General features: G+C 56.0%; 52 protein-coding genes (1 of these 52 only partly in view). 24 read left to right on the forward strand and 28 right to left on the reverse strand.

Going from position 1 to position 56,637, the window contains the following annotated elements; all coding sequences use genetic code 11:
- The first annotated feature begins 57 nt into the window (after window positions 1-57).
- Window positions 58-1,503: a phytoene desaturase family protein gene (locus tag ACFE7X_RS08335; RefSeq protein WP_375435306.1), complete on the forward strand. Its 1,446-nt coding sequence runs from the start codon at window positions 58-60 to the stop codon at window positions 1,501-1,503.
- Window positions 1,504-1,859: 356 nt separating this feature from the next.
- A complete protein-coding gene (locus ACFE7X_RS08340) occupies window positions 1,860-3,239 on the forward strand; it encodes a lysophospholipid acyltransferase family protein (protein ID WP_375435214.1) in 1,380 nt (459 codons plus the stop codon).
- A gap of 64 nt (window positions 3,240-3,303) precedes the next feature.
- Here the strand turns inward: ACFE7X_RS08340 and ACFE7X_RS08345 are convergent, their stop codons facing one another.
- From ACFE7X_RS08345 to ACFE7X_RS08365, 5 genes are all read right to left on the reverse strand, one after another.
- Window positions 3,304-3,924, reverse strand: a complete 621-nt coding sequence (locus ACFE7X_RS08345; RefSeq protein ID WP_375435215.1) for a hypothetical protein — start codon at window positions 3,922-3,924, stop codon at window positions 3,304-3,306.
- A gap of 33 nt (window positions 3,925-3,957) precedes the next feature.
- Window positions 3,958-4,590, reverse strand: a complete 633-nt coding sequence (locus ACFE7X_RS08350) for a hypothetical protein (RefSeq protein ID WP_375435216.1) — start codon at window positions 4,588-4,590, stop codon at window positions 3,958-3,960.
- A complete protein-coding gene (locus tag ACFE7X_RS08355) occupies window positions 4,590-5,429 on the reverse strand; it encodes a metallophosphoesterase family protein (protein ID WP_375435217.1) in 840 nt (279 codons plus the stop codon). The genes ACFE7X_RS08350 and ACFE7X_RS08355 overlap by 1 nt, the downstream gene beginning before the upstream one ends.
- 429 nt (window positions 5,430-5,858) lie before the next feature.
- A complete protein-coding gene (locus ACFE7X_RS08360; protein WP_375435218.1) occupies window positions 5,859-7,514 on the reverse strand; it encodes an FAD-dependent oxidoreductase in 1,656 nt (551 codons plus the stop codon).
- Between the two features lie 242 nt (window positions 7,515-7,756).
- A complete protein-coding gene (locus ACFE7X_RS08365) occupies window positions 7,757-9,154 on the reverse strand; it encodes a sensor histidine kinase (RefSeq protein ID WP_375435219.1) in 1,398 nt (465 codons plus the stop codon).
- Window positions 9,155-9,621: 467 nt separating this feature from the next.
- On the opposite strand from ACFE7X_RS08365, the gene radA reads away from it, so the two are divergent.
- Window positions 9,622-11,007 (forward strand): DNA repair protein RadA, encoded by a 1,386-nt coding sequence (gene radA, locus ACFE7X_RS08370; RefSeq protein WP_375435220.1) that lies wholly within the window; start codon window positions 9,622-9,624, stop codon window positions 11,005-11,007.
- 192 nt (window positions 11,008-11,199) lie between these two features.
- The gene (locus ACFE7X_RS08375) at window positions 11,200-12,672 is read left to right on the forward strand and encodes a TlpA family protein disulfide reductase (RefSeq protein ID WP_375435221.1); all 1,473 of its coding nucleotides are present in this window, start codon (window positions 11,200-11,202) and stop codon (window positions 12,670-12,672) included.
- Window positions 12,673-12,763: 91 nt separating this feature from the next.
- Here the strand turns inward: ACFE7X_RS08375 and ACFE7X_RS08380 are convergent, their stop codons facing one another.
- On the reverse strand, window positions 12,764-13,126 hold the full coding sequence (locus ACFE7X_RS08380; RefSeq protein WP_375435222.1) for a hypothetical protein: 363 nt from the start codon (window positions 13,124-13,126) through the stop codon (window positions 12,764-12,766).
- A gap of 183 nt (window positions 13,127-13,309) precedes the next feature.
- Here ACFE7X_RS08380 and ACFE7X_RS08385 point away from each other — a divergent pair, with 183 nt between their 5' ends.
- Window positions 13,310-14,332, forward strand: coding sequence for an SPASM domain-containing protein (locus ACFE7X_RS08385; protein WP_375435223.1), 1,023 nt, complete (start codon window positions 13,310-13,312; stop codon window positions 14,330-14,332).
- A 216-nt stretch (window positions 14,333-14,548) separates the two neighbouring features.
- Here the strand turns inward: ACFE7X_RS08385 and ACFE7X_RS08390 are convergent, their stop codons facing one another.
- From ACFE7X_RS08390 to ACFE7X_RS08425, 8 genes are all read right to left on the reverse strand, one after another.
- Entirely contained in the window at window positions 14,549-15,844 is a 1,296-nt protein-coding gene (locus ACFE7X_RS08390) for an erythromycin esterase family protein (protein ID WP_375435224.1), read from the reverse strand.
- A gap of 96 nt (window positions 15,845-15,940) precedes the next feature.
- Complete coding sequence (locus ACFE7X_RS08395; protein WP_245120223.1) at window positions 15,941-16,282, reverse strand: hypothetical protein; 342 nt, start codon at window positions 16,280-16,282, stop codon at window positions 15,941-15,943.
- A 435-nt stretch (window positions 16,283-16,717) separates the two neighbouring features.
- The gene (locus tag ACFE7X_RS08400; protein WP_375435225.1) at window positions 16,718-17,521 is read right to left on the reverse strand and encodes an inositol monophosphatase family protein; all 804 of its coding nucleotides are present in this window, start codon (window positions 17,519-17,521) and stop codon (window positions 16,718-16,720) included.
- A gap of 444 nt (window positions 17,522-17,965) precedes the next feature.
- Window positions 17,966-19,663 carry an apolipoprotein N-acyltransferase gene (gene lnt / locus ACFE7X_RS08405; protein WP_375435226.1) on the reverse strand — a complete coding sequence of 566 codons (1,698 nt, stop codon included), beginning with the start codon at window positions 19,661-19,663 and terminating at the stop codon, window positions 17,966-17,968.
- A 28-nt stretch (window positions 19,664-19,691) separates the two neighbouring features.
- The gene (gene rsmI, locus ACFE7X_RS08410) at window positions 19,692-20,408 is read right to left on the reverse strand and encodes a 16S rRNA (cytidine(1402)-2'-O)-methyltransferase (RefSeq protein ID WP_375435227.1); all 717 of its coding nucleotides are present in this window, start codon (window positions 20,406-20,408) and stop codon (window positions 19,692-19,694) included.
- A gap of 129 nt (window positions 20,409-20,537) precedes the next feature.
- Entirely contained in the window at window positions 20,538-20,789 is a 252-nt protein-coding gene (locus ACFE7X_RS08415) for a 4a-hydroxytetrahydrobiopterin dehydratase (protein WP_375435228.1), read from the reverse strand.
- A gap of 121 nt (window positions 20,790-20,910) precedes the next feature.
- Complete coding sequence (locus ACFE7X_RS08420) at window positions 20,911-21,270, reverse strand: DUF4870 domain-containing protein (protein WP_375435229.1); 360 nt, start codon at window positions 21,268-21,270, stop codon at window positions 20,911-20,913.
- A gap of 121 nt (window positions 21,271-21,391) precedes the next feature.
- A complete protein-coding gene (locus ACFE7X_RS08425) occupies window positions 21,392-21,955 on the reverse strand; it encodes an NADAR family protein (RefSeq protein ID WP_375435230.1) in 564 nt (187 codons plus the stop codon).
- 181 nt (window positions 21,956-22,136) lie between these two features.
- On the opposite strand from ACFE7X_RS08425, the gene ACFE7X_RS08430 reads away from it, so the two are divergent.
- The 3 genes from ACFE7X_RS08430 (at window position 22,137) to ACFE7X_RS08440 (ending at window position 23,774) form a co-directional block, all read left to right on the forward strand.
- Complete coding sequence (locus tag ACFE7X_RS08430; RefSeq protein ID WP_375435231.1) at window positions 22,137-22,649, forward strand: hypothetical protein; 513 nt, start codon at window positions 22,137-22,139, stop codon at window positions 22,647-22,649.
- A gap of 64 nt (window positions 22,650-22,713) precedes the next feature.
- On the forward strand, window positions 22,714-22,929 hold the full coding sequence (locus ACFE7X_RS08435; RefSeq protein WP_375435232.1) for a hypothetical protein: 216 nt from the start codon (window positions 22,714-22,716) through the stop codon (window positions 22,927-22,929).
- 146 nt (window positions 22,930-23,075) lie between these two features.
- Complete coding sequence (locus ACFE7X_RS08440; protein WP_375435233.1) at window positions 23,076-23,774, forward strand: metallophosphoesterase family protein; 699 nt, start codon at window positions 23,076-23,078, stop codon at window positions 23,772-23,774.
- 103 nt (window positions 23,775-23,877) lie between these two features.
- Here ACFE7X_RS08440 and ACFE7X_RS08445 read toward each other — a convergent pair whose 3' ends face one another.
- The 3 genes from ACFE7X_RS08445 to ACFE7X_RS08455 all read right to left on the reverse strand — a co-directional run bounded on the left by ACFE7X_RS08445 (window position 23,878) and on the right by ACFE7X_RS08455 (window position 26,114).
- Window positions 23,878-24,618 (reverse strand): TIGR04283 family arsenosugar biosynthesis glycosyltransferase, encoded by a 741-nt coding sequence (locus ACFE7X_RS08445; protein WP_375435234.1) that lies wholly within the window; start codon window positions 24,616-24,618, stop codon window positions 23,878-23,880.
- 70 nt (window positions 24,619-24,688) lie between these two features.
- A complete protein-coding gene (locus tag ACFE7X_RS08450; RefSeq protein ID WP_375435235.1) occupies window positions 24,689-25,474 on the reverse strand; it encodes a hypothetical protein in 786 nt (261 codons plus the stop codon).
- Between the two features lie 145 nt (window positions 25,475-25,619).
- Window positions 25,620-26,114 carry a hypothetical protein gene (locus ACFE7X_RS08455; RefSeq protein ID WP_375435236.1) on the reverse strand — a complete coding sequence of 165 codons (495 nt, stop codon included), beginning with the start codon at window positions 26,112-26,114 and terminating at the stop codon, window positions 25,620-25,622.
- Between the two features lie 391 nt (window positions 26,115-26,505).
- Here ACFE7X_RS08455 and ACFE7X_RS08460 point away from each other — a divergent pair, with 391 nt between their 5' ends.
- Both ACFE7X_RS08460 and ACFE7X_RS08465 read left to right on the forward strand, forming a co-directional pair.
- A complete protein-coding gene (locus ACFE7X_RS08460) occupies window positions 26,506-27,153 on the forward strand; it encodes an RNA polymerase sigma factor (RefSeq protein ID WP_375435237.1) in 648 nt (215 codons plus the stop codon).
- Entirely contained in the window at window positions 27,140-28,651 is a 1,512-nt protein-coding gene (locus ACFE7X_RS08465; protein ID WP_375435238.1) for a TonB family protein, read from the forward strand. Before ACFE7X_RS08460 ends, ACFE7X_RS08465 begins: the two co-directional genes overlap by 14 nt.
- 97 nt (window positions 28,652-28,748) lie before the next feature.
- Here ACFE7X_RS08465 and ACFE7X_RS08470 read toward each other — a convergent pair whose 3' ends face one another.
- Window positions 28,749-28,997: a hypothetical protein gene (locus tag ACFE7X_RS08470; protein WP_375435239.1), complete on the reverse strand. Its 249-nt coding sequence runs from the start codon at window positions 28,995-28,997 to the stop codon at window positions 28,749-28,751.
- A gap of 195 nt (window positions 28,998-29,192) precedes the next feature.
- Between ACFE7X_RS08470 and fumC the strand changes: the two genes are divergently transcribed.
- The 7 genes from fumC (at window position 29,193) to ACFE7X_RS08505 (ending at window position 34,927) form a co-directional block, all read left to right on the forward strand.
- A complete protein-coding gene (gene fumC, locus ACFE7X_RS08475; RefSeq protein ID WP_375435240.1) occupies window positions 29,193-30,596 on the forward strand; it encodes a class II fumarate hydratase in 1,404 nt (467 codons plus the stop codon).
- A gap of 104 nt (window positions 30,597-30,700) precedes the next feature.
- Window positions 30,701-31,762: a DHH family phosphoesterase gene (locus tag ACFE7X_RS08480; RefSeq protein WP_375435241.1), complete on the forward strand. Its 1,062-nt coding sequence runs from the start codon at window positions 30,701-30,703 to the stop codon at window positions 31,760-31,762.
- A 77-nt stretch (window positions 31,763-31,839) separates the two neighbouring features.
- Window positions 31,840-32,439 carry a GNAT family N-acetyltransferase gene (locus ACFE7X_RS08485; protein ID WP_375435242.1) on the forward strand — a complete coding sequence of 200 codons (600 nt, stop codon included), beginning with the start codon at window positions 31,840-31,842 and terminating at the stop codon, window positions 32,437-32,439.
- A gap of 28 nt (window positions 32,440-32,467) precedes the next feature.
- Complete coding sequence (locus ACFE7X_RS08490; RefSeq protein WP_375435243.1) at window positions 32,468-32,830, forward strand: diacylglycerol kinase family protein; 363 nt, start codon at window positions 32,468-32,470, stop codon at window positions 32,828-32,830.
- 243 nt (window positions 32,831-33,073) lie between these two features.
- Window positions 33,074-33,547, forward strand: a complete 474-nt coding sequence (locus ACFE7X_RS08495; RefSeq protein WP_375435244.1) for a DUF6970 domain-containing protein — start codon at window positions 33,074-33,076, stop codon at window positions 33,545-33,547.
- Between the two features lie 147 nt (window positions 33,548-33,694).
- A complete protein-coding gene (locus ACFE7X_RS08500) occupies window positions 33,695-34,198 on the forward strand; it encodes a DinB family protein (RefSeq protein WP_375435245.1) in 504 nt (167 codons plus the stop codon).
- A gap of 108 nt (window positions 34,199-34,306) precedes the next feature.
- Window positions 34,307-34,927, forward strand: coding sequence for a thioredoxin family protein (locus ACFE7X_RS08505; protein ID WP_375435246.1), 621 nt, complete (start codon window positions 34,307-34,309; stop codon window positions 34,925-34,927).
- A 224-nt stretch (window positions 34,928-35,151) separates the two neighbouring features.
- On the opposite strand, the gene ACFE7X_RS08510 is transcribed toward ACFE7X_RS08505, so the two are convergent.
- On the reverse strand, window positions 35,152-35,994 hold the full coding sequence (locus ACFE7X_RS08510; RefSeq protein ID WP_375435247.1) for a DUF4382 domain-containing protein: 843 nt from the start codon (window positions 35,992-35,994) through the stop codon (window positions 35,152-35,154).
- Window positions 35,995-36,105: 111 nt separating this feature from the next.
- Window positions 36,106-39,180 carry an AsmA-like C-terminal region-containing protein gene (locus ACFE7X_RS08515; RefSeq protein WP_375435248.1) on the reverse strand — a complete coding sequence of 1,025 codons (3,075 nt, stop codon included), beginning with the start codon at window positions 39,178-39,180 and terminating at the stop codon, window positions 36,106-36,108.
- Window positions 39,181-39,458: 278 nt separating this feature from the next.
- On the opposite strand from ACFE7X_RS08515, the gene ACFE7X_RS08520 reads away from it, so the two are divergent.
- Window positions 39,459-40,589, forward strand: a complete 1,131-nt coding sequence (locus ACFE7X_RS08520) for a PorP/SprF family type IX secretion system membrane protein (RefSeq protein WP_375435249.1) — start codon at window positions 39,459-39,461, stop codon at window positions 40,587-40,589.
- Between the two features lie 68 nt (window positions 40,590-40,657).
- Complete coding sequence (gldJ, locus tag ACFE7X_RS08525) at window positions 40,658-41,902, forward strand: gliding motility lipoprotein GldJ (protein WP_375435250.1); 1,245 nt, start codon at window positions 40,658-40,660, stop codon at window positions 41,900-41,902.
- Window positions 41,903-42,034: 132 nt separating this feature from the next.
- On the opposite strand, the gene ACFE7X_RS08530 is transcribed toward gldJ, so the two are convergent.
- Window positions 42,035-42,730 carry a ComF family protein gene (locus ACFE7X_RS08530; RefSeq protein ID WP_375435251.1) on the reverse strand — a complete coding sequence of 232 codons (696 nt, stop codon included), beginning with the start codon at window positions 42,728-42,730 and terminating at the stop codon, window positions 42,035-42,037.
- 236 nt (window positions 42,731-42,966) lie between these two features.
- Here ACFE7X_RS08530 and ACFE7X_RS08535 point away from each other — a divergent pair, with 236 nt between their 5' ends.
- The 3 genes from ACFE7X_RS08535 (at window position 42,967) to ACFE7X_RS08545 (ending at window position 44,551) form a co-directional block, all read left to right on the forward strand.
- The gene (locus ACFE7X_RS08535) at window positions 42,967-43,344 is read left to right on the forward strand and encodes a carboxymuconolactone decarboxylase family protein (RefSeq protein WP_375435252.1); all 378 of its coding nucleotides are present in this window, start codon (window positions 42,967-42,969) and stop codon (window positions 43,342-43,344) included.
- Window positions 43,341-43,700 carry a hypothetical protein gene (locus tag ACFE7X_RS08540; RefSeq protein WP_375435253.1) on the forward strand — a complete coding sequence of 120 codons (360 nt, stop codon included), beginning with the start codon at window positions 43,341-43,343 and terminating at the stop codon, window positions 43,698-43,700. The genes ACFE7X_RS08535 and ACFE7X_RS08540 overlap by 4 nt, the downstream gene beginning before the upstream one ends.
- Window positions 43,701-43,789: 89 nt before the next feature.
- A complete protein-coding gene (locus ACFE7X_RS08545; protein WP_375435254.1) occupies window positions 43,790-44,551 on the forward strand; it encodes an exodeoxyribonuclease III in 762 nt (253 codons plus the stop codon).
- Between the two features lie 61 nt (window positions 44,552-44,612).
- Here ACFE7X_RS08545 and ACFE7X_RS08550 read toward each other — a convergent pair whose 3' ends face one another.
- From ACFE7X_RS08550 to thrA, 7 genes are all read right to left on the reverse strand, one after another.
- Window positions 44,613-45,881 (reverse strand): protoporphyrinogen/coproporphyrinogen oxidase, encoded by a 1,269-nt coding sequence (locus ACFE7X_RS08550; protein ID WP_375435255.1) that lies wholly within the window; start codon window positions 45,879-45,881, stop codon window positions 44,613-44,615.
- Window positions 45,882-45,937: 56 nt separating this feature from the next.
- Complete coding sequence (locus tag ACFE7X_RS08555; RefSeq protein ID WP_375435256.1) at window positions 45,938-46,546, reverse strand: toxin-antitoxin system YwqK family antitoxin; 609 nt, start codon at window positions 46,544-46,546, stop codon at window positions 45,938-45,940.
- A 301-nt stretch (window positions 46,547-46,847) separates the two neighbouring features.
- Window positions 46,848-48,002 (reverse strand): toxin-antitoxin system YwqK family antitoxin, encoded by a 1,155-nt coding sequence (locus ACFE7X_RS08560; protein ID WP_375435257.1) that lies wholly within the window; start codon window positions 48,000-48,002, stop codon window positions 46,848-46,850.
- A gap of 143 nt (window positions 48,003-48,145) precedes the next feature.
- Complete coding sequence (locus ACFE7X_RS08565; RefSeq protein ID WP_375435258.1) at window positions 48,146-48,832, reverse strand: DUF3365 domain-containing protein; 687 nt, start codon at window positions 48,830-48,832, stop codon at window positions 48,146-48,148.
- Window positions 48,833-48,977: 145 nt separating this feature from the next.
- Complete coding sequence (gene thrC / locus ACFE7X_RS08570) at window positions 48,978-50,270, reverse strand: threonine synthase (protein ID WP_375435259.1); 1,293 nt, start codon at window positions 50,268-50,270, stop codon at window positions 48,978-48,980.
- 140 nt (window positions 50,271-50,410) lie between these two features.
- Entirely contained in the window at window positions 50,411-51,346 is a 936-nt protein-coding gene (locus tag ACFE7X_RS08575) for a homoserine kinase (protein ID WP_375435260.1), read from the reverse strand.
- Window positions 51,347-51,706: 360 nt separating this feature from the next.
- Window positions 51,707-54,151 (reverse strand): bifunctional aspartate kinase/homoserine dehydrogenase I, encoded by a 2,445-nt coding sequence (gene thrA / locus ACFE7X_RS08580; protein ID WP_375435261.1) that lies wholly within the window; start codon window positions 54,149-54,151, stop codon window positions 51,707-51,709.
- A gap of 412 nt (window positions 54,152-54,563) precedes the next feature.
- Between thrA and prfA the strand changes: the two genes are divergently transcribed.
- Window positions 54,564-55,634, forward strand: coding sequence for a peptide chain release factor 1 (gene prfA, locus ACFE7X_RS08585; protein WP_375435262.1), 1,071 nt, complete (start codon window positions 54,564-54,566; stop codon window positions 55,632-55,634).
- Between the two features lie 168 nt (window positions 55,635-55,802).
- Window positions 55,803-56,637, forward strand: the 5' portion of a protein-coding gene (locus tag ACFE7X_RS08590) for a hypothetical protein (protein WP_375435263.1). It continues 704 nt past the right edge of the window; the window shows 835 of its 1,539 coding nt (coding positions 1-835); it begins with the start codon at window positions 55,803-55,805; the stop codon falls past the right edge of the window.

A 56,637-nucleotide genomic window follows, 5' to 3' on the forward strand; every position in this document is an offset into this window, starting at 1 on the left:
GTTCTATACCTTCGAATAAACTTCTATTCGGGTACGGGTTCTTTTACCAACGAGCTATTGGACAAGCGAGATTTTGATGCGGTAGTGGTGGGTTCCGGGCCAAACGGGTTGGCGGCGGCTATTACCATGCAGCAAGCCGGACTGTCGGTGCTGCTCTTAGAAGGCAAGGACACCATTGGGGGTGGCATGCGCACAGCGGAGCTTACGCTGCCAGGTTTCAAACATGATATTTGCTCGGCTATTCATCCGTTGGCGGCCGAGTCGCCCTTCTTCAAAACTTTGCCGCTGGCTGACTACGGCTTGAAGTTAATCGACCCACCCGTGGCCGCAGCTCACCCGTTTGATACCGGGCGGGCGGCCAAGTTGGTTACCTCCCTCTCTGAAACGGCTCAGCAACTAGGCATCGACGAATCTACTTACCGGAACCTGCTTGAACCTTTGGTGCGCGACTGGCCGAAGCTGGCTCCTGCTATTCTAGGACCGCTCCGGATACCGCGGCATCCACTAGTTATGGCCCGGTTTGGTCTCGATGCCGTGCAGTCGGCGGCTATGCTGGTGCGGCGTTTCCGGACGCCGGAGGCTCGGGGTTTGTGGGCCGGTATGGCGGCGCATGCCATTCAGCCGCTGAGCAACATCACTACGGCGGCGTTCGGGCTGGTGCTGCTGGCGGTAGGCCACTTGCGCGGGTGGCCGCTGCCACAAGGAGGTTCGCAGGCCATTGCCGATGCCATGACTGCGTATTTCAAGTCGTTAGGCGGTACAATTGAAACCGGCTTCTACGTGAAGTCGCTCGAGCAATTGCCTTCTGCCCGCGCCGTGCTGCTCGATGTGACGCCCCGGCAACTACTTCAGATTGCGGGACACAAGTTTTCGTCGTTGTACCGCTGGCAGCTAGAGCGGTACCGCTACGGCATGGGCGTCTTCAAAATCGACTGGGCGCTCGATGGGCCGATACCCTTTACGGCGCCGGAATGCCGGCAGGCGGGTACGGTGCATTTGGGTGGTACGTATGAAGAAATTGCCGCATCAGAGCAGCAAACCAGCGACGGTCGACATCCCGAGCGTCCCTTTGTGCTGCTGGCGCAGCAAAGCCTGTTCGACCCAACCCGGGCCCCGGCTGGCAAACATACCGCCTGGGCTTACTGTCACGTGCCCAACGGCTCCTGGGTGGACCGGACCGAGGTTATCGAAAAGCAAGTGGAGCGGTTTGCCCCTGGTTTTCGGGAGCAGATACTGGCCCGGCATACCTTCGATACCGTCCAAATGGAGGACTACAACAGCAACTACATCGGCGGCGACATCAACGGCGGCATCCTTGATGTAACCCAGTTGTTTACCCGTCCCGCGCTGCGCGCATCTCCCTACCGGACTTCGGCCAAAGGCATCTACTTATGCTCGTCGTCTACGCCGCCCGGCGGCGGCGTGCACGGTATGTGTGGCTACCACGCCGCCCGGCAAGCCTTGCAGGATGTGTTCAAAAAAAACCTGCCGCCCTTGAAGTAGCACCCCAAATTCAGTTAACTGAATAGGCGACCAATGTAGAGACGCAACACTTCGCGTCTCCGCGTTGCTGAGGTTGTTTAGTTAGAGCGAGGTGTCAACTGTTCGACGCCGAGACGCCAAGCATGGCGTCTCTACAGCGTTCAAGGGGTGTGCAGAGGTAGTAGCGCAAAGCGCTGCTTCGCGTATCGTAGCCCGATGCTCGTTGCGACGTAAATAAATCCTACAACGATACGCGAGGCAGCGCTTCGCGCTACAGCTTATGGCGCTGCATTAGCTGAGCAGCTTAGCTTGTTGTACCCGAAGCTCAACCTCGCGTCAACTTGGCCGTTTGCTAGGTTCCGCCGTACTTGCTGCCTATGCTCTTCTATACTGTTATGAAGCCCCTGGTGCAGGTGGCCTTGCGCGTGTTTTTTCGTCGGCTCGAGATTAGGCACCGGGACCGGCTACAGACGCCGGGGCCGCTGCTCATGGTCAGCAACCACCCCAACACGCTCATGGACCCGCTGGTGGTAGCAGCCAACCGGCGCGAGTCTATTGCGTTTCTAGCCAAGAGCACTTTCTTCAAGAACCCCATTTCGCGGGCCATCCTTACGTCCGGCAATTCGATTCCGATCTACCGCCGCCAGGATGTGGAGACCGATGGCGCCCCGGTCACGAACGAGCAGATGGCGGCTCAGAACGAGGCCACCTTCGGTAAGTGCTACGATTACCTGGGCAAGGGCGGCACCATCATGATTTTTCCTGAAGGCACCAGCATCAGTGAGCGGCGCCTGCGGCCCCTCAAAACCGGAGCCGCCCGCATTGCGCTCGGCGCGGAGGCGCGGCACGATTTTAAGCTGGGTTTGCGGCTGTTGCCGGTGGGTATCAATTACTTCGATCCGCAGCACTTCCGCTCCGATGTGTTCATCAACGTGGCCCCGCCCATCCGAGTGGCCGACTACGCCGAAGCGTACCGCCAAGACCCGCTAGCCGCCGCCGACCAGCTCACCGAAGACTTCCGCCGCCACTTAGAACAGCGCCTCGTCATCACGCGCGACGCGGCCGAGGACGAACTGGTGCAGCAGCTAGAGCGCACCTTCACGGGCCACCTCATCGAAGACGACCCCCGCACGCTCTACGACAACTTCCAGCTTAGTCGCACGCTGCTCCAAGCCGTAACCTACTTCGACCAGCACGACCCCGGCCGCCTTACCGAAGCCCGTGCCCACCTGAGTGCCTACTTAAGCGAGCTAAAGCGCCTCGGCCTCACCGACGACGCACTGGAGTCGGAGCGGAAGGGAAGGACGCGGGGGGAGCGGGCGTTGCGGGCGGTGCTGAAGCTAGGGCTGGGGTTGCCGGTGTATCTGTACGGCGCCGTGAACAACTACCTACCGTATAAGCTGCCGTCGGTGGTGGCCAAGCGTGCCACCAAGGAAGTGGAATTTGTGGCGCCCATTATGATGGTAGTGGGCATGCTTACATTCAGCATCGGCTACATCATCCAGATTGCCTTGGTCCACCACTTCACGCAGGATTGGCGCTGGACCACACTCTACGGCCTGAGCTTGCCTCTAACGGGCTTCTATGCCCTCTCATATTGGAACCAACTGGCTAGCCGGGTGCGTCGAATACGGGCGTTGCGCCTCTTTCGTCAGCAGCGCCCCCTCATGGAAAACTTGCTTCGGCAGCGTGCTACCATTTTGCGTTTGCTATCCGAGGCCAGAGAGAAGTATCTGGCCAGAACTGCCCAGGAATAAAGCAGTGGGCCGGGCCTTACAGAGTTGAAGGTTGTGGCAATTCACCACGCCGTCCGTCGGCCACTTACCAACTGGCTTTCGAGCCGAAGCCTAGCGTAAGCAGTTCGGTGAACGATGGAGCGCCTTTGTTGGGCAGGCGGCTCAGCAAGTACAAGTCGTTGGTGCCGAATTCGGCGTAGCCTGATACCCGCGGCGGGCTCGGGTGGACAAGGGTCGGGCTGCCGGCGTAGGTGAGGCGCGGGGCCACGAAAATGCCGGTGCGGACCTTAGTAGAAAACCAGTAGTAGCCTCGCTGATAGACTTTTGTGTCGCGACTGTCGCGCATGGTGGCGCCGGCCGTATAATTGACGTAGCCGCCCACCCCGGCACTGGCGCGCCAATGCTGGCCGAAGGTTGGCCGGACCGGGAGGTAGGTGGTTTTGAACGTGAAAATGGTGAGTGGCTGCCCGCTAAGCCGGCCCGGTACCCGGCCCAGCAGCAACTCCGGCTCCAGCTTCTGGTGCATCAGCTGCACGCCGCCCCCAATAACCACCAAGCCAGCCCCGCCGCCCATTTGCAGCGTCAGAAAGAAGGGCGCCTTGCCTGCTGGCGGCACATCCCGCTGGGCGTGCGCGGCATGTGCTACAACTAAGCCAGCCGATAAGGCCAAGTAGCTGCAAAGTGGTTTCCGAATGGGAAAAAGCATACACTCCAGTAACTGAGGACAGAGAAACAAAGGCTAGAAATCCATCTTCAGGCCTAGCCCGAGCGTGAGAACATCCGCTGGACTCAACGATTTTCGGTTGGCGTTGCTGAACATGCTAACCAAATACAAGTCGTTGGAGCCTAGTTCGTAGTAAGCGGAAATACGGCGTTGGCGGTCGGAGGGGATTGCCGTGGGGCGCAGATACGAAAGGCGGCCGCCGAGCAAGGGTCCTATGCGTGTGTCCGTCGAAAACCAGTAGTAGCCTTTGGTGTATTGCCCCCGTACTTCGTCGTTGATGGTGTTATGGGTATAACTTCCGTAAATCCCGATGGTGAGAGGCTGGAGCTCAAACTTGTCGCTCAGCGGCACTGTGTAGGGCGTGTACAGCAGCTTAACAGTGGCAATGGAAAGGGTAGAGCCTGCGTGTTTTTCGGGCACGTACCCCACCAGAACATCCGCCTCCAGCCGGTCGCGCAGCGTGGTGTAGCCCACGCCCGCCGCTATCAACCCCATGCCGCCGGCTGTTTGCACCTGCACATGACTGGGGTGATACCAAGGTCGCGCCTCGAAAGCTGGAGCCAACGACGCGGCGGGCGCAGTAGTTGAAACTTGGCAAAACGCCGGCGTTGCTGCACTCAGCAGCAGCAGAGTAAAGAACTGGCGCATCAGAAGCGGACGGTTTTCAGGCGGTACTGCGGCTGGTCGTTGGCATCGTTCCAAACCGTCAGAATAATGTATTGGTCTCGCTCGAAGGAAGCGGAGTTGATGTAAGTCACGCCGTCATTGAACGTTTGACCAATCCGAAACGAGTGCCGGTGGCCATTCAACTCAAACAACAGCTTGGGCGCCGTAGCCAACGTGTTGGTATAAGCCGGTGTTAGTCGCGAATCGAAGTCGCCATCATCTGGCGGCACGTGCGACATCACCACTTGCCGTTTGGCGCCTTGCAGGTTATTTACTTGCTGCTGCAGCCACGGCACATCGGGAATCTTGCCATTGAAGTTGTATTCGCGGCTGTTGGTGTCGATAAAGGTGAACTTGGTGTCGCCGTATACAAACGAGTAGTTCAGGGGGCCAAAAATGTGCTGGTAAGCCTCCCGGCCGTTGCCCACTTGGTCGTGGTTGCCGATGACCGTTAGGTACGGGATGTTGAGCTTGCTCAGCCGCTCGTCTATCCAGCGCATTTCCCGCGCCAGCCCGAAATCCGATATGTCGCCCGCAATTACCATCAACGACAGTCCCTGCTGCTGATTCACGCTCTTGACCAGGTTTTCGGCGTGGTCGTAGAAGCGCTGCGAGTCGCCCGAAAACACAAAGCGCAGCGTGTCGCCGGGTGGCAGCGGGTTGGCCGCGAGGCGCGCCAAGTGCTTGGCCGTTAGATTGGTTTGGTCTTTCGACCCGTTGTACGCGTTGGGACTGAATTCTAAAATCTCGCAGCCACCAAGCAGTGTCAACGCCGCCGCGCAACTTGAAGCGCGCAGCCGGAACGAAGTAGAAAGAGACATAATAATGGAGGCACTAGATCAGCTAATAGCGCCCTACAACTTATAGGGCACCGCTTACATACCTACTGAGGTGCTTTAGTGTTTTCGGTACTCAACTGTTTCCATCTGCTTACGAAGAGGTTTCTACGGGCAAGTTTCCACCGAAAACGCGGTAGCACGTCACCAGGAAGCCTAAAATCAGAGCATTACCAAGCCACTATTTTCTTCGCGTTTCCAAGTAAATTAAATCAAGGAATAATTCACGTTGCGTCGTTTCCCAGCGGCCGTGGCTTCGTCCACGCTGCCATTGATGCTCGCCGTGGCTTATGCTATAGCCTCTGCTTTTTGAAATAATGAGAGTGTTGGAGCGTCCTGTCCACTCTCGTTCACGCGCCACCAAGCTAGAGGCAACAGTTAACAGCACGACTTGCTATGAACTGTGGCTTCTGTTTACTCATCCAGATACTGGTGCACAAACTTGATGGCCATGGAGCCTTCGCCCACGGCGGATGCCACGCGGGCCATGGCACCGGCTCGGCTGTCGCCGGCCGAGAACACGCCGGGGACGCAGGTTTCGAGCAGGTAAGGTTCCCGGTTGTGCTTCCAGGATGCGGCGTAGCGCGGGTCCGTTACTAGGTCGCGGCCGGTGAGCACGAAGCCCTTGTTGTCGCAGATAATGGTGCTGCGGACCCACTCAGTGCTGGGTTTCGCCCCGATAAAGACAAACAAAGCACGCGCCGGCCGCTTCTCGAATTCTCCGTTGATTTTCAGGACCACGTCTTCGAGATGGTCTTTGCCGCACACTTCCACTACTTCGGTGAAGGGCAGAATTTCGATGTTGGGCGTGTTGCCAATCTGCTCGATCAGGTAAGCCGACATAGAAGCCGCCAACGACACCCCCCGAATGACGATGAACACGCGGCGAGCATAGGTTGCCAAGTACATGGCGGCCTGCCCCGCCGAGTTGCCACCCCCCACAATGTAAACGTCCTGCTGGTCGCAGGAGCGGGCCTCGGTGCGAGCGGCGCCGTAGTACACGCCCGCACCACTGAGGCGGTCCATGCCCGGCACGTCGAGGGTGCGGTAGCTGACGCCGGTAGTGAGCACCACGGCGCGGGTGCGCACCTTGCTGCCATCGGTGAGGGTCAGGACTTTATAGCCATCTTGGACGCAAAGGTCAACCACTTCTTGGGGCGCCAGAATTTCGGCGCCGAGGCGCACCGCCTGGGCCCAGGCGCGGTGGGCCAGTTCGGCGCCGCTCAGGCCCGTTGGGAAACCAAGGTAATTTTCGATGCGCGAGCTAGTACCGGCCTGTCCTCCAAAGGTTTGCCGCTCGACTATCAGTGTTCTAAGGCCTTCCGAAGCACCATAAACGGCTGCCGCCAAGCCCGACGGACCGGCTCCAATCACCACCACATCGTACAGCTCCTGCTTGGCCGTGACCGTAAGGCCCATGCGCTGCGCCAGGTCGGTTTTGGATGGGTGAGGAATAACGGTTCCATCTTCGAAAATGACCAAGGGCAGGTCGGCGGCAGTGAGGCCTTTGGCCGTCAGCAGTTCTTGCGCTTCGGGATTGTTTTCGAAATCCAGCCACTGAAAGCCGACCATGTAACCGCTCAGAAAATCCTTGATTTCGTGTGACAGCGGCGACCACTGAAAGCCAATGAGCCGCAATCCGCTGTACTTAGGTGAGTATTCGCGCTGCCAAGCAGCCAGCAAATCGTGCAGAGTGGGATACAAGAGCTGCTGGGGCGGGTCCCAGGGCTTCATCAGGTAGTGGTCGAGGCGGGCATTGTTGATGGCCCGGATAGCCGCTTCGGTGTCGGCGTAAGCGGTAAGCAACACCCGCTTAGCATCAGGGAAAATAGTGCGCGCCTCCGATAGCAACTCCACACCTTCCATGCCGGGCATGCGCTGGTCGGCCAAGATCAGGGCAAGCGGCTCTTCCCGAGCCCGCAGCTCCCGCATCGTTTCCAAGGCTTCCTGACCCGACCCAGCCCGCAGCACACGGTAGTCACGCCGAAATTCGCTGCGCAAATCTCGGTCAACCGCATTCAGCACCTGCGCATCATCATCGACGGCCAGAATAATAGGTTTCTTATTCATGTGAAAGAGTAACAGCGATGAGTAACTGAGTAAGGAGTGAAACCCTTACCGGGTTGCTTGAATACCAATTTGATTGCTTAGATAGCTCAAGAAGGTGTATAAGTCCAGACGCGTGAAAGCACCGGAAACGACTGGCAAAGTAGCTGTCTGTTGGCGAGTAACTCTATAAAGTCAAGAAATATCTGCTTATAAGATAAACGGTTGCGCATCGCAAGTCAACTTCCGCGCGTAGCTGCAACCTGTTACTCTAGTAGTCCTACCGGCAGCCAAACACAAAACTCGGTGTGGTTGGGCTCGGAGCGGACCTCCAACTTGCCCCTGTGGTTTTCCACGATGCGCAAGGCAATATCGAGGCCGAGGCCGGTGCCTTCGCCGGCGGGTTTGGTGGTGAAGAACGGGTCCAGAATGCGCGGCAGAATATCAGGGGGAATACCGGGGCCATTGTCGATGACGAACACCCGGATATTTTCGCCTTCGAAGCGCGTGCGCAACGTAATTTCGCCACCGGGGGGCAAGGCGTCAATGGCGTTGTCGAGCAGGTTGGTCCAGACTTGGTTGAGGCTGCTCACCTGCCCGCTGATAGAAGGTAAACTCGGGGCGTAGTCGCGCACGAGACTGATGTTTTTCTCGCGCAGCTGGTAGCTAAGCATGTTGATCGTGCTTTCCAGACTTGCATGCACATCGAGCGGGGCAAAGCCACCGGCGCGGTCCATGTGGGAGTAGGTTTTCACGTTGCCAACCAGCGTACTGATGCGCCCGCCCGATTCTTGCACATCCTGAATAAGCCGCAGCATAGTGAGCTGGGTCGAGAGCCAGGTAAGGGCGGCCGGGCGCGCGGGCGCGGGCAGGGCCGCGGTGGCGGCTTCGAGCTGCGCCGGCACCAAGCCTGCATCTAGCAGACCCGCCGCCAGCGAATAGGAGTCAACTACCTCTTGCGTGTCCAACCAGTCAATCAATTCGTCTTCGCGGTCGGCCCGGGCCAGCCCCGAGAGTGGTGGCCCAACGGGTGGCGAGGTGGCAGCCAGCGTAGTAAGGGTGGCCAGGGCCGCTGGCTCAGGGCAGTGGCACAGTAAGTCGCCGAACTGCGTAGGAGCCTCGTGCAATCGACTGGCCAACGCCTCCGCCGCCCGCACAATTGCGGCCGCCGGATTGTTGAGTTCGTGCGCCAAGCCGGCTGACAGCTTGCCCAGAGCCCGAAGCTTTTCGTCGCGCTCCTGGCCCCGCGCTTCGTTGCGGGCCCGGTCGCTCATCAGGCCTACCAGCCGCTGCACCAGTTCCGGACTCACCCGCTCTAGCTCCGGGAATAAGTTGCGGTGCAGGGCATACACAGTGGTTGGCCCCATTGCTACGCTCAACCCCTTGATAGTCTGGAGCCGCGAGTAAGGCAGCACCCCACTGATTTGGCCCGCCTCCACCCGGAAAATTGGCTCTCGGTTGCCGTTGCGCAGCGCGTAGAACTGGACGCCACCCGCCAGTAGCGCTACCATGTATTCAGCCGGGTCGCCGGGCTGCTGAATGCTCTGGCCCGCCGCATAGTCCCGCCGTTCCCCGTGTGCAATCAGCCATTCCAGCGTTTCGGACGGTAAATCGGCCAGCAGCGGTATTACGGAAAAGTCGGCGACAGTAAGTGTAGAGGACATGATAGGGAGGTAGTTGATGGAAGAAACCATCAGGCCAGGCGACGCTGAAGCATCTTTGGTAAGATGGTAGTAATCTGTCCTGCTGAAGGTACCAAAGTATCTCTGCTGTCAAAGGAACTCTTGCGCTGGTCAGAACAGTGAGCGGGAGCCTCCTACTGCTTTCGTCTTAAGCCGTTGGGTTAAGTTACACGTTCTGGTGCTCACCTGTATAGCCACCTTTCTGCAAGTGAAGGCACTCTGCTGATAAGAGACGCACGAAGCCAGGAATTACTTTACCTCCCACCTCTGCGCGCTGTCAGCAAGTAAGAGTCGGCGTTACCCGTGCCCGCTAGCAATTAAACAGCCACTCTAACAGGCAGCTTGGACAACGGTTCGGAAAAGCTTGGCGCCGCTTTATCTAAAACCTGTTTCCAACCAAACTTTTCTGCCTACCTCGGCATTATAGCTATTCCTCCCAACCCCCACGAATGGCCAAGCTTAAGACCCTATACTTCTGCCAAAACTGCGGTGCGCAATCAGCTAAATGGATTGGCCGCTGCCCTAGTTGTGGCGAATGGAACACCTACGTCGAAGAAGTTATTCAGAAAGAAGAACCCACGGCCGCCAACGCCTGGAAAGCTAGTACCAGTGTGGGCGGCACCAGCAAAGCCGCCAAGCCCCGCGTCATCTCCGACATTCTGTTCGAGGAAGAACCCCGCATGCTCACCCAAGACGGTGAGCTGGACCGGGTACTCGGCGGCGGACTGGTACCGGGCTCTTTGGTGCTGATTGGCGGCGAGCCAGGCATCGGCAAAAGCACGCTCATGTTGCAGATTGCCATGACCTTGCGCCAGCTCAAAGTGCTTTATGTATCGGGCGAGGAGAGCGAGCAGCAAATCAAAATGCGGGCCGAGCGGCTCGGTGAACAACATCCTGGCTGCTACATCCTCACCGAAACCAACACCCAGAACATCTTCAAGCAAATCGACCAGCTCCAGCCCAACGTGGTTATCGTCGATTCTATTCAGACGCTGCACTCGGGGCTAGTGGAAAGTGGCGCGGGTTCGGTAAGCCAGGTGCGCGAATGCACCCAGGAGTTGCTGAAGTATGCCAAAGAAACCGGCGTGCCCGTGCTGCTTATCGGTCACATCACCAAAGACGGCTCCATTGCGGGCCCCAAAATCCTGGAGCACATGGTAGACACCGTGTTGCAGTTCGAAGGCGACCGGCACCTGAGCTACCGCATCCTGCGTACCATCAAAAACCGCTTCGGCTCCACCTCCGAACTTGGCATTTACGAGATGCAAGGTACTGGCTTGCGGCAGGTTAGCAACCCGAGTGAAATCCTGCTTAGCCAGCGCACTGAAAGCCTAAGTGGTATGGCCATCGGGGCTACGCTCGAAGGCAACCGGCCACTGCTAGTAGAGGTGCAAGCCCTCGTGACGCCCGCCACCTACGGTACACCCCAGCGTAGCTCCACGGGCTTCGATGCCAAGCGCCTGAACATGCTGCTGGCCGTACTCGAAAAACGTAGCGGTTTGCGCCTCGGTCAGCACGATGTATTTCTGAACATTGCCGGCGGCTTGCGGCTTGACGACCCGGCTCTCGATTTAGCAGTTTGCGCCGCTGTTGTGAGCAGCTTAAATGACCTGCCAATTCGGGGCGAAGTATGCTTGGCCGCCGAGGTAGGACTAAGTGGCGAAATCCGGGCAGTGAGCAGATTAGATCAGCGGTTGAGTGAAGCAGAGAAGCTTGGATTCGCTGAAATGTACATTTCTCAATTTAACGCCCGAGGCCTTGATCTATCCCGCTATGGGATCCGAGTGCAACCTGCAAGCCGGCTTGATGCAGTATTGGAGGGTTTGTTTGGATAATAATGCAAAAACAAGCTCTTACGCTCGCTTAACGAAAAAAAGGCGCGAAATGGATTGGACTTTCACAATCTAAATGCCTTATCTTCGATTCGCCAATTGACTTATACCGCGAAGACAGAACAAACGCGAGTTTTGTTCTAGCCTACGTTCGTGATATTATTACCATGTTAAGAGCTTGAAACTCCTGCTTCCATGTCACATGCTATTCGCTTTTTAAAGGGGAGCCTCCTAGCTGCCGGCTTGATAGCCTTATCTTTTGGGACTCAGGCGCAAGGTACTGTTACGCTTACGGGCAAAGTGACAGGCCGCACCTCGGACACCGTAGCTGTGTCCGTACGTGAAAATCCCTTAGATCCGAAAGAGCAAATCACCTACGCTCGTATCAACGATAAGGGCGAGTTTCAGATGGCGCTCAAGCTTGATGGCCCGGCCCGCGCCGACCTCGTGCACGGTGACGACGTAACCGACCTTTTCTTGGAACCCGGTGACGCCATGGACATCCGCTTTAAAGGCAGCGACATGGCAAGCACCGTCCGCTATAAAGGCCGCGGCTCGGAAGCCAACACCTACCTCACCGAAATCGACGAGCAATTCGTGGAAAACGAGGGGTTTCAGGTCCTTCCCGAAAACATCATGCTTTATGAGGCAGGTTTTCTTTCGTTTCTCGATTATCGCCGCAAACAGGAAAAGAAATTTCTAGCTCATGCCACCGAGGACAACCATTTTAGTGAGGCTTTCAAAAAGTACGCTCAAGCTGAAATAGATTACAGCTACGCCAACGACCGGCTCACCTTTCAGGATTTGCGGGAGCAGATTGTAGCCACCGAAGGCCGCTTAAAGATGACGCCTACGTACTACGACTTCCTGAACGATAAGACCCTCATCAACAGCGAGGCGGCTATGCGAAGTGAGACGTATCAGGAATTCTTGCTGAACTATGTACACCATGCGGCCACGGCAAGCGGTAAGCAGCGCACGTTTCCCGATTTTTATCAAGTCTGCTACGATGTGGCTAAAACCCAACTCAGCGGTATTGTGCGGCCCATCATCATGGGGCGCATATTACAGGAGTCGTTCCGGTTTGGGCACGTAAAGCAGTCGGCCGCCATGCTGGCCGACTTCAAGACGATAGACACCAACAACCGCTACTTCCCGGTGCTTCAGCACGATTTCGAAACCCATAAGGCGTTTGCTATTGGCTCCCCAGCTCCCAATTTCAAGCTGGTAGCTGCGAACGGCGACACCGTGCGGCTTCAGGATTTTAGAGGCAAGTTGGTGTATCTGAACTTCTGGCGCACGACCAGCGGCCTCTGTTTGCGCGACTTGCCGTACGCCGCCGAACTCGCTCGCAAGTTTGAAGGCAAGAATATTGTGTTCATCAACATTGCGCTTGATGACAACGAGGGCGCCTGGAAGCAACTGGTAGTAGGCAAGAAGCTGGCTGGAATCCAGGTACACCAAAACGGTGGTCTTCGGTCGCAAATAGCCCGTGCGTATGCGTTGGAAGATGTGCCAGCTTACTTTTTGCTAGCCGAAGATGGTAGTTTCCTCAACACCAAACCCAAGCGTTTGAGCAGCCACGCCGCCATCGACGAAATCAAGGAATCATTCGGTAAAGCCAGCACCTATACTAGCCTGATGCCTTCCGAAGCCACAGCGAAATAGTGGGAGTTGATTTCAACAAGCTTAACACAAAAAGCGCCTCTCGAAGCAACGAGAGGCGCTTTTGCGCAGTAGCTAGTAAGGCAGCAGTGGATTAGGCCGTCCGGAAACCAGTAGCCTGCTTGATTCTGCGTTCATTACCGGAGGCGGGGTCGGCATAGTTATGCTCACCTACTTCTATCGATACCTTTTTGCCTAGCAGTTGCTTGGTATCAAGGTCTTTGCCGGCTTCAGGATGAATGCCAACAGCGGCATAGAGTGAAAGTAGAATAGGCATAGCGGTGGGAGAAGTGTAGAACCGCTGCGTAACAAAGCCGTCCTCGTTCTCCATGCGGGCCGCAAAGAACGGCACGTTCTGGTGCTCACTGGTCCCTTCTTGAATGTCAGTTATTTCGACCGTATGGCGGCCGTCGGGTAGAAAACCTTTATCCTGGCCTTCTTCAACTTGAATTTTCATGGCTCGTCAACTATAGATGTAGATCCTTATACGGCCGCCAAGTTGTTTAGGTTTTTGCTAACAAAATTAGTTGCAAGATGTGCGCTATAGCTACGAGTCAAGTTGCCATAATGAGGCTTGGCGGCTTCTTACAGCTTGGCTTGTAAGTAGTGTTAGGCGTCTACGGTCTACCTTTACGGAGCTATGGCTTCTCTGCTCACTGATTCGCTGAATTTCTTATCGAAAGCTACTCCGCGCCGGGTGTGGAATACGGCCCAGGTACTAGGTGGATATGCGCTAAGCAAACTAACGGGCAAAGCCCAGCATTGGGGGCTGCCAGTGGCGTTGTCCTTCGAGCCGACTACTAGCTGCAACCTGCGCTGCCCGGAGTGCCCAAGTGGTTTGCGTTCCTTCACGCGCCCGACTGGGATGTTGCCAGATGAGCTGTTCCGGAAGACCATAGATGAAGTAGCCGCCCGGCTGTGGTACTTGATTTTCTATTTCCAAGGCGAACCGTATCTGCACCCCAACTTTCTGGAGTTAGTGAACTATGCCTCTCGCAAAGGCATCTATACCGCCACGAGCACCAACGCCCACTACCTCAACGATTCTAATGCCCGCCGCACTGTGGAAAGCGGGCTCGACCGGCTGATTATTTCCTTGGATGGCACCACGCAGGAGGTGTACGAACAATACCGCGTGGGCGGCAAGATTAATAAGGTATTGGAAGGCACCCGCAACCTGATCCGGTGGCGCAAGGAACTGAAGTCGAGTACGCCGCGGGTGGTGTTTCAGTTTCTGGTGGTGCGCCCCAACGAGCATCAGATGGAAGACGCCCGGCAGCTGGCCCGTGAAATGGGCGTGGATGATGTGTGGTTTAAAACCGCACAGATCTACGATTATCAAAACGGCTCCCCGCTTATTCCTACCATCGATTACTACTCGCGCTACGAAAATACGGGCAACGGCACCTGGCAAATCAAGAACCGGCTGCGCAACCATTGCTGGAAAATGTGGCACAGCTGCGTCGTCACTTGGGACGGATTGGTGGTGCCTTGCTGCTTCGATAAAGATGCGGAGTATCGCCTCGGCGACTTACAAGCGCAAACTTTCCGCCAACTCTGGCACGGCACCCAGTACCGCGACTTCCGGGCCTCCTTGCTCAAAGGCCGCGACCAAATCGAAATGTGCCGCAATTGCACCCAAGGCACCAAAGTGTGGGGCTGAGTGAATGGGTTGGTTGAACGGGCGGACTAACTGAGCAGGAATTGTGATTCTGTACCCTATCCGAACGCTCGATATACCGGCGCGTACGCTTGAGCAGCTAGCAGCGCAATCAGTAAGCTCCAGCGAGCAGAAATAAAACAGAAAAGACCCGTTTTACCCTGTTTGCATACCGCCTACCCTCTAGTTATCGGGCGCGTAGCATAAAGCCAAGACCTCTTATACACCTGACGGATACAAATCCGGGGGAGTGTTTTCGTCGGCGTGCGTGGGGAGCGGGTGGAGCGCCTGCGTCTGGTCAATGAACAGGAAAGCGTCGTAACGGTCGGGGATGATGGAGGGCACGTAGTTGCCGAATCGCTCGAACTCCGGCCGGTACACTACGCCAATGGCCCGGTGCCCGATGGGTTGCTGAAGGGCTTTTTGGTCATGCAGCTCCGAGGAAAGCAACAGGGCATTGTCGCCGGCTAGCTGCTGATGAAGTTGGTGCTCCCATGAGTCGCGCGGGGCGGCGGGCACGGTCATTTTTTCGGGAGTGGCGCCCCATTTTCTGCCGGCAATAACGGAACCCTCGTACGAGCCGAAACCCGCAATAAACACGTTTTCGCGGCCGTATACCTCCCGGGTTAGCTGCCCAACGTTCACCATGTCTTCGCGGCGCATATCGGTGTAGCGGGCATCGCCGACGTGGGTGTTGTGTTCCCAAATAATGGCTTTGCTGTCGGGGCCGTGCAGGTCGAGCAGTCGGGTGAGAGTTTCCATCATGTGGGTGTCGCGCACGTTCCAAGAGGCGGAGCCGCCGCGCAGCATGGCCCGGTAGTAGCGCTCGGCATTTACGGCCACCAGCGCGTTTTGGTCGGCTCCAAACTTCGCTTCCCGGTCGGCTAGCCCATCGGGGTGCTGGGTAGCCGTTTGCTTGCGCAGAGCGCGCAACATATCAGTTACTTCGTCTTGGCAATCGTCGGAAACGAAGGCAATAGCCTGGGCATATTCCTGCGGGTCGTTGCCGTAGGGCTCGAAGCACTGGAAAGCTCTTTGCGCCGCCTGTACGGCCCCGTCGCCTTGCTTCTCCACGTAGTGCAGTATCTCCTGCAACGATTCCCACAAGCTGTACACATCCAACCCGTAGAAACCCACTCGCTGCTCAACTGGCTGTTGGCGGTTGTGCGCGTGCAGCCATTCTACGAGGCCCGCAATTTCCCAATTGCCCCACATCCAAGTAGGCCAGCGGTTGAAAGTGCGCAGCAATTGGGGTACCGAGCCATACGTCACCTCGTCCTTTTTAATGGCGGCATTCACCTCGAAACAATCCGGCCAATCACCTTCCACCGCTATAAACTGAAAGCCTTTCTCTTGGATTAGTCGCTTGGAGATGGTCGAGCGCCAGGAGTAGTATTCGGCCGTGCCGTGCGAGGCCTCGCCAAGCAATACAATACGCGCATTGCCAATGGCTTGCATGAGTGGGTCGAGGTCGGAAGCGGTGCGGAGTGGGTGGGTGGGAAGAGCAGTCTTCATTGTTGTAGTCGAGATTGGGAAGAGCAGAAACAGCAGAGTGCGCCCCGAAGCAGTTCGGGGCGCACTCTAGGGGCAATGATGACAGGCAGAAGAAGCTTATTTGTGCTCTTTCTTTAAATTCTTGCCTAAGTCTTCGACTTGCTTGAGGAAATCGTCGGTATCGGTGTCGGCGTACACGCCGTAAGCCGAGGAAATGGTACCCCGAACGCCATCGGCAGTTTCAAGGGCATACAGAATAGACATGTCATCCGGGTCACTCTCGCCCTCAAAGCGGTAGAAGTCTACAATAACTACCTCGTTGGGGGCATAGCTCTTGCTCCGCTCTTCGCTGAGGGTGTGCAGGCGACCTTCAGACACACGAAAATCAGCAGTGAAACCATCCTTACTGAGCTTCTCTTCCACTTTCATGAGTGAGCGTTCTTCTTCTTTGTCTTGCATGATGGTAGAGTTCGGTTGGAAAGCTGAAGCATTAAGAGGGCGTTAAAACAAATCCCCGTACCGGCTATACGGAGCCAGTACGGGGGCAGGTTGCCAAAAATATAGAAAGTGAAATACCTAGCTACTTTGTAGTGCGACTAGCTGCCGCCTCAATCGTGCGTTGCAACCGGTCAACGTCGATAGTACCGCAAGCGCCACCACAGCCCTTGGCGCAGCCCGTCGAGGATCTATCAAAAAAGGCCCGCCAGAAAATGCGCCCTACGTAAAAGGAGGCCCCGGCAAAAAGCAGAACAATGATGACTGTCTGAATCCACATGATGCCAGCAAAACTACAACATGGCAGGAAAAGTTTACCTCACTGCTTCGCTCCTTTTCAAAAGCGAGGCAAGCTAGCTTGAGTTTCAGCACGAGCTTTGGAGGGGGCGTTAGTCCAAGCTACGCCTTCACCTGCCAGAACTCTCGAACAGTGTCTTGCACTTCCTGGTGAATGTGGCCGTTGCTGGCTACTAGCTCCCGACCAAAAACAGGGTCGCCGTCCTCCAGAAACTGCGTGACGCGGCCCCCGGCTTCGCGCACGAGCAGGATACCAGCGGCTACGTCGTAGGAGTTCAGGTTGAACTCGAAGAAGCTCTCGAAGCGCCCGGCTGCTACATAGGCCAGATCGACGGCGGCGGACCCCAGGCGACGAACCCCGTGCGAGCGTTGCATGAAGGCACCTAATAACTGCAAGTAGCTGGGCAACTGTCCGAATTGGTAGTAGGGAAAGCCGGTGGCAACCAAGGAGCCACCAAGATCAGGAATGTCGCTGACGTGAATCGGAATTTCGTTGCAGAAGGCCCCGGAGCCGAGGGCGGCCCGGAAGCATTCGTCGCGGTTCACTTCGTACACTACCCCGGCTACCAGCTCTTGGTGGTGCATCAGGGCCACGCTCACGGAGTAGCAAGGCAGGCCGTGCACAAAATTGGTGGTGCCGTCGAGCGGGTCGATAATCCAGTTGTATTCGTCGGCTTGCTCAGCGCCCTCGGTGCCTTCCTCGGTGATAAAGCCGGCCTCGGGCAGCAACTCGCGCAGCCCAGCTACGAGCAGCTTCTCCGTTTCCTTGTCAACATAGGACACTAAGTCGTGCAGGCCTTTGGTTTCGACGCGGCCCCGGTCGAAGGTGGCGGCTTCTTGGCGAATAAACTGACCCGCATGGCGAGTAACGGCGGCTAGCTGAAAGCTGAGTTGATTGAAATCCATAAGGCGAAATAAGGCAGAAGCATACACTTGTGCCGTGGTGATATCAGATAAATAGTCGAATCAGTGCTGCGAATTAAAGGGAATCCACTGACCATCCACTAGCTTTTCATAGCTCCCCCATTGCGGGCTACCTTCAGCGCGACCTTCTATACGTACGGGCGCAATCCAGTCTTGCTGACAATGTTCTAACGGGTTCGAAATAACCACCCAGTCAGTAGCAGCAACATCGTACTCTGCTAAAGTCGTGGCTTCAGCGTCAGCAACAGTTTCGTACCACAAGTCCCACAAACATTCTGTGTCGTCTAGCCTGTCATAGCCAAACAAGTATACGCCATTCTCGGTGGCGTGAAGCATCAGCCTGACTACTTCTGTCTTGGGGCTTCTGAGCTGAGCCGTTTTCCGCATTCTGATTGGTGGTCAGATGTTGTATGACACAAACCAAAGCTACGCTACGTTCTTACTGAACCGCCGCACCAGCACAAAGGCCAACAGCAACACCGCCAACACCTGCGTGGCTGGCCCGATTAGGTCGCCGTGCTGCACATAGAAAGTTAGTTCTTGGTTGAGGTGTACGGTGTGGCGGCTAACGGCTTGTACCCACCAGGCGGTGCGCGTCAGGACTTCGCCCTTCTGGTTGATAAAGCCCGAAATGCCGGTATTGGCGGAGCGGGCAATGTCGCGGCGGGTTTCGATGGCGCGGAGCGTGGCGTATTGGAAGTGCTGCCTGTGGCCGGGCGAGTCGCTCCACCAACCATCATTGGTGATGATGCCAATGAGCGTAGCTCCGTTCTTGACGTATTCGGCCATGAAGTCGCCATACACCGACTCGTAGCAAATAGAAGGAGCGAGGCGCAAGGCCGGGGTGGTGGTTTCGAACACAGTGCGCTCCGTTTGGCTGCCGTACGAACCCACCGTACCACCCAAGTCGATGTTGGCAATTAGCTTGGTAAGCGCCACGGGTACTTTCTCCACGCCCGGCACCAGGCGCGACTTGTGGTAGAACGTAACCGGCGCGGCCGCACTCGGGAAGTGAACCGCCGTGTTGAAGACGTCATAGTACCCAAGGTCGTCGCGAAAGCGGGCGGTAGGGGTAGCCGTTTCCTTGTTGCTGCCGTACATCTTGATGCTGGTGATGCCCGTAATCAGCTCGATGCCAGGGTGTTGCGCGAGCCAGCTGCGGAGGCGTACTACTTTGGGATTGGTTTCGAAGGTCTGCTCGAAATACGATTCTTCCAGCGCCGTTTCGGGCCAGAGTACTAGCCGGGTTTGGGGCGTCAGTTGCTGCTCGGTAAGGCTAATCAGGCGGTTGAGTTGCTGGTCGTAGGGAATAAAGTTGGGGTTGCTGCTGAATTTCTCTAGAAACGGGTCTACGTTGGGCTGCGCAACCACTACCTCGGCCGTTTCACCTTTCTCCTGATAGGTTGCCCCAATGAAATACGAGAGAAGAACAGGCAGGAGCACGGCCACTATCGGCGCCAACCAACGCGCCGCCAACGGCCGACTAAGCGGAGCTCCACTAGACTGATGGATACCAGAAGGCTGGCTGCCACGAGTAGAGGGCGTTGCACTTTGTAACCCGAACCAGGCGCGAAACACCAGAATGCTCACCACCCATATCCACAACGAGCCCCCCAGAAAGCCGGTATACTCGTACCATTGCACCCATTGATTGGCTTGCGCGAAGCCGTTGCCGAGCGTGAGCCAGGGCCAGGTCAGGTCCCAATGCAGATGTAGCTGCTCGAAGGCAATCCAGTAGATGGGCAGCGAGAGGTAGCCGAGCTTGGGGCCGGCCAGCCGCTTGGTGTGGTAGAAGGCCATGGTGGGAAGGCACATCAGCAGTGCATTTAGCACCACAGCGGCAATACCGCCGCCTAACGTGCTGAAGCTCACCCACCACGTAGTGAAGGCATTCCACAGCACCAGCAACAAATACGTGTAGCGAAACACTTTCCAGCCACTAGCGCCGCGCTGCGTGAGTAGCTGCTCCATGCGTAGATAGGGCACCCAGGCCACCAGCAACACCGCTGCCAGCATTGCAGGGTGCACCGGCCAGCCTAGCCACAATAGCCCGGCTCCTAACAAAGCCAACAAGCTCGGCTGCAAATACGCAAGACGCGCCGAGGCGCCAGTGACCGAGGCCACGGGTATTTCTGATACGGATACAGAAGGTTTAGTCAGCACGACGTTCTTCTTTAAGGTCTTTTTGGCCCTGAACTACTAGTACAATTTCTCCTTTGATGCTGGTGCGGGCCGCGAAGTTTGCGGCTAGCTCCGCCAAGGTGCCGTTCACCGTTTCCTCGAACAACTTGGTTAGCTCTCGGCTCACCGACGCCTGCCGGTCGGGCCCCAGTGCTTCGGCCAGTTGCTCCAGCGTCTTCACTATCCGGTGCGGCGACTCGTAGAAAATCATGGTGCGAGTTTCCGGAAGTAGCTCGCGCAAGCGGGTTTGGCGGCCCTTTTTCACCGGCAAAAACCCTTCGAACGAAAACCGCTCGGCCCCGAAGCCTGACTTGAGTAGCGCCGGCACAAACGCCGTAGCGCCCGGCAAACATTCCACTTTGATTCCTCGTGCCAGGCATTCTCTTACCAACAAAAAGCCCGGGTCGGAAATTCCGGGCGTGCCTGCATCCGAGACAAGTGCCATGGTTTCGCCGCGTTCCAGTCGTTCTAGCAGGCGCTGTACTTGCTGGTGCTCGTTGTGAAGATGGTAGCTAAGCATGGGCTTCTTCAGCCCCAGGTGCTGGAGTAGGCGGCCGCTGGTGCGGGTATCTTCGGCCAGCACCGTATCCACTTCGCCTAGTACCCGAATAGCGCGCAGCGTAATATCCTCGAGGTTGCCGATAGGAGTAGGGACTAGGTAGAGTAGCGTCGGGGTGGGTTCTGACATAGACGCAAAGGTAGGAAAGCGGCAAGTGAGAAGTAGCGGGAAGCGCCGCCTGCGGTACCGTCGGACAACTCTGGCGCAACGGCGCAGCAGTCAGCAGCAATGCGTGCAGGCGGCGCTTCCCGCTACTTCTTACGGCTTGGCCCCGTGTTGTTCGGCCAATTCGTCGATGGCTTCGGCCAGCCGATGGTCCCGCTTGGTTACGGTGTTGCCGGTGTCGTGGGTGCGCAGCCGGAATTCGACGGTACTATACTCGTTGGCCCACCACGGATGATGGTCGAGCCGTTCGGCGGCGGCAGCTACGTCCGTCATGAACGCAAAAGCCGTTTTGAAATTGGGGAAGCGGAACGTGCGAGTGAGGGCATTGTCTTGTTCAATCCACATAGACGGGACATGATTCACTGTTAGACAAGCACTTAGCAAGGTCGTAGAACTAAGGTGTCTAGCGTTTTGAATAATTACTAATTACTAGTCGTTGCGTTCTAGATAGCCTACAGTTGGGCGGCTACGTGAAGAAGCGAATGGAAAGCGGGTACGGCCACAGCACGCCGTCGTTGGCTTTTACAGCTCCAATAATGGGAAATATCACCGACAGCAACCCCAGCACGCCCAACAACGGAAAGCCGATGAGCACAAACACCAGCATCCCGCTGATGACGCCATAAAGCAAGGCACTGAGCAGCCAGTTGACTACCACCTTGCCGTGCGCGTCGATGCCGGGCAACTCGTCTTTCTTGATCTGCCACAGCACGATTGGCAAGATAAAGCCCGCGCCTGGTACCAGTACCCCGGCCAGCAGCGACAGATGCAGAAACAGCGCCCATTGGCGGGTTTCCGCTTCGGATGAGGACAGTGGTTGAGCCATGAGTTCGAGCTGAAGTGGAGAGGATGCTGGCAAGTAAAGCAAAAATCCGGGTATCAGCTATGTTGTTAGCAATCAGATTTATATCTCGGTTTATGGGGCCAAAGCTCGGCGGGCCGGTTGCTTATTTAAGCAGTTCTCGTACTGCCATCAAGGCAAAGCCTAGCAGATTGAGGCCTTGCCACTCAGTGGGGTCGCTGGCGTGCGGGCTATCTTGCGCCAGTCCAATGCCCCAGATGGTGTCAACAGGACTAGCCTCGACGAGGACGCGGGAGCCGGTCTGCCGAAGAAACTCCCGTAGCGCCGGGTGCTGGCTGAACTTGGCGACATTGCCCTGTACCACAATGTCGAAGCGAGCAGCATCCCAAATGCTCTCATCAAAATTTTGTACAGTGCGCCCTAGCTTTTTGGCTTCGTTGGGATGAGTGGCCTTGAGAATGGCGAGGCGGGTAGCATCGTCGCCGAACAAGCGGGCTTTTTCGGCCATCATGTAATGCTCAGTGGTAGCATAGGTGTTGCCATCGAGAGTGAAAGCTGCCGGATACCATTGGCTGAAACACTCTTTGCCCACGGCCCCACTTGGCTGGCCGATATAGCCCCAGAAAAACACATATTTCAACGACTGACCCGCTTCAAGATGCTGGCGCAAACACTCGACAGAGCGGATAGGTGGTAGCGTGGTGAGCATGGAAGCAGATGATAGCAGGATTGAAAACGAATGTAGGTGGTAAGGACAGATACTTGCTAGAATCTTCAAACCCAACACAAAGCAGGCGCGAAAGCAGATGTAGCATCTGAACCTAAACCCAAATTCGCAAACCACAGTACACATTACTTTCCTACCTCTCCATCAAGAGTCTACAACTCCTATGGCTATCGACCCTAAAAATCGTCCCGTCCGCGTTATCAACGACGATACTACCGACCAGGAACTGGCCGCTGGCCATATCACCCCCGGTGGCGACCCACCCAAGAACGAAGATGCCCGGGGGGGCTTCGGTAACCGGGAAGGCAAGGAAGGCTACGGCACCGACTCTAGTACCGGCATTACGGCCCTTGGGGTAAACCGCAATGCCGATGCCACCGACCTTCCTCCCGACAATATCCGCTCCGACGAACAAGGCCGCGACGTTCTCTCCAACGAGGACATTCCTGACCCCGATCTGCTTGCCGATGACGTCCCGATTGAAGCCCGCCGCCCCGTTGATGAGCTGGATGCCGACGACGCCCGTTCCGGCCCCGACGAAATGCAAGACCCCAACTCAAGGGTAGGCATGGGCCAAATGGAACAGCCGCAGCCCAACAACGACGTGCTGGCCCGCCAAGGCACCAACGCCGACCTCACCGACCCCAACGCTACTGATACGGCCATCGACCAATAGCCGTAAGCTAATCGGAAGCGTCTTAATCTGTTGCTCTACCTCATCACCTTAAACTTCCACAGCCATGCCCTACAAAAGCAATAATACCAACCACCAGTCCAAAGAAAACCACGGCAGCCCAACGCAAAGCGAGCAGCCTAAAGCCGCTGGCAACTTGCCCGTAAACGACCGGGACGAGCAAACCGAAGAGCAACTTCAGCAGGAAGCCGAGGATGCCGGTACCCGCCACCCCAACCGCAACCTCGATAAGCCTGAGCTGGATAAGCCCCCTTATAGCTAAGGCCAGCTGACACGTAAAAAGGCACCTTCCACCTCGGGAAGGCGCCTTTTTTCTGAGCGAGTTAGTGTTGTTGTCCTAGCAAGCGCATCTTGTGGCGTAGTTCACTGGCTGCCGTTCTTCCGTCCTCTTGCTCTGTTCTGATACTTATGGCCCGCTACGTTACCACCGACTTGCATGGCTGCCTGCAAACCTTTCAACACTTACTGGAGCACGAACTAAAGCTATTGCCGGAAGACGAGCTATTTGTACTCGGCGACTACGTCAACAAAGGGCCCGACAGCCGCGGGGTACTCGACTACCTGATGGCGCTGCCGAAACGGGGGTTGCGGGTGTATTGCCTGCGCGGCAACCACGACCAAGAACTGCTTGATGCCGCCCGAGGCTTTCATGACCTCACGTGGGCCTCGGCTGCCGACCGGCAGCTTACCTTGGAAAGCTTCGGCGTGACTCGCCCCGAAGATATTCCGGCCCCCTATTTAGCCTGGCTTGATGACTTGCCTTACCAACTCGACATTCCAGGCTTCACGCTGGTACACGCCGGCTACAACTTCCGTTTGCCTCCCGACCGAATGCGCACCGACTGGCACACGATGCTCAACATCAAGCAATTCGCCTTCGATGCCGCCCGTATGCAGGGCCGGCGGCTGCTACACGGCCACGTACCTACGCCCACGGCCGAAGTGCAGCGCCAAGCCCGAACTCAAGCCCAGGTTATCAGCCTTGATACGGGTTGCGTGTACCGGCACAACCCCGAACTGTCTCACCTAGCGGCCCTCAACCTCGACTCTTTCGAGTTGACTTTACAGCGCAATATAGAACCGCCCTATTCTATTGCCCGCCGCTAAAGAACGTTTTAGTTTTTTGTGGCAAGCAGTCCAGTTGAAGTGAGCAGTAACTTGCAAGCCATACTATAGAGAAGCGGCTACCGTGTCTTGCTAATGTGCTGACTCACACTTTATCCTGCCGGATTAGGGTGCGATACATAGTAATAAGTTTTTGCTGGGAAGCGCCCAACCGGTGCATCATCGTAATTAAATAGTAGATGCTTTGAAGCCGCCACACGCCGTTTTCACGGTACTTACGCGCGGAAGTGACAATGGGCCCCCGCAGGATCTGAAACGGCGCAATACGCCGGAGCCGCCGCGTGATTTCCTGGTCTTCCAACACCACCATATCTTCCCGGTAGCCACCAACCTGAGTGAACACGTCGCGTCGCGCAAATAAACTTTGGTCACCGAAGCGAAATAATTCAAAGGGGAAGCGAGTGAACCAAGCATTCACTTTCAAAAACCAACTTGGATGGTCGAAGGCCAAGCGGTAGCAGCCAGCCCCGCTGCCCTGCGCCACGGCAACGCTTATTTCCTGGCTGAAATTAACGGGCGGATACGTGTCAGCGTGCAGGAAATAAAGAATGTCGCCGGTGGCATGGCGGGCGCCAAAGTTGAGTTGGGCAGCGCGCCCTTTGCGTGGACATAGCACCACACGAGCTCCTGCCTGCCGGGCCACCGCGGCCGTGTTGTCGGGACTATCTGCGTCGGCCACTATGATTTCCAGCGCGTTATCCGAGTTAGTGGCCGCCTGAAGATAGTGCACCAACTCGCCAATGCAGTCCGCTTCCTTGTAGGTAGGAATGACTACACTGATGGAAGCGAGGGTAGTAGAAGCTGCTTGAGTGGAAGCAGGATACATAGGTGTTCGAGACTAGGAAAGCGCCCCTTAGCTGATGTGCCAGCCCAAGAGCGCCACCACCGGCTCGTAACTAGTCACGGGGGAGCAGCACCTCGGCACGCAACACTTGCTGGGCATGCAACTGATACGGATTTTGCGGATCGGTGGCGACGGCTTGCAGGTTGGTGCGGGCTTGGGGCAACTGGCCGGTGCGCCATTGCGCCATTGCCAAGTGGTAGCGGGCCTTGCCTGCCAGCGCCGAAGCCGGCTGCTGGGTGGCGCGGGTAAGGTAGCTGCGGGCTGCCCCCGCTTCTGCGTGCTGCAACAGGGTCACGCCGGTGTAGTAGAGTAGCGTGTCGTTGGCAATAGTGGAAGCGGAAACACGCCGTAGGGAGTGGAGTGCCGCCGGATAGTGACCGGCCCGATACTGACGCATGGCATCAATCAACAGCGGACTGTTGGTGGTTTGCGCAGCTACTTCGGTTAAGCCAGGATCGGGCACGTAGTAGCGGGCCCAAACTTCTTCGGCGTTGAGGGGGCGAGGCCGCAACAGCAGCCATAAGCCAAGGCCCAGCACCAGAGCCACACCAGCGGCTACCAGCCCCCACTTGACGCGGGGGAAAGAGGAACGGGCCTGCATACTGGCTAACGCTACTTGCCGTTCGTCGAGGCGCTTGTCGAGGTTGCGGAGGCGGTGCCGCAGTGTTTCGTGGCCGGCCACCCAGCGCAAATCGGCGGTGAACTGCTCGTATTCCTCGTACGCCGCGCTCAGCTTTTCGTCCTGCGCCAGCCGCAGCTCAAATGCTTCCTGCTCCGCCTCCGACAGTTGCCCGTCAGCGAAGCGTTCCAGTTCATCTAAATAAGGGCGCAGGTCCATAATTCGTATTGATTGATTTTTAAGCGTTTATAGCTACTTGATAAGTGGTAAGGATAGTCGGCCAAACAAAGAATAAGTCTGGTTATAAAACCACTTGATTCGTGTAGTGAGGCCCTCGTTAACTCGTTAAGCAGTTCCTAGTTCTCTAGTGATTTGACCGTAAATGCAGTTCATATAAGCGGCGTAAGCAGCTGGATTTCTGTAGCCGGCCCACCGTAGCATTGGCGAATCCCATCTTGCCCGCTAGTTTTTTGAAGTTGTGGCCCCGGAAGTAAAAGAACATCAGTACCTGCTGGCAGTCGGGGCTAAGCTGTCCGAACAACCCTAACAGGTGGCGGCGGCGGCTGGCTTCGGCGGCCGGTAGAGCCGTGGTGATAGCCGCTTGGGGGAGTTGGTCGGCCATGCTGTACAAGTGGGCGCGCAGGTCGGGCGGAAGCTTGGTTAAGCGCCCGTCGGCCACTTGGTTGTAGAACTCGACCAGTATGGAGCGCAACAGTTCGTGGGCAGCAGGGCGCGCCAGCTGGTGGTGCTGGCGCGCCCACTCCGCAAAGTCGTCGCGGTGGTCCTGATAGAAGTTGATCAGGAAAGTCTGGTTGCCCACGCGCAGGTGGGTCAGCGTATCGGCAAGCGGCTGTGGCACGGCACCAGGAAAAAGACAAAAATTAAAGCCTGCTTCAACAAATAGCAGGCGAAAAACGGAACAAGATAGTGCTCAATTACGGTAGCGATGCAGTAACAAACAGGCTTTTTAGGGGCCAGATGGCCTGTAAGTGCAAGATTCGCCGTAGCAGACAATTCAATAAAATCTCTGTGCAATTAGCGCCGCTGTAGTTTGCCAGATTAGTGCCTTACTCGCTTGGCTCGCGCTTCCTAATTAGCCGACAAAGGGTCCAACTTAGGAGTTAAACCTGAAGCCTGAGTGGGGGGCCAATCAGGCATTAGTCCCGCAACGCCAACCGACGTATCTTGGCAGGGCAGCTAGTAGCTGGCGAGCCGAAGGAAGGCAGCCAGCGCTATACTTGCTTTATGCTATGTTCTTCAAACGCCGCCCCAAGTCACCAACCGAGCTATCCGACGAGGACTTGCTGGCCCGTTACCGCCAGCACGGCGAAGTGGCCGACTTGGGCGTGTTGTATGAGCGCCATATGCCGGAGGTATTTGCTATTTGCCGGCGGTATTTGGGGCCCGGTGAGGCCGATGCGCAGGACGCCGTGATGCAGCTCTTCGAGGTGCTAGTAGAAAAGCTGCGGCATCATGAAGTCGCCAACTTCCCGGCTTGGCTGCATGCTACGGCCCGCAACCACTGCTTGATGGCACTGCGGGCCCGGCAGCGCCCCGGCCCCGACCGAGGGGGAACACTGGTGCTGCATTTTCCGGATGCAGCCGGTATGGAATCGGTAGTGGCGGAGCATCTAGACCCTGAGGACCCCGACGAAGCCACTTTCATCGAAGCCCGCCTTCAAGCCCTCGAACTCGCTTTAGGCACTCTTCCCGATGGACAACGACGATGTTTGGAGCTGTTCTTTCTAGAAAAGAAATGCTACCGCGACATCAGCCAGGAAACCGGCTACGACCTGAATACGGTAAAAAGCCACTTGCAAAACGGTAAGCGCAACCTCAAGCGCCACCTCGAATCTTCACCGCCCACTACGTCTTTCTCTTCTGATGCGGCCCGCTGACCAATCTCCTGCTCTACTGTTCCCCGATTCATCGGGGGGGCAACACCTGCCGATGGCAGTGCTGCGGCAGTACGTGGCCGGTGCGCTGTCGGCCGCCGAGCAACACCGCGTAGAAGCGCACACACTGGCCTGCTCCCGCTGCGCCGACGTACTCGAAGGTCTCTCCCAAACCGACCTTGCCACCACCGACCAAACCCTGGGTGAGCTGCAAGCCCGCTTGCGGACCCGCATAGCCCAAGAGAAACCCGATACTGCACCCGTAGTACCCATGTGGCCCTGGCGGCAAATGGTAGCAGCGGTGCTCTTGCTGCTCGTAAGCACCACTGTTTGGCTGGGAGTACGCCGAACCACCGAAGGGCCGGCCGCTGCCTCGGAAGTGGCTATGCGTCAACCGACAAGAAGTTCAGAGCGAATAGTGGAGCCTCCGCTGGAAGCTGCTTCGGCCTCACCGGAATCCATGGCACAAGCCGAAGTAGCTGACCAGGCTATAGCCTCCGCGCCAGTGCCGCTAGAGAGAAAAACGGGCCAAGCTTCGGCGAAGCAGCCACGCATAGCCTTGCAACCAAGGCGTCAGCAAGGCGAGGTTGCAGCAAAAGCACCAGCGGCCGTTGCCCTTGCCGAAGTGGTTGCAGCAGGCACGCCCATTGCAAATGGCACTTCCGAAAAGAGCAAGGATTCTGATGCAGATGTTGCTGCCGATACGGTGCAATTGGCTCTGAGCAAAAAAGCGCCAGTCGATGACGAGAAGCAGGCGGCCTACTCCAGAGCAACGTCAACTCCCGAATCCAAACTCACTGGGGCGGCTAAACTAGCTCCAAAGCAGGCCGCGCCGACTTCGGAACCAGCAACTAGCAATAGTTTAGATGGTCGGGTTACGTCGGCGGTATCTGCTCCGGCGGGCATGCGAGTTATAAATGGCCGCGTCACGGACCGTAGCGGTGGCGCCCCTCTACCTGGAGTGACGGTTTTAGCCAAGGACACTAACCTAGGAACCAGCACGGCGGCTGATGGCTCCTTCTCGCTAGTGGTACCTGAATCGGTGAAGACCCTAACCTTCCATTCCGTTGGGTTCACCTCCTCGGAGCAACGCCTTGCTTCAACCGACAGCATGGTGGCCTTGGCCCTTGCGCCCGATACCAAGTCGCTGAACGAAGTGGTAGTGGTGCGCCGCGAACGGCCACCTGCGCCCGTTTCTATTGGCGCCCTACCAGCGGGTGGCTATAAAGCATTTCAGGAGTACCTGAAAAAGGAACTAGAGTACCCGGAGAAGGCGCTCAAGGAAGGCAAAGAAGGAACTGTTAAACTTAGCTTTACGGTGGCCGAAGATGGTAGCCTTCAAAATACCAAGGTGGTGCGTGGCGTTTCCGAAGAGTGCGACGCCGAAGCTATCCGCCTGCTCATGGAAGGCCCCAAATGGTATCCCGCAATCCAGAAAGGGCGGCGTACGGCCCGCGCCGTGGAAGTCAGCGTCCCTTTCCGACCAGAAGACCATAGATGAATTCATAGACATGAAACGGGAAGGCTGACGTTCAAGCTGCGTTATTCGCGCCAACAAGACATCAACCTCCCCATTTCATTGCTTTAAACCTTGTTGTCTAGCCGCTGTAGCCGCCGCCGCTTTCGGGCTCGGTGGCACTGCCGCCCGGCTTCTCGGGCTGCGGAAGGTCGGATTCGGTTTTGATTTCCACGTCACTGTAGTCGGGGGCACCGTTGCCGGCTGGCACAGGCTTCTTTTCGGTGGAGTTTTCGTCCGAGGCAGGCGTAGTTGCTGGCGCTTGGGCAGTCGTTGGGGTAGTAGAAGGCGTGGCTAACGCGTCGGATTCTGATTCAAAGGTTGTTTTCATAACGCAAAAGAAAGAGTGGTTAGGCGGTTGTACGCAAGACCCTTGTTGCCTGACTATATCAAATGAAGATGAGCCCACCGATAACAGAATTTTGAACTAGCTACCCCGGAGCCCTGTGCTCTGTGTACTTTTGCTCCCCGTCACTTAGAGCCCGGCATTCCAAAACAGTCACTTCCTCACCTAATCACCCATTTCATGCAGTTCCGCACCGAGAAAGACACCATGGGTACCGTCCAGGTGCCCGCCGACGCCTACTACGGCGCCCAAACGCAGCGCTCCATCGACAACTTTCAGATTGCGCAGGACATCAACCGGATGCCCAAAGAAATTATCCGCGCCTTCGCCTACCTCAAAAAAGCTGCCGCTCTCACCAACCGCGACGCCGGCATCCTGCCGGCCGAGAAAGCCGAACTGATTGGCCGGGTGTGCGACGAAATTCTGGAAGGCAAGCTCGACAAGGAGTTTCCGCTGGTGGTGTGGCAGACGGGTTCGGGCACGCAGTCGAACATGAACGTGAACGAGGTGGTGGCTTACCGGGGCCACGTGCTGCAAGGCGGTCAGCTCAGTGACGAGAAAAAGGTGCTGGCCCCCAACGACGACGTAAATAAGAGCCAGAGCAGCAACGACACCTTCCCAACGGCCATGCACATTGCGGCCTACAAGATTCTGGTGGAAACCACGATTCCGGACATTGAGAAGCTGCGCGATACGCTACGCGCCAAGAGCGAGCAGTTCATGCACATCGTGAAAATCGGGCGCACCCACCTCATGGATGCCACCCCGCTGACGGTAGGGCAGGAGTTTTCGGGCTACGTGTCGCAGCTCGACCACGGCCTACGCGCTATCAAGAATACACTGGCGCACCTTTCGGAGCTGGCTTTGGGCGGAACTGCCGTTGGCACGGGCATCAACACGCCTCCCGGCTACTCCGAAAACGTAGCCAAGCACATTGCCGACCTAACGGGCCTGCCCTTCATTACCGCTGAAAACAAGTTCGAGGCCTTGGCCGCCCACGACGCCATTGTGGAAGCGCACGGTGCCCTCAAAACAGTGGCCGCCAGCCTGATGAAGATTGCCAACGACACCCGCCTGTTGGCTTCGGGCCCGCGTGCCGGCATCGGCGAGCTGCACATCCCCGACAACGAGCCCGGCTCCAGCATCATGCCCGGCAAGGTGAACCCCACCCAAGCCGAAGCCATGACGATGGTAGCCGCGCAGGTAATGGGCAACGACGTAGCCATTAACATCGGCGGCATGAACGGTCACTTTGAGCTGAACGTGTTCAAGCCGGTTATGATTTACAACTTCCTGCACTCCGCCCGCCTCATCGGCGACGTGTGCGTGAGCTTCAACGACAAGTGCGCCACCGGCATCGAGCCCATCGAAGCCAACATAAAGAAGCACGTTGACAGCAGCTTGATGCTGGTAACGGCCTTGAACCCGCACATCGGTTACTACAAAGCCGCCGAAATTGCCCAAACCGCCCATAAAAACGGTTCGACCCTGAAAGAAACCGCGCTCCAACTTGGCTACCTCACCGAAGACCAGTTCAACGAGTGGCTGAAGCCCGAGGACATGGTCGGCGAAATCAAGAAGTAGGCCAACGGATATGTTAGAAACGATCTTCTAGCCGATAGCCTAAACCTTAACAGCGTACTTCACGAACAACGAGCAGCTGACTACTAGGTTGGCTGCTCGTTTTTATGTCTGCTTATCCCGAGTTCGTAGCCCCGTTTCGTGCTTTTCTAGATCAGATTCCAGCGGCGGGTCACGTAGTGGTGTACTGCCACTTTGATGCAGACGGACTAGCGGCCGGGGCTTTATTTGGGCGCGGCTTGAACCGCATCAATCCAGGGTGGCAGGTGGAGGTTTTACCGTCGGGCAAGGGTGAGAATGCCTTCCTGACACCGAGCGTCCACGAAATGCTGCTGGCCCGGAAACCCGACGCACTCATTGTCACCGACTTGGGGGTGCACGAGCACGGCACGCTGGAAACGGCTGGAGTGCCGGTACTTTACGTCGACCACCACATCCCGGAAGTCCTGCCCCCAACTGGTAGCACGGTGCTTACCGGCTACGGCCTCGACCCGGTGCCCTGTTCGGCGTGGCTGGCTTACGAACTACTGGCCGCCGAAGCGGATATTACGGACCTGCGGTGGGTGGCGGCCATCGGCATTCTCTCCGACCTCGGCGACCAAGCTCCCTGGCCGCCCCTGGCTGAAACCAAAAAGCAACACACGGCCAAGTGGCTGAAGGAAGCCGTAGCCATGTGCAATGCCGCCCGCCGCGCTGGGTCCTTCGACCTCGAATTGCCTCTGCGCTACCTCTTACACGATGAAAACCCGCGCGGCCTAGCCCAAGACGCCACGCTGGCCGGTTACCGTGCCGAAGTAGCCGCGGCCCTCGCCGTGGCGCGCAAGCTGCCGCCGAAGTTTCCGCCGGCGGGTCCGGCCGCGTCGCCAGTTGCGCTAATCACCATCGACTCACCCTGCCAGATTCATCCACTTATTGCGCAGCAATGGATCCAGCGCCTGCCCGACCGGGTGGTACTGTGTGCCAACCTGGGCTATTTGCCCGATGGCGTAGTTGCCGTGTCGGGCCGGGCCGCTAGCCGTGACTTGCACATCCCCAATATATTACGCAAAGCTTTTGCCCGCATTGGTGCCGTGCCGCCCGCAAATTTTGCGCACGGTCATCCGCAGGCAAGTGGTGGCCACTTGCCTGCGGCGCAGTACAAGTTGCTATTACAAGGCCTCGGGTTTTAATGCAGGCACTGCCAACTACCTGCTCTCGAATCTTTTTTAGGCATATTTGACAATGCCTTACTTCAGTTGCTGACGCTATGGATTTCTCCCAGGACATCATTCTCGAAAACAACCGCATTCTACTGCGGCCTTTGGCTGCTACGGACTTTGAAGACTTGCAAGCCGTTGCCTTCGAGCCCGAACTGTGGCAGTACACCCTTACCCGCGCCGACGACCGTATCAGCCTGGCCGCCTACATAGCTGCCGCCATACACGGACGGGAACAGCAGCAGCGTTACCCCTTCCTGATTATCGATAAAGACACCGACCGAGTGGCTGGCAGCACCAGCTATTACAACATTGATCTGGAGGAGGCGCGCCTTTCTATTGGCTACACCTGGATAGGCACCGAATTTCAGCGCACGGGCCTAAATCGGGCCGCGAAATACCTGCTGTTTCGGCACGCTTTCGAGGTGCTTGGCTGCGAGCGGGTGGAACTGGAAACTGATGCGCACAACCAGAAGTCGAGGGAGGCTATGCGACGCATGGGGGCCACCGAAGAAGGCGTCCTGCGCAGTCACCGCTACACCCAAAGCGGCCGCCGGCGCGACACCGTGATTTTCAGCGTCATCAAGCCCGAGTGGAACGTGTTGCGTCAGGGCGCATTCCGCGAATTTGACGCTCGTGAATCAGCCTAATTTGCCGCCCCACCGCTTTCCAGGCGCAATGCGTCGTCGGGTCGCTAGCTTCGGCTATGCGTTTCGAGGCGTGGCCGCGGCCTTGCGCTCGGAAATCCATTTGCAGTTTCATGCCGTGGCTACGGTTGTGGTGATTGGGTTGGGATTTTATTTCCAACTAAGTTGGCTGGAGTGGGCACTCGTCGCGCTGGCGGTAGGCGTGGTTTGGGGGCTGGAGTTAATGAACACTGCCGTAGAAGCCGTCGTGAACTTGGTGTCGCCGGAGTACCATTCGCTAGCCGGACGAGCCAAAGACGTGGCCGCCGGCGCCGTGTTGGTAGGAGCCGTAGCGGCCTTAGTCGTAGGACTGTTGATATTCGGACCGCGGGTGTGGGCGCTGTTTACTGCCTAGTCTTTAAAGAGTGCTGCTAGAAGTAAGTAGGCGGCCATAGCAACCGTAGCTGCTTTAGTTTCCGAGAAGGTGCATGTTGCAGATTATAAGCTATATACCGCTGTATTACTTATCGAGGTATCAGGTGTAAGCTGAAGCTTAGGTTGCCCTTACAGAACCCTGTGCTTCAGCGGGCGTAAGCTGACGGTTGGGCTCGCGCTTTAGATGAGCCTGCTACTTTTTGCGTCTTCTTTTCTTCGCCTTATGCGTTCCTCTCTCTTTCGGTCGGTTCCTGTAGCAGCGCTGTTCTTCCTCGGCGTGGCTTGCCAACGGAATGTGGTTGTAACCACCCCGACGGATACGCCTGCCACAGGCAGTACTGGCAGCGTCTCTACGCCCGCCCCAACTTCGCAGAATACGACCACGCCCGTACCCGACGGCACGATGGTACAGTTCGACACTGCTGCTAGGCCCGGCTGGTTGGAGGCCCGCATTCAGAAGCTGTCGGCAGAGCCTCGGCAAAACCCGCCCGCTCGCATCATGCGCTACCGTTTCGAAGACCAAGTGGTGTATTATGAAACCTTGGGCTGCTGCGACCAGTATTCCAACCTCTACGACCAAAACGGAAAAGTTATTTGTCATCCCGAGGGTGGCATTACGGGCAAAGGCGACGGGAACTGCCGCTATTTCACCAAACGCCGCACGGAGGAAAGGTTGGTTTGGCAAGATTCCCGCTAGCAAAACGGAGTTTGGGTGGCAGATTCTCTCTTCCCACGCATTTACGCCAAGAGTTGTTCCAAGAAACTTCTTAGCTGTCAAGCGAACAACTTAAACCGGGAAGCACTTTCCTCTCCGTATTTTCAGGCAAAATTCAAGACTAATTTCATGATAAATACCAATGAAAAGCTGGGGGCCTACAACGTATGGGCCAATACTACCTTGCTTAATCACCTCGATCAGCTTGTAGCCAACGGTGCCACGCTTCCAACTGGCGGATTGCGCATTTTCAGCCACGTACTCAATGCACAAGCTATTTGGCTCGGTCGCCTCACGGCCACGCCTAGCCCCGTGAAAGTATGGCAGGAGCATGACCTAGCCACTTTGCACCACTGGCACGAGCAGACTTCCGAACGGTTTCATCAATATGTTGTCAATGCCGACGAAGCAGAATTGCAACGTTTGATTTCGTACACCAATTCTATCGGAGAAACCTACACCAGCCAAGTATCCGACATCTTTACGCACGTACCCGTGCATGCCAACTACCACCGTGCTCAGGTGGCGAAAGAGTTGCGTGCCGCTGGTCTCGAGCCCATCAACACTGACTTTATTACCTACTGCCGCGAGCTATCGGCAACGACAGCTATGGCTGATGTACCGAGCTTGTAAGACCCAAGAAGAAGTGGAGAAAAGCCCTTTTTGGCGTCGATTTCGACTATCAAAAGGGGCTTTTCTTTGTTGTGGAGTATCTGTATTCGATTAATATCAACCGTACTCATGCTTAACCCACTAGTTGTCCCTGTACTCACGCCGGAGCGCCTGCAGGCAGCTCATACCTACGCCAGTTACCGCCAGTTGATTGATGGCCTGCTGGCTCAGGACTTAACCACTGGTCCTCAGCAGTCCGACAAGCTTACAGAGTACACGCGCCTCAATGTGCAGCGGATGCAGCGCATCGACAAAGTGGTACGGGTACTACCCGAATTGCAAGCAGCTTTAGCCAACTTGCGTCAGGAATACATCGGTTTGGTTATTACGGAAGGATGGTGCGGAGATGCAGCGCAGATCGTCCCCGTGCTGGAAGCGGTAGCGCAAGCCAGTGTTGGCAAGCTCAGCACCCGCTACCTACTCCGCGACGACAACCTCGACCTGATAGATCAGTATCTCACCAACGGTACTCGCTCTATTCCCAAGCTGGTTGTGCTGAGGGCTGACACGCTTACGGAAGTAGCAGGTTGGGGTCCGCGCCCGGTACCAGCCCAAGCGCTATTGTTGGACTTGAAAGCCCAAGGCGCCACCCACGAAGAATACGCCGAGAAGATTCATGGCTGGTATGCCCAGAACAAAACCCAAGCCACACAGCAAGAATTGTTGGCACTGATACAAGGTCTTGAGTAATTGTAATACCACTGAAAAGCGAAAAACCTCTTCCCTTAAGCAAGGGAGAGGTTTTTCGCTGTCAAGCTCTAAGTTATTAGCTGTACTTGAAGCCAGTAACTAAGAGGCAGGTATAGGTAGTAGATTGTATTATATAATATATCTGTTAAAAAGTATTTATATAGATGAAAGCTATTCTGTAATAACTATATGGTCTAATTAGCTAAGTGTGGTAAGTGGAGTGTTTATTGAGTAAGTGACGTTGAGCCTAAATCGGTAACTTGTTCGTTAACAACAATGATGCTAGACTTCACCGCATTCTTGTAAGCAGGCTGGCCGGTTGGGGCCGTAGTGGTTGGGAAAAACTCAACCCGGTAAGTGCCAGAGGGCAAACCGCTCAGTTGGTAAGCGCCGGCTGCGTCGGCTGCCGTGCTAAAAGTATCGGCTACAGTTACCGAGGAGCGGATAGCCAGCACTTGAGGCCGGGCGGCGGCCGGAGCAACCGTGCCCCGCAGACCGGCGCGCAAATCCTGGGCAACTACTCGGATAACAGGCTTCAGCAAATACCGCTCTTTTCTGTCGTTGTTGGGCCGCCAGTTGCCGCGCTCTACCACCGATTTGGCCACGTCGAAGTCTAGCAATAACTGGAACGTTTCACGCTCCTGCACTGCGGCTTTATCGAGTTTGAGCTTAACACCGGAGGTTTGTCCACTGGGCGTCTTCAAGTCGTAGCGCAGGCCGTCTTTACCTATAACGTAGCTATCAGGGCCAAGCTTCAAGCGGATTTCTTTCAAGTCACCAGGCTCGAAATCGGTGTCTACCAGCAGCGCTGAGCGGCCGTTCACGTACTCAAGTACATTGATGGCTTGGGCTTGGAAGGGCAGGAGTTTCCAACCTTCGGGGTTGCTTTCTTCTTTGAGGTGTATTTCAATCTGCTGCACATCCAACACCACGCTTTGAAAGTCACCGGGAGCATCCATCAGCTTCACTTGCAGTTTGGAAGAGCTGGAGTTGTCGTCTTTGCTGCAGCTAGTGAAGGCTACCGTCGTTGTTAATAGCGCTAACGGAAGAAAAGTACTGAACTTCATATAGATGAATAAGAAATAAAAACGGAGCAACTCGGTGTACTTATCGCAACCTAGCTGCTCCGTTGATGGCAACAAGCGTGCCGATTTAGGCTATTTCAACAAAATAAAATTCTACTGACTTGATTTTGTGCTATCAGATGTTTCGTTTGGCTTCGGTTGATCTTGAGGGGCTGCTGCCGGCTTGGCTTTAGGTTTGCCGAATATCAGATTATTGAGCCCTTGCTTGGCTTTCGACTCCAGCTCCAGCCTTTTCTTTTCGACTTCCTGCTGGGCCTTAGCTTGCAGTTCCTGTTGCTTGCGCTGTACCTCCCGCTGAATGCTGTCCTGGGCTACCTTGGCTTGCGCCTGCAACTGGAGCTTTGCTCCATCGACTTTGGCTTGCACAATGTTGCCTACCAAGTCTTTCGCCTGCGCCTTCACGCTACCAGTGGCGAGTTTTACCACTGGGTTAGCCGCTGTGCCCCCAATATTAAGGCCGAGGGTCACCCGTTCGGTGCCTTGCAGATTCTGCACACCCGTTAGGCGAGTGAGTTGGCTGTTTAGTTGGTTGCCGAGCTTGCCGGTCGGCACGTTCAGCGCCGTTACGTACTCCAAGCCGCCGTTGCTGATGTTGTTGGAGCCGCCCACCGTCATCTTGATCTGACCCACTGTCAAATCGAACGGCTTTACAATAAAGTTGCCATTGATGATTTCAGCTGCCACATCTTTGTTGTTGACGGCGAAGCTTTTCAATTCCTGAAACTGCGTGAGGCTGCTGATCTTATTGATAACCGGCGAGCCGCTAACGGCGGCCCGCACCACCTCAAATAGGCCTTTGCCCGTGAGCGTGCTGTAGTTAGGCATCATATCGGGTCCTAATTCGCCGCTTACATTGAAGTTGGTTGAGAAGATGCCTTCCAGGTTATCAGCCAGGGGCACCATGGCCCGCACCGAGTTGAAGGCGTTGAAGGCGTTCTGGAAATCCAGGTTCTTGATGTTGAGTGCGAAGTTGAACTTCGGGTGCGCCAGGTTTTTGCTGCTATACGAGCCGTTGGTACCAAACGTGCCACCGAGCGTATTGAAGGTAAGGCCTTGCAACGTAGCTGTTTCGTCGCGCACGCCCACGGTACCTTTCACGTTATCTAGTTTGAGATTGTCGTAGATAACCTGCCCCACCGTGGTGTTGAGGGTTAAGTCAAATTCCTTCGGGATTTGTAGCACGCCATCGGCCTTGGTAGCGGTAGCGGGTGCTTTGGTAGCCGCCGTAGCGCCGGTAGTTGGCTTCGCGCTTACCTCATCTACCATCCACTCGTTCATGTTGAAGCGCTGCGAGTTAACTGTAAGGTTACCGCGCAAAGGCTGACCTGGTACAAACAGATACCCCATGTAGTTAGAGATGGTACCCGAAGCCGCTATGTCCGACGAGCCCACGAAGCCGCTCATGTCCCGAAGCACAATCTGGTTGTTGTTGAAAGTGGCCGTGGCCTTGGTCACCTTCATGCCCTGCGGCAGGTCGGGGCTCTTGTAGGTGATGTTCTGCGCATTCACCGTACCTGAATCCACCACCGTCTGGTAACGGCCCGCCTCAATGTCGGCCATGTTGCCTTTGGCGGCCACGTTGCCATTGAGGCGGCCGGTTACCGTCATGCCTTCGAGCGGGAAAATCTTGGTGAGCTTAGTTAAATCTACCACGCCCTTCACATCGGCATCGAAGCGCAGCTTGTCTACACCTTGGGTTGCTACGCGGCCTTCCAGCGGCTCACCATCTAGCAGCATCCGGAAGTTGGCAATATCAACCCGCGTGTCGTTCAACTGCCCGGTGGGGTTAAGCACGGTGCCCGTTACGACCAGATTCTCGATCGGTGCCGGGAATTGCTTGGATTTCACGTAGCCGTTAGTCAGGTTCATTTTAGCCTGCACTACGGGCATTTGCGTGCTAGAGTAGGTGCCTTTGGCCGTGCCGTCCACGAACAACTTGCCGCGCAGAGCTAGATCCTGCACCGGATACACCTTCATCATTTCCGCTAGGTCCACATTGGCTTTCACGCGGCCGTCCACCTTCATCGGCTCCAGCCCGTCAATGGCTACGTTGCCGTCAATTGGGTTGGCGCCGAGGTCCAAGTGGAACTGCTTCACGTTCACCTTCACATTGTTAGTGAAGCCCGAAGGATTGTCTACTACCATGTCCACGTTGATATTCTTAGCGGCTTGCGGCAACTGCGGGTAATGGAACGTGCCGTCTTTCACTTGCAGGTTCACGCCGTAGCCGGGCATCTTTACGTCGTTTTGCACGCCTTTGAAGTAGCCGTCAAAAGCCACTTTACCGCCCGCTTCCACATCCTTGAACTGCGCCGTGTACACGCCCGGTACCAAACTCAAAATGTTTTTGAAGTCAGTTTCAAGGGCTTTGAAAGTCAGGTCGTAGGTGATGTCGGTGGCGTTGGGTAACCCGATAGAGCCCTGGAAAGTAGCCGGGAAGTCGTTGAGCTGTACTTTGTTGTCTTTGAAGCTGAACAGCATCTTGCCCAGATCCATGGCCATGGTCACGTCGGCCGTCAGCTTTTTCTTGCTCACATACTCGGTACCGTCGTACGTCATCGAGAACTGGTCGGCGGTGGTTTCACTAACCAAGTCGAAGATGTTGCTGGCGAAGTCGCCGGAGCCGGTGTGGTTGAGCCCCCGCAGTTCCATGCTAAAAGGCAGGGTGTGGTCTTCGTAGCGAACGTGGCCGTCGGTCACCTCCCACTTGCTGATGGCTAGGTTCAAGGCGGTAGTATCCTGGCCCTTGGCTGCGGCTGCCGAGTCCGAGAGCATCACGTCCCAGTTCGCCTTGCCGCTCTTCAGCACTTTCGCGCTGATATCGGGCCGGTCGAGCACGATGCTTTTGATCTTGATTTGGTCGCCACTTACCACGCTCATCAAATCCAGTCCCACTCGGAAAGAGGGTAAGTAAGCCAACGTGTCGCGCGCAAACGAGTCTTGCCCGATCACGCGCAGCTCGTCGATGCCCAACGCTAGGTCAGGAAAGCTGCTAAATAAGCTTAGGCTGACGTTGTTAGGATCGTACTGTACCTTTGCATCTACACGCTCGGCCAATTGCTTGTCGAGCGCCTGTTTGATTTTGTCTTTGAACAGGATGGGCGTGAGGGCAATACCTGCCACCAGCACCACCAAAAGAATCAGCAACCCAATCCAGAATTTACGCATGTGTTTTAGTGCTTAGTTGATAGTGCTTGGTGCTTAGTTGACAGTGGCTGGTGTATGGCTGCAAAATGCGGTATTCCAATAACCTCCAACGAACAATGTGCCTCCTTATGGTACAGCCTGGAAATCAACCGCATCGTTTCATTGATGGCCTAAGTACGACCAACTAAGCACCATGCACTAAGTGAACGTACAAAAGTAGCAGCCCCTATCTTGTCTGCCTGGGGCGCTGGGCCAGAAAACGGGCTCACTCATCGATTTGTGGTCGAGATATTCAGCTAATGCGTAAGGAATTCAGCAATTTAGTTTCTGCAAATAAGTCCGGCGACGCACTACGCGCCGCCGGTCGCGCGTTTATTACACTGATGACGGGGCAAATCGGACGGAGATTTACAGAGAAGCGCAAGCTGCGGCAGCCCCTGCTGGCCGGCGCTATGGCGCTGGCATTGCCAGCCGCCGCGCAAGACTTGTATTTCGCTCAACCTTACGCCACACGCCTCAACCAGAATCCTGCCTACGCCGGCTTACTCGACGATGCCAGCGTAACGCTCAGCTACCGCAACCAGTTTCCTACGCTGGCCGGCACCTTCCAAACCAGCCAACTCGCCGCCGATTATCGGTTCAAAGATCAGCGCAACGCCGCTGGTTTGCTGATCAACCACGACCGCACTGGTGGCCTGGGCTACACCCGCGTCGAAGTAGGCGGCATCTACGCCTACCACACGCGGCTTACCAAAGACTTAGCTTTTAGTGGCGGCTTGCGCGCCAGCTACGGTAACCAGCGCATCAGCTACGACAACCTGGTCTTCGGCGACCAGCTCTCCGAAGATGGCTCGACCAGCATGCCTACTCGCGAAGTCGTTGATTTCACGCCGGTGAACTACGCCACGGTAGGGGCGGGGCTGCTGCTATACAGCGAGCAGTTCTGGGTGTCGCTGGCGGGCCAACATCTCAACCAGCCCGACCTAGGCTTTCGGGCCCAAGCCAAGCTGCCATTGCGCTTGGAAGTAAGCACAGGCTACAAGCACTATTTCACCCGGAGCACCGAGCGGCAGCAGTACCGCGAAATCAGTTTAACGCCCACCGTTCACTATGTGCGGCAAGGCGGTTCCGAGCGGGCCGAAGCGGGACTTTATGGTACTATTACGCCCCTCACACTCGGGCTTGTGTACCGTGGCGTGCCACTGCCCGGCGCCCCGCGCCCCCAACAAATTCTGACGGCCATTGCTGGTCTTAGCTTCGGTAGTTTTCGGGTTGGTTATGCTTATGATATAGGCCTGAGCGCATTAAGTGCAGAATTAGGTGGGGCGCACGAAATTTCTTTGGCTCTTCGTGCGTTTGATTCGCTTGATGCCGCTTGGCGCCGACTAAAACGTCGGAATTACCCGGTCGCGCCTTGTCCCGCATTTTGATTTTTTGTATTATTGCAGCAGCTTACCTTGTCCAACGTCTTTTCTAACGGGTAGTTTTAAACTTAATCATGAATTTTTCCAAGTACCTGCGTTTTGCGGTTGTAGGAGCCTGCGCCCTAGCTGCCTGTAAGGGCGGCCCGCCCACCGCTACTAAACCCGGTAAGTACAGCTCCACTACGGGCATTGAGTACAATACCGAAGAAGGCATGAAGGTTGCCGATTACCAAGGCATCCCCGAAGGCCCCGGCTTAGTCTTCATCGAAGGAGGCCGTACTGTGCTGGGTTCGCAGGAAGAAGATGTAACAATGACCCACGACAATGTGGAGCGCACCGTTACTATCGCCTCTTTCTACATGGACGAAGCCGAGGTAGCCAACATTCACTGGCTGGAGTATTTGCACTTCATCCGCAAAGACTCGTCGGAAGAGTTTTATCAGTCGGCCTTGCCCGACACCACCGTTTGGGCCCGCGAATTGTCGTTCAACGACCCGTATGTGGATTACTACCTGCGGTACCCCGGCTTCCGCTATTTCCCGGTGGTGGGAGTAAGCTGGTTGCAAGCCAACGACTACTGCACTTGGCGTACGTCGAAGGTAAATGAAACACTTGCCGGCAACGCTGACGGCGGGGGCGGTGGGGGCGGCCTCTTCAAGAAAAAGAAAAAAGGCGCTGCCGCTGCGGAAGGCGCCACCGAAGATGGAGGTGGTGCTGCAATTGCCATCGAAAACGGCAACACGCTGCCCAACTACCGTCTGCCCACCGAGGCGGAGTGGGAGTACGCTGCGCAGGCGCTCATTGGTACGCAGGAAACTGGCAACGAAAACCAAGAAAACAAGCGTATCTACCCTTGGGACGGCCGTCAGGTGCGGAACCCATACGGCGGCAAGATGGGTCAGTTTCTGGCGAACTTCAAGCGTGGCCGCGGTGACTATGCTGGTATTGCCGGCTCGCTGAACGACGGCGCCATGATTACCGAGTACATTTACGCTTACCCACCGAACGACTATGGCCTTTATAATATGGCCGGCAACGTAAACGAGTGGGTGCAGGATATCTACCGTCCGCTCTCGTTCGAAGATGTGGAAGACTTGAACCCCTTCCGTCGGAACGGATTCCTCGACCCTGCCGAGAAGTACGACAAGAAAGGCTACCAGTCGCTCATCGACGACCATGTGCGCGTGTACAAAGGCGGCTCTTGGCGCGACGTAGCTTACTGGCTCTCGCCCGGCACCCGCCGTTTCATGGGCGAAGACTCTGCTACGGCAACCATCGGTTTCCGCTGCGCTATGATCAACGCTGGTTCCAACAAGTAATTACCAGTACTTCAGTGAAACAAGAAAGGCTTGCCACGCGGCAAGCCTTTCTTGTTTTCTAGCTACGTGGATTTTATTCTATACTATGCCGACTGTTTCAGCCAGTATGAATGGATCAGGCTAAAGGCTTAGTTATCTATCTGCACACGCAATAGTAGCAACGCTGACTTCGGCAGCCCCAGCCGCTAGCAAGGCAACTGCGCAAGCTTCAAGGGTGGCGCCGGTGGTCAGAACATCGTCGACTACCAAGACGTGTTTGCCTAGGATGGTGGTGGGGTCCGTTACTTCAAACATCCCAGCTACGTTCTCCCACCGTTCTAGGCGGTTTTTGCGCGTTTGGGAGTCTGTATGTTCGAGGCGACGCAAACCGGCGGCGTGCCAAGGCGTGCGTAGGCTCTCGGCCATGCCTTCAGCAAAGGGGTCGGATTGATTGTAGCCGCGCTTAGCTAGTTTGCTGGGGTGCAACGGTACGGGCACAATCAGGTCGAACTGGAAATTGTGTTGGGCTAGCTCGTGCCCGTACCAACGTCCGATGACTAGTCCTACGTCGCGTTGCCCTCGGTATTTAAGTTGATGTAGCAGGTGCTGCACCCGGCCGCGGCGCAGGAAGCGGAGGTAGCTCAGCGTGTGGCGGATGGGGGCGCGGCCCCAGAAACGACGGCTCAACGGATTGGCTTCCGTCGACAGCAAATGATAGTCGGTGTAGGGCAGTTGTGTGCGGCAACTCGTGCACAGGTGCTCTTCACCACGACTCAACGCCTCCTCGCATGCCAGGCAGACCTGCGGAAAAATCAGGCCAACAAAATCAGATAGAAACCTTGGCAGCATAGCGTGATAAACTAGAAAGGATAGAAAAATTGGCTATGCTGAAAAGAAGAGCAAGTAAGGACTGTAAACATAGCCAAAGCCGTACGCCGCTACTATATAATGTATGTGCTTGGCAAGATAATTTAAGAGGACAGGTACTTGTAAAGTAGGCTCAGATTGTGGGTAATACAAGTAGCCGGATCATTTGTGTTTACTTTCGTGTTCCTTTCTCCTAGGCTTTCCAGTGTACATTCTATATGTCCCAAGTAACTGAATTCAACGAGTACCGCCAGCGCATGAACGAGAAGATCATGGCGGCTGATAACAAGGTTATCAAGCGCTTCTTCAACCTTGATACCAACACGTATCAGGCGGGCGCATTAGACGTAAAAACCAAGGAAATGCTGGGTTTGGCGTGCAGCATGGTGCTGCGCTGCGACGATTGCATCAAGTATCACCTCGGTAAATGCTACGAAGAAAAGTTGACCGACGAGGAAATTTATGAGGTATTTGCTATTGCCAACCTCATCGGGGGCAGCATCGTGATTCCCCATTTTCGGCGCGCCGTAGAGTATTGGGAAATCCTCAAAGAAGAAGCCACCACGCCTGCCCCGCAACACAGTCACGACGCATGAGCTATTTAGATCCGCAGGAGACGGAAGCCGAGTTTGAGGCCCGTTGGTGGCACCTGATGAACGAGATGCGGGAACGGTTCGGCAAAAAGCCTGACCTAAATGCCCTGCTACTCCTAATTGGGGTGCAAGAGCTCGGCCAGAGTGCCGGCCCCTTCACCAAAGAGCAGAAGCAGGACCTCATGCACATTGCTACCTGCAAGCTTTTTAGCTTGTCGGGCCACTACGAGCTAGAGCGGGTGGATGAAGAAGGCTGGCCTCATTACCGGCTTGTGCAGGCGGTTCCATTTGCTAGCTTGAAAGAGCAGGAGCGAATGTTAAAATGGCACATATTGGAGTATTTTGATTTAGACAATTAAGTGCCATCTTGGTGGAAAGGTGATTCTGGTTCTACACCACTGGTGGTGTAGAACAACAATCACCTTTCTGTTAACCATCAGGTAACTAAATGAATATCGTTAGCTATAACGTTAATGGCTTACGCTCAGCGCTAAGTAAGGGGCTGCTGGATTGGGTGCGGGAAACGCAGCCAGATGTGTTATGCTTGCAGGAAATCAAGGCTGGGCGCGAGGAGCTGGATATATCAGGCTTTACGGCGCTCGGCTATTATGCCTATCTGCACCCGGCTGCGAAACCCGGCTACAGCGGAGTTGCCACCTTCACCAAGCAATTGCCCCAGCACGTAGAAATGGGGTGTGGCACCGAAATTTATGACTCGGAAGGCCGGGTGCTGCGCCTGGATTACGATGACTTTTCGGTGCTGAACGTGTACATGCCTTCCGGTACCAGTGGTGCCGAACGGCAAGCATTCAAGGTGGCGTGGCTGCATTTCTTCCGGCGCTACGTGCAGCAATTGCGGGCCGAAGGTCGGCGGCTCGTTATCGGGGGTGATTATAATTGCTGCCAGACGCCAATTGACTTGCACAACCCCAAGGCCAACCAAAACAGTCCGGGCTACACGCCGGAGGAGCGGCAGTGGTTCAAAGACTTTCTAGCCGATGGCTACACGGACTCCTTCCGTCATCACCACGGCGACGTGGCCGGCCATTACTCCTGGTGGAGCTACCGTGCCGGTTCGCGCAAGCGCAACGTCGGCTGGCGTCTCGACCACTTGCTGGTTGACAAGGAGCTAGAGTCCCGAATTCAGGAAGCTGGCCTTCTGCCCGACGTAGTGCACTCCGACCATTGCCCTGCCTATCTGAGCATTTAATTACGGGTTTTTAATTGTCAAATCAGTCAACAAATGTTGAGTTAAATTGACAATCAGAAAACTAGGAACTCAAAATAAGCTCGGCCACTTCCCGGCCCGACGCCATAGCGGCGTTCAACGAAGGGTAAGAAGTGTAGTCGCCACAGCGGTAGAGAGAGTTAGTTAGTCTTAACTCTTGGTGCTGCGCCTTGCCGTTGGCGTAAACCGGCAGGGCGTGGGGCAGGTGGTAGGTGCGCAAATGTTTCCACTGCGCCACCTCGTCGCCAAACCAAACCATCAGTTCGGCGTGCAATAGAGCTACAAGAGTGGTTTCGGGCAGGTGATGCTCGCCGTGGGTGCTCACTGAAACGAGCGTGCGGCCGGGCGGCGCATAATCCGGCGAAACGTCGGAGGGAAAGCATACATTATGCGCCATCTGGCCGTGCGCCGCGTTCAGGCGCAGCAACTTATCCTGGCGGCCCGGCGAGGCGGGAGCCGAAAAGTAAGTGCACGTGGTGCGGCGCCAAGCAGTAGCGTGCAGTTGCGGCAAGTGGGGCAGCAGATGGGCCGTGGTGTCGCCATTAGTGGCTACTACTATCGCTGCGGCAGTTAGCGTTTCGCCGCCGCGCAAGTACACTTTGTTGCCTTCTACCGACTCGACGGGGGTGTTGAGGCGCACAGTACCGGCCGGCAGACGGTTGGCCAGTTGCTCGGGAATCTGCTGCATACCCAGGGCGGGTACTACAGCTTCACCTATCACAAACTGCTGAAATACAAATTCGAAGAAGTTGCTGGCCGTAGTCAGGCTACGATCCAGAAACACGCCCCCGAAGAAAGGCCGAAAAAACGTATCAATAATTTGTTCGCTCCAGCCGTAGCGCCGCAGAAAAGTGAGCGTATCGGTGGATGGGTGCGCCAGCAATTCCTCGGCGCTGCGGCTGCGTACGTGCTGTACCAAGCTAAGAATGCGGAGCTTATCGGTCAGCGTGCCGATGGGCGACGTGAGAGCCGGGAAAGCAGCCAAAGGTTGTTGCAGTGGGTTGCGCAGCGTGGTTTCGCGGCCATTGGGTAAGCGAATAACGGCGCCGGAGCGAAACGCCCGCAAGTTGAGGGCACCGTAATCAATCATGCGCTGTACTTCCGGGTACTTGGTGAGCAGCACCTGAAAGCCGTAGTCGAGGCGGAAGCCTTCGGAGGTGACGTCGGTGCGGACGCGGCCCCCAACGGCTTCGGCGGCTTCGAGCACCACCACCGGGCAGCCCGCGCGGTGCAGGTAGTTGGCGCAGGTGAGACCAGCCATACCGGCCCCAACAATAACGATGGGCAACTGTGCCGAAACAGGAACATTCATATTTAATCGAAACTGTAAAATTCGCTTTAAGGTTAGGCTCGCGCACAGAAGCAGCGCTATTTGCCTGAGGGACAAGTAGTTCCTATTGCATATTTATCAGCTTGCCGGTACTGTTCCCAATCAGCAACACTAAAGCGCGACTGGTCCTGATAAGCATACATTTGGTCGATCAGGACGCCGTTCCGAAAGTTTCCTTTCACGAAGGTTTCCCGGGCTACTAAGTGCTCGTCTTCTATCCGGCGTAGTTGCCAGCGCCCATCCGGTATGCCGCCTACCACCGCGCCGCGTAGCTGCATGCCGCTTTCCTGGCGGTACCAGGTGCCGTTGCCATCCTTGACCAACTGTTGGCCCGTCTCCTCCCAAAACTGCTGCACCAGCGGATCCAAGCCATTGCGAAAACTCAGCACCTGCCGTTTCCGGCCCGATGGATACCAATACGCCCAGTCGCCGACTTGCTCACCCCGACGGTAATAGCCCCGCGCCGCCAACTCGCCGGTAGTATGATACACTTCAAACTGACCTTCCATAAGGCCATTTCGATAAGCGCCCTGCAACAAGGGTTGGTTGTTGCTGAGATTATAATCGCGCACATAGCCCCAGAAGTGGCCGGCGCTGTCCAACCTAACGTGGCGGCGGATAGCGGCGCAGTCTGGCGGCGTAAGCATGTAATCAGCAGAATAGAAGAACACTACGCTGTCTTTACCAACCACCCGGTAGCAGTCATCTAACTTAGCTTTCTCCTTTTGAAGAGGAGTTTGTGCCCATGTAGTAATAGTGCTAACGTGTGATAGAGTACATAGTATCAGCCAGAACAGCCTGCATGTAAGTAGCATTAGAGTCTGAGGTTATTACGAGGGCCTGCGTGAGAAGAACATTGACAACTTGCTGATAGCAATAGCTAATAGCGTGACTACTTTAAACCTTGAAGTGGCTACATAAGATTATTCAATATATCAGGCGTTGCAGCTAAGGCCAAGCAGCTAAGTTAGGCTCTGGCAACTGAGAAGAAAGTAACCTGGCAGCCGCTTTTACTCTCACTTTATCAGTGGACGTATTCAGTATAATATCAAGGTAGCCAAGTACGGGTTGGCTTTGGTAGTGAGCAGGTTGCCACGGCGGTAGTGATGACACAAGGGAACGAATTACTTCACGCAACGAAGAAGTTTCAGATTCGAAATTGATGAAATGTCCCTTCTGGTCGAGAGAACACCGTACGGTGACTTCCGGTGGCATGGAACTATACCAATGAGTTGCGCGGTAGCGAGTTAGGCGCTGGTTTAGACGGTTAGTGTAGCGGACAATGCCTATTTTAACACTAGGAAGCTGAAATTCTGTTTTGATTAGTTGAAATTGGGCTCGGCGATGGTTTTCGTCGCAGGTATACCCCAGTTCCATATAGTCTGCCCGCAAAAAAGGGGCTGGTTCTAGAGGTGTTAATAAAGGAGAGTAACGATAAGCAGCAGGCTGGTCGGCTTGCGGTTTGATTAAGCGCCCTCTTCGAAACACACCTTTGTCGTATAATTCTGTTGTGATAGGAAGATGGCTCTGCTTATGTTGTCCTACCCAATTACCATTTGGTAAACCTAAGCGAATGTGTCCGTGGGCAACTAATCCTGTTGTAGTTGGACCTTCCCAAGTACCTGTCCCATTTATTGCCTGTTGCTGCCCTGTAGAGTCCCAGTAAGCAAGAATACGAACAGGGCCTGCCACTGGAAAGCGTAGCACTTGGCGCGGCTGTCCGTTGGCGTACCAGTATTTCCAGTCGCCGCTTTGTTTTCCCTGCACAAATTGTCCTTGCGCTGCTAGATGGCCTCGCGAAAAGTAAAGCGCCGCCGGACCGTTTAGAATGCCTGAATCATAAGTGAACTGCGCTAATAGGTTGCCAGTATTGGTCCGGTAATCGGATACGGTACCGATGAAATTACTCTTGTCGTTTATGCGTCCTACTCTTTTTATAACAGCACATTCTTTTGATGTCAGGTAATACTCTCGGTTGAAGTAAAGAGCAATACTATCGTTTGAAAAGGTTTGTGCGCATTGATCCAATGAGACAAGCTGTCCATAGCACACAGATATAGATAGAAACCAACTTATAAATGAAAAAAACAAGAAATATTTCATTCTGTATAAGTCTATGTTGACATCAGATTAATAGGATAGCGAAAGCGCGGCTGTCGCTCTTTTAACCCAATATAGTTTTCGCTGTTGCTTCAAAAGATACTGGGTCACAATATTTTCCTTGTTGTAACTAAGAATAATAAACCTTAAAAAAGCGGCTTGCGCGGCTTCACGATTTTGCGGGTTTTCATCGTGTAGAACTCAGCCACCCCGGCACGCTGAAGCGTCACTTGCCAAATTCCCATTGCTTGACCTAAACGGTAGCCAGTTGCTTGATCTTGAGGATATTCCTTTTTGACGAGCGCATAATCAGTTGTCGAAATGTCTTTGCCAACTTCCCCATGGCAGCGCAAACACAGGGCATCATCGAGCACAATAGGCCGCTGGTATGTGAAAACGTCACCGTTGAGACGGGCCACACGGCGAACGGTATCAGGTTGTAAGGCAGTAGCGGTGAGGGAAGCCCGGTTGGCAGCATTGCGTGGCCGGGCACTTCGGCGCTGTGCGGTGGCTTGCATTGTTCTCTCCAGGGTGTCTACGGAGGCAAACGTTTCGGGGCGGCAGTAGGGGAGGGCTGCCGCTACACCACCGGCTTGGAGCTTCTCACTAAGGACGCGGCGCAACTCCCGGTCGGCGTGGCGTGTGAGCGAGTCGCCGGCCCAGCGGGTGGCGCGGAGCAAATCGGCGGGCAGAATACGCTTAACCACCATCTTGTCGAGGGTAATGGCTATTTTCTTGCCGTCTTTGATGTGCTCGATCTGGTCGGGGCGGCAGGAAGCCAGCAAGGCAGAAAGCAGTAGAAACCCAGCCAGGGAGCGGAAAAGATAAGACATGGCAAAACAACAAATCAACACAACAAAGAGACGACAACGGCCGCACTTCCCCAACTACCCGTCGCCCCACGTTCAGGTTTTCAAAACAGCTACTATAGCGGCATCGTCTCGCGGCGTTTAGCGGTGCTACGCGCACCAGTCGTCTTTATTTCAGCAAAAACTCCTGCAACATTTCATACTTAGGTTCCAGTAGCACGCTTTGCTTGGTGCGCGTTAGGAGGCCGCGCACGGCTGTTGGTACAGGCACCTTCGCGCCGATAACTGGTTCTACCACTTCCGGAAACTTCACTGGGTGCGCCGTTTCCAGAAAGATACCGTGTTCAACTGCATGCTCGCTTAGGTACTGCTCCAGCGCCCGGAGCGCCACGGCACCGTGCGGGTCGAGCAAGTAGCCGGTTTCCTGGTGTACCCGCTTGATGGTGGCCGTGGTTTCCTCGTCGGAGACGATGGCACCACTTACCAGACGGCTTACATCGGCGTGGCGCTGCTCAAATAGCTCCAAAATGCGCCCAAAGTTGCTGGGGTTGCCTACATCCATGGCATTGGAGAGCGTAACAACAGCTGGCCGGGCCTCGAAGATGCCGGTGCGGAGGTAGTCGGCTACGGCGGAGTTGGCGTTGCAGGCCGCCACGAAGTGCTTGATGGGCAAGCCCGACGCGTGAGCCATAAGCCCGGCGCAGATATTGCCGAAGTTGCCGCTCGGCACTGCTACCACCGGCGGGGTTTCGTGCGCCCACTGTTGCAGGGCGTAGCAGTAGTAGAACTGTTGGGGCAGCCACCGGGCCACGTTGATGGAGTTAGCGGAAGTAAGTTGCCGATGCTCGGTGACACGCGGATCGAGGAAGGCTTGTTTCACTAGGCGCTGGCAGTCGTCGAAGTTGCCGCGCACCTCCAGGGCCGTAATGTTCTGGCCCAGCGTGGTCAGCTGCAACTCCTGCAACGGACTGACTTTGCCCGATGGATACAGAATAACCACCTCAACCCCCTCGACACCCAAAAAACCGTCGGCCACGGCCCCGCCCGTGTCGCCAGACGTAGCCACCAGCACCGTGACTGGCGCCGTTTGCTGGCGCGAAAAGTAGCCCAAGCAGCGGCTCATAAACCGGGCGCCTACGTCCTTGAATGCCAGTGTCGGACCATGGAATAGCTCCAGCGCCGCTATTTGGCTGGTCACGGGCACCAGCGGAAATTCAAAGTCCACCGTCTCGGCGCAGATACCGCGCAGTATTTCTTCCGGAATCGTGTCACCGACATAGGGGCGGATGACTTCAAACGCCACCTCGGCCCGAGGCATAGTATTGAAGTTACGAAGTAACTCAGATGAGAACTTTGGAATCCGTTCCGGGAAGTAGAGTCCGCCATCCGGAGCCTGTCCGGCGATGGTAGCGGCCTGAAAGTCAACGGTAGGGGCTTGCTGGTTGAGGCTGTAGTAGCGCATGTAGCGAGAAATTCAGAGGTGTAGAGACGCGACACTTCGCGTCTCGTCGTTGTTGATGTTGTTTAAACCAAGCGTCCAGATGGCGGGCGCGGACGCCGAGACGCGAAGTGTCGCGTCTCTACAGCAGATCTGAATGCTGTTCAGCCTAAGTCTGCGAACCGGACTCCAGTAGAATTGATGGTACTGACGTGGATGTGAAAGTCTACGCCTAGCTGCTCGTATACTTCCCGCATGGCACTGGCTACCGCCTGCGCCGTTGCTTGGTTTTCGCTCAGCATGAAGATGGATGGACCAGAGCCCGAGATACCCCCGCCCAGCGCTCCAGCTTCCATACTGCGCGCCTTTACGTCGGCAAAGCCTGGAATGAGGATGCTACGCACCGGCTCCACAATCACGTCTTCCAACGAGCGGCCAATGAGCTGATAATCTGACTTCAACAGGCCCGCCACCAGCCCAGCCACGTTGGCCCACTGCCGGATGGCAGACTTTAGTGGTACCTGTTGCTTCAAAATCTGGCGGGCATCGGCAGTGCGCACCTCTATCTGCGGGTGCACCACCGTCACGTGCAACGGCGGCGCCGACAAAGGTACAATATCTAAGGGTTCAGCCGAACGGATAAGCGTGACGCCGCCGTAGATGGCCGGCGCGATATTGTCGGCGTGTTGCGCGCCGGACGCAACCTCTTCCCCAAACATGGCAAAGCGCACCAATTCTTCTTTGGAAAAGATGTTGCCCAGCAACTGATTGGCGCCCACTACGGCGCCAGCCGCACTGGCCGCACTGCTGCCTATACCACTGCCCGGCAGAATGGCTTTGTTGATGCGCATCTCGAACCCCGTCCCGGCCGGAGCCGCCCGCAGCAACGCCAGCAGCGCCGCCCCCGCCACGTTGCGCGCGGGCTCAGTAGGCAGGTCGAAGTCATCCTCATGCACAATCGTCACGCCCGGCTGTTCGGTCAGGCGCAGGTGCATGGTGTCGTAGGGTGCTTCCAGCGCGAAGCCCAGCACATCAAACCCGCAGACTACATTGGCCACGGTAGCTGGTGAATACAGCGTCAGAAAGTTGGAAGTAGGCATAAGCGGAAAGTGTAGCCCGAAGCTTCTGCCTCGCTGCTGGTAGTTGCGGAGATTGAAAGACTTGTGAAATTGTTCGGCTAAATCAGAGTGTAGGGGCTCTTTGACTGTCCGTCATGCTGAGCTTGCTGAAGTATCCCGCGTGCCGGCGTTGCCAACACAATTAGAACGTCATGCTAAGCGGAGCCGGAGGCGTAGTCGAAGCATCTCGCTCGAATCGTTGAGTTTCGTATTGCAACCTCAGCACGCGAGATGCTTCGGCTTCGTTGCCCTGCGCTCAGCATGACCGATATAGTTTGGCAACGTCAGCACGCCAGACCAAGCATGACATACGACTGGATTGGTGACACACCTCCTGGCGCATTATGCCCGAGCGGCGCGGATTACGTCGGCGAAGACGCCGGAGGCCGTGACGTCGGCGCCGGCCCCGGCACCTTTCACCACCAAAGGCTGCTCGGGGTAGCGGTTGGTGAAGAAGAGCACAGCATTGTCTTTGCCCTGCAACACGTAGAAATCATGACCCGGCGCCACGCCTTGCAGCCCAACGCTGGCTTTGCCGTTAGCGTAGCGGGCCACGAATTTCAGGCGTTGGCCTTGGGTTGCTGCCGCATCGTAGAGGCTGCGGAAGTGGGATTCGTGTACGGCCAGTTGCTCGTAGAAAGCTTCCACATCGCCTTCCAGGCAGGAAGCGGGCAGGAAAGATTCGTTGTGAATGTCGCTTAGCTCCATTTCTTGGCCCGCTTCCCGCGCCAGGATCAAGATTTTGCGGGCCACGTCCGTACCGCTCAAGTCTAGGCGCGGGTCGGGTTCAGTATATCCTTCCGCTTGGGCTTGGCGCACCACGTCGGCAAAGAGCACGGTGCCATCGTAGTGGTTGAATACGAAGTTGAGCGTACCAGAGAGTACTGCCTCGATACGATGCACCTCGTCGCCGCTGCGCATCAGGTCGTTGAGAGAACCAATGACGGGTAGGCCCGCGCCCACATTGGTTTCAAACAAGAATTCGGCATTGAACTCGCGCGCCAAGGATTTCAAGCGAGCATAATTCACGTATTCTGACGAGCAGGCTACCTTGTTGCAGGCCACTACGGCTACGCTTTTCTCTAGCAAGGCCGCATAAGTTTTGGCTACGTCGGCGCTGGCCGTCACATCCACAAACACGGTGTTGCGCAGGTTGCGGGCGTGCAGCTGCTCTACCAATTCCTTCAGATCCAGCGGTTGCCCTTGCTCTAACGCTACTTGCCAGTCGTTCAGCTCGATGCCGTCTTCTGTTAGGACGAAGCGCTGGCTGTTGGCCAGACCTACTACGCGCAAGTTGAGGCGCAGCTTTTCGCGCAGCCACTGCTGCTGCCGAGCCATTTGTTCGAGCAGTTTCTTGCCCACATTGCCCACACCCGCCACAAAAATGTTCACCTGTTTGGTGGTCTCCTCGAAGAACTCCTCGTGCAGCACGTTGATGGCCTTGCGCACGTCGGCGGTCCGAATTACGGCGGAGATATTTCGCTCCGACGAGCCCTGCGCAATGGCCCGGATGTTCACGCCATTCTGACCGAGTGCCCCAAACATGCGCCCGCTGATGCCGGGGTGGTTGCGCATTTGCTCGCCCACCAGCGCCACAATGGCCAAGTCCATCTCACAACGAAGCGGCGCTACTTTGCCAGCGGCTATTTCAACGCTGAATTCTTCGTCAACGGCTGCTTGCGCCGAGCCAGCATCGGCAGCCCGCACGGCTACGCAGATCGAGTGCTCCGACGAGCTCTGAGTGATCAAAATAACGTTGATGCGCAACAGCGCCAGCGCCCCGAACAACCGCCGCGAGAAGCCCGGAATGCCTACCATGCCGCTGCCTTCCAGGTTCAGCAACGCTAGTTGCCCAATGCTCGAAAGGCCCCGCACCACGTCGCGGTTGGCCGGCGGATTCACTTCTACTAGTGTGCCTTCATCTTCTGGCGCGAAAGTGTTCTTGATCCAAAGTGGAATCCCCTGGCTCATGACCGGCTGAATAGTAGGCGGGTACAGCACTTTGGCCCCGAAGTGCGACAACTCCATAGCCTCTTGGTAGGAGATGCGCGGAATGGGGCGGGCCAGCGTCACGAGGCGCGGGTCGGCGGTCATCATCCCGCTTACATCGGTCCAGATTTCCAGCCGCTCCGCTGCCAAAGCGCCCGCGAAGATGGCCGCCGTATAGTCGGAGCCGCCGCGGCCGAGGGTGGTGGTAGTGCCCTGCGCATCGCTTCCGATAAAGCCTGGCACCACGTACACCAAACTTGGCTGCGCGGCCACAAACTCCTGAATCTGCCGATTGGTAACGGCCGTGTCCACCGCTGCGAAACCGTAGTGCGAGTCGGTGCGGATCAGTTGCCGGCTGTCTTGCCAGATGTGGGCCACGCCGTGCGCTTTCAAGCAAGCCGCCAGCAGCCGCGACGATAGTAGCTCTCCGAAGCTCACCAGCCGGTCCAGCGTCCGGTTCGACAGTTCCCCGAGCGAGTATATCCCGTCGCACACGCTGTCTAGCTCGTTGCAGTAGGTTTTCACCAAGCTCAGCACCGCGCTTTGATCGGGGATGGGGAGCAGGCCACGCACGGCTTCTAAGTGGCGCTCTTCCAAGTGTTTGAGTCGGGCGCGGTACTCGTCGGAACCAGTGGCGGCGAGGCGGCCGGCTTCAATCAGTGCGTCGGTGGTGCCCCCGAGGGCTGATACCACTACCACTGTGGGAGTTTGCCGGGCAGTTGTTTCCACGAGCTGCGCCACACGTTCAAGGTTAGGGGCCGTAGCCACCGACGAACCACCGAATTTCAGAACCTGCATGAGCATAAAGAGATGAGAGGACACGAAAAAGCCCGTCGGATCCGGCTTGGCTTCTGATTAGGAAGCGGCCGGCGACGGGCTGCGAAACATCAAAGCAAGGAGAGGTAGCGCAGCCCGTCTAGCGGGTTGTAATACCTGTAATAATGCCGGTGCCGGTCGTCAAACAGACGCCGGTGGAAGCGGAAATAAGGAAAGTCGAATAAGAAAGTGAGGCCATGAGTGCGTACTTCTGGCCGTAAAGTAGGCGCTTTTTCGCAAAGCACAATATTTATCTACCTGTCTAATCTGAAAAAAGAACTGAGAAAAGGCCTACTAGTCGCGCTCTAACGCACAGCAAGCGGAACCGCGCCGCGCACAGGACGTGTTTGTTTTCAGTACCTTTGCACTCCCAATACAATTCTCAGAAGGCAAGATGCTAGACAAACTGGAGGCCATCCAACAGCGATTCAACGACGTGGCAGAGCAGCTCACGCAGCCCGACGCCATGAGCGACATGAAACGCTACAAGACGCTCAATAAAGAATATAAAGACCTCAACAAGATTGTTGTTGAGTACAAGGCCTATCAGAATGTGCTGGCCAACATCGACAGCGCCAAAGAGGTCATTGCCAACGAGAAAGATGAGGACTTTCGCCAAATGGCGAAGGACGAGCTAGAGGAACTCTACCCCGAGCAAGAGCGCCTCGAAACGGTTATTAAAGACCTATTGCTACCCAAGGACCCCAACGACTCGAAAGACGTCATCATGGAAATCCGGGCGGGTGCAGGCGGCGATGAGGCGGCTATTTTTGCTGGCGACTTGCAGCGTATGTATATGCGCTACGCCGAACGGCACGGCCTGAAAATGGATTTGATTGACGCCACCGAAGGCACTTCGGGCGGCTACAAGGAAATTATCTTGGCTGTGAAAGGCGAAGATGTGTACGGCAAGCTCAAGTTTGAGTCGGGGGTGCACCGGGTGCAGCGCGTACCGGCCACCGAAACGCAGGGTCGGATTCATACCTCAGTTGCTTCGATTGTAGTGATGCCGGAAGCCGAGGAACTGGACGTGCAGATCGATATGAACGATGTGCGCAAGGACCTCTTCATGTCGTCGGGTCCGGGTGGGCAGTCGGTAAACACGACCTACTCGGCCGTGCGCCTCACGCACTTGCCTACGGGCCTCGTAGCGCAGTGCCAGGACCAGAAGTCGCAGCTCAAGAACTTCGATAAGGCGCTGCAAGTGCTTCGCTCACGCATCTACGAAATCGAGCTAGCGAAAAAGAACGAAGCCGAAGGTGCGCAGCGCAAGAGCATGATTGGCGGTGGCGACCGGTCTGATAAGATTCGTACTTACAACTACCCCCAGGGTCGCGTAACGGACCACCGCATCGGGTTCACAGTGTACAACTTGGCCAGCGTCATGGAAGGCAACATCGACGACTTCGTGGAGCAGCTGCGCCTCGCCGAAAGTGCTGAGCGCTTGAGGGAAGGCGTATCGTAATAAAGACGTTAACTGTCCGTTAGTCTCCATAAGAACGTCCTGCTGCGCTTGCCGAAGCATCTCGTCTGCTGAGGTTGGGTTACTAATCCAGTATCAGCAAGCAGATACTTCAACAAGCGCAGCAGGACGTTTTTTTAGGTATAAGTGTTTTTATCAGCCTGATTCTCTATGCGTTTTCTACTCCCGATGCTGCTCGTTTTCTCGGCGCTGCTGTGCCTGTTGCCGGGTTGCGAGCCGAAAGAAGACCTTGTAACCACCGATAATAGCGCTAAGCTGGAGTTTTCGGCCGATACCGTGCTCTTCGATACGGTTTTCGCGCAGGTGGGCACCGTGACCAAGCGCTTGTGGGTGTATAATCGAAACGCCCGCGCCGTGAAAGTCAGTGAGATTCGACTGGCTGATACCAACCCTGGCACTTATTCACTGCTCATCAATGGCGACGAAACCCGCATTGCCAACGACCTCGAAATTCGGGGCAAAGACAGCTTACTGGTTTTGGTAAAGGCCATGCTAGGCCCAAGCGCCACCGAGAACAAACCGTTTCTGGTGGACGACCGGCTACTGTTCAGCACCAATGGCAACGAGCAGGACGTAAAGCTGGTCGCCTACGGCCAGAACGCTTACTTCCACGGCCCGGAAGAGCATATTAGCCGCAATACCACCTGGCCTAAAAACCGACCACACGTTATCTACGGCGTGGTAGTAGTAGATGCCGGCGTAACGCTTAGAATTCAGCCGGGTACGCGGATTTACTCCCACGCAGGTTCGGTGCTGTTCGTGCGCGGTACCTTGCGCATCAACGAAAACACCAACCCATCGGCCGAGCTTACCCCGACCGATACCGCCACGTTCGTGCGCTTTCAGGGCGACCGGCTAGAGTCTTTTTACGCCGATATTCCGGGGCAGTGGGTTGGTATTCAGTTTGATTCGTGTAGCAGCCGTAACAACTTGGTGCGTTTCACCGAAATCAAAAACGCCTCGTTTGGCTTGCTGATCTTCAACC

This window comes from uncultured Hymenobacter sp., assembly GCF_964242765.1.
Taxonomy (GTDB): domain Bacteria; phylum Bacteroidota; class Bacteroidia; order Cytophagales; family Hymenobacteraceae; genus Hymenobacter.

Coding starts and splice junctions, on each gene's coding strand:
- ACFE7X_RS08505 (WP_375435246.1), top strand. CDS start 34,307: ATGCTTAACCCACTAGTTGTCCCTGTACTCACGCCGGAGCGCCTGCAG.
- ACFE7X_RS08575 (WP_375435260.1), bottom strand. CDS start 51,346: ATGCCTACTTCCAACTTTCTGACGCTGTATTCACCAGCTACCGTGGCC.
- ACFE7X_RS08515 (WP_375435248.1), bottom strand. CDS start 39,180: ATGCGTAAATTCTGGATTGGGTTGCTGATTCTTTTGGTGGTGCTGGTG.
- ACFE7X_RS08420 (WP_375435229.1), bottom strand. CDS start 21,270: ATGGCTCAACCACTGTCCTCATCCGAAGCGGAAACCCGCCAATGGGCG.
- ACFE7X_RS08460 (WP_375435237.1), top strand. CDS start 26,506: ATGTTCTTCAAACGCCGCCCCAAGTCACCAACCGAGCTATCCGACGAG.
- ACFE7X_RS08520 (WP_375435249.1), top strand. CDS start 39,459: ATGCGTAAGGAATTCAGCAATTTAGTTTCTGCAAATAAGTCCGGCGAC.
- ACFE7X_RS08400 (WP_375435225.1), bottom strand. CDS start 17,521: ATGGATTTCAATCAACTCAGCTTTCAGCTAGCCGCCGTTACTCGCCAT.
- ACFE7X_RS08360 (WP_375435218.1), bottom strand. CDS start 7,514: ATGAATAAGAAACCTATTATTCTGGCCGTCGATGATGATGCGCAGGTG.
- ACFE7X_RS08465 (WP_375435238.1), top strand. CDS start 27,140: ATGCGGCCCGCTGACCAATCTCCTGCTCTACTGTTCCCCGATTCATCG.
- thrC (WP_375435259.1), bottom strand. CDS start 50,270: ATGCGCTACTACAGCCTCAACCAGCAAGCCCCTACCGTTGACTTTCAG.
- ACFE7X_RS08435 (WP_375435232.1), top strand. CDS start 22,714: ATGCCCTACAAAAGCAATAATACCAACCACCAGTCCAAAGAAAACCAC.
- ACFE7X_RS08425 (WP_375435230.1), bottom strand. CDS start 21,955: ATGCTCACCACGCTACCACCTATCCGCTCTGTCGAGTGTTTGCGCCAG.
- ACFE7X_RS08540 (WP_375435253.1), top strand. CDS start 43,341: ATGAGCTATTTAGATCCGCAGGAGACGGAAGCCGAGTTTGAGGCCCGT.
- ACFE7X_RS08565 (WP_375435258.1), bottom strand. CDS start 48,832: ATGTCTTATCTTTTCCGCTCCCTGGCTGGGTTTCTACTGCTTTCTGCC.
- ACFE7X_RS08340 (WP_375435214.1), top strand. CDS start 1,860: ATGCTCTTCTATACTGTTATGAAGCCCCTGGTGCAGGTGGCCTTGCGC.
- gldJ (WP_375435250.1), top strand. CDS start 40,658: ATGAATTTTTCCAAGTACCTGCGTTTTGCGGTTGTAGGAGCCTGCGCC.
- ACFE7X_RS08365 (WP_375435219.1), bottom strand. CDS start 9,154: ATGTCCTCTACACTTACTGTCGCCGACTTTTCCGTAATACCGCTGCTG.
- ACFE7X_RS08550 (WP_375435255.1), bottom strand. CDS start 45,881: ATGAATGTTCCTGTTTCGGCACAGTTGCCCATCGTTATTGTTGGGGCC.
- ACFE7X_RS08545 (WP_375435254.1), top strand. CDS start 43,790: ATGAATATCGTTAGCTATAACGTTAATGGCTTACGCTCAGCGCTAAGT.
- ACFE7X_RS08350 (WP_375435216.1), bottom strand. CDS start 4,590: ATGCGCCAGTTCTTTACTCTGCTGCTGCTGAGTGCAGCAACGCCGGCG.
- ACFE7X_RS08500 (WP_375435245.1), top strand. CDS start 33,695: ATGATAAATACCAATGAAAAGCTGGGGGCCTACAACGTATGGGCCAAT.
- ACFE7X_RS08385 (WP_375435223.1), top strand. CDS start 13,310: ATGGCTTCTCTGCTCACTGATTCGCTGAATTTCTTATCGAAAGCTACT.
- ACFE7X_RS08395 (WP_245120223.1), bottom strand. CDS start 16,282: ATGCAAGACAAAGAAGAAGAACGCTCACTCATGAAAGTGGAAGAGAAG.
- ACFE7X_RS08375 (WP_375435221.1), top strand. CDS start 11,200: ATGTCACATGCTATTCGCTTTTTAAAGGGGAGCCTCCTAGCTGCCGGC.
- ACFE7X_RS08415 (WP_375435228.1), bottom strand. CDS start 20,789: ATGTGGATTGAACAAGACAATGCCCTCACTCGCACGTTCCGCTTCCCC.
- ACFE7X_RS08535 (WP_375435252.1), top strand. CDS start 42,967: ATGTCCCAAGTAACTGAATTCAACGAGTACCGCCAGCGCATGAACGAG.
- ACFE7X_RS08470 (WP_375435239.1), bottom strand. CDS start 28,997: ATGAAAACAACCTTTGAATCAGAATCCGACGCGTTAGCCACGCCTTCT.
- ACFE7X_RS08390 (WP_375435224.1), bottom strand. CDS start 15,844: ATGAAGACTGCTCTTCCCACCCACCCACTCCGCACCGCTTCCGACCTC.
- ACFE7X_RS08450 (WP_375435235.1), bottom strand. CDS start 25,474: ATGGACCTGCGCCCTTATTTAGATGAACTGGAACGCTTCGCTGACGGG.
- ACFE7X_RS08380 (WP_375435222.1), bottom strand. CDS start 13,126: ATGAAAATTCAAGTTGAAGAAGGCCAGGATAAAGGTTTTCTACCCGAC.
- thrA (WP_375435261.1), bottom strand. CDS start 54,151: ATGCAGGTTCTGAAATTCGGTGGTTCGTCGGTGGCTACGGCCCCTAAC.
- ACFE7X_RS08430 (WP_375435231.1), top strand. CDS start 22,137: ATGGCTATCGACCCTAAAAATCGTCCCGTCCGCGTTATCAACGACGAT.
- rsmI (WP_375435227.1), bottom strand. CDS start 20,408: ATGTCAGAACCCACCCCGACGCTACTCTACCTAGTCCCTACTCCTATC.
- ACFE7X_RS08355 (WP_375435217.1), bottom strand. CDS start 5,429: ATGTCTCTTTCTACTTCGTTCCGGCTGCGCGCTTCAAGTTGCGCGGCG.
- radA (WP_375435220.1), top strand. CDS start 9,622: ATGGCCAAGCTTAAGACCCTATACTTCTGCCAAAACTGCGGTGCGCAA.
- ACFE7X_RS08490 (WP_375435243.1), top strand. CDS start 32,468: ATGCGTCGTCGGGTCGCTAGCTTCGGCTATGCGTTTCGAGGCGTGGCC.
- ACFE7X_RS08495 (WP_375435244.1), top strand. CDS start 33,074: ATGCGTTCCTCTCTCTTTCGGTCGGTTCCTGTAGCAGCGCTGTTCTTC.
- ACFE7X_RS08440 (WP_375435233.1), top strand. CDS start 23,076: ATGGCCCGCTACGTTACCACCGACTTGCATGGCTGCCTGCAAACCTTT.
- ACFE7X_RS08530 (WP_375435251.1), bottom strand. CDS start 42,730: ATGCTGCCAAGGTTTCTATCTGATTTTGTTGGCCTGATTTTTCCGCAG.
- ACFE7X_RS08555 (WP_375435256.1), bottom strand. CDS start 46,546: ATGCTTACGCCGCCAGACTGCGCCGCTATCCGCCGCCACGTTAGGTTG.
- ACFE7X_RS08510 (WP_375435247.1), bottom strand. CDS start 35,994: ATGAAGTTCAGTACTTTTCTTCCGTTAGCGCTATTAACAACGACGGTA.
- fumC (WP_375435240.1), top strand. CDS start 29,193: ATGCAGTTCCGCACCGAGAAAGACACCATGGGTACCGTCCAGGTGCCC.
- ACFE7X_RS08485 (WP_375435242.1), top strand. CDS start 31,840: ATGGATTTCTCCCAGGACATCATTCTCGAAAACAACCGCATTCTACTG.
- ACFE7X_RS08560 (WP_375435257.1), bottom strand. CDS start 48,002: ATGAAATATTTCTTGTTTTTTTCATTTATAAGTTGGTTTCTATCTATA.
- ACFE7X_RS08445 (WP_375435234.1), bottom strand. CDS start 24,618: ATGTATCCTGCTTCCACTCAAGCAGCTTCTACTACCCTCGCTTCCATC.
- ACFE7X_RS08480 (WP_375435241.1), top strand. CDS start 30,701: ATGTCTGCTTATCCCGAGTTCGTAGCCCCGTTTCGTGCTTTTCTAGAT.
- ACFE7X_RS08345 (WP_375435215.1), bottom strand. CDS start 3,924: ATGCTTTTTCCCATTCGGAAACCACTTTGCAGCTACTTGGCCTTATCG.
- prfA (WP_375435262.1), top strand. CDS start 54,564: ATGCTAGACAAACTGGAGGCCATCCAACAGCGATTCAACGACGTGGCA.